Source organism: Paranoxybacillus vitaminiphilus, assembly GCF_003259935.1.
Taxonomy (GTDB): Bacteria; Bacillota; Bacilli; order Bacillales; family Anoxybacillaceae; genus Paranoxybacillus; species Paranoxybacillus vitaminiphilus.
The window spans coordinates 57,672-115,342 of the sequence record NZ_QLMH01000007.1; the positions used below are offsets into that span (position 1 = coordinate 57,672).

General features: G+C 39.9%; 53 protein-coding genes, 1 pseudogene and 2 riboswitches (2 of these 56 cut by a window edge). Of the genes and pseudogenes, 30 read left to right on the top strand and 24 right to left on the bottom strand.

What is annotated here, in order from left to right:
* On the top strand, window positions 1–446 hold the 3' end of the coding sequence (locus tag B0I26_RS09845) for a hypothetical protein (RefSeq protein WP_111645279.1). 1,306 nt of this gene lie to the left of the window's left edge; the window shows 446 of its 1,752 coding nt (coding positions 1,307–1,752); its start codon lies off the left edge, out of view; the stop codon is at window positions 444–446.
* 68 nt (window positions 447–514) lie between these two features.
* Here B0I26_RS09845 and B0I26_RS09850 read toward each other — a convergent pair.
* Window positions 515–813, bottom strand: a pseudogene (locus B0I26_RS09850) (transposase); the annotation flags it as partial.
* Between the two features lie 298 nt (window positions 814–1,111).
* Here B0I26_RS09850 and B0I26_RS09855 point away from each other — a divergent pair.
* From B0I26_RS09855 to B0I26_RS09875, 5 genes are read left to right on the top strand one after another with little or no spacing between them, the layout of a single operon-like run.
* On the top strand, window positions 1,112–3,049 hold the full coding sequence (locus B0I26_RS09855; RefSeq protein ID WP_111645280.1) for an N-6 DNA methylase: 1,938 nt from the start codon (window positions 1,112–1,114) through the stop codon (window positions 3,047–3,049).
* 12 nt (window positions 3,050–3,061) lie between these two features.
* A complete protein-coding gene (locus tag B0I26_RS09860; RefSeq protein ID WP_245934755.1) occupies window positions 3,062–3,760 on the top strand; it encodes a hypothetical protein in 699 nt (232 codons plus the stop codon).
* A gap of 27 nt (window positions 3,761–3,787) precedes the next feature.
* Window positions 3,788–5,245 carry a type I restriction-modification system subunit M gene (locus tag B0I26_RS09865; protein WP_111645281.1) on the top strand — a complete coding sequence of 486 codons (1,458 nt, stop codon included), beginning with the start codon at window positions 3,788–3,790 and terminating at the stop codon, window positions 5,243–5,245.
* A gap of 9 nt (window positions 5,246–5,254) precedes the next feature.
* On the top strand, window positions 5,255–6,421 hold the full coding sequence (locus tag B0I26_RS09870; protein WP_111645282.1) for a restriction endonuclease subunit S: 1,167 nt from the start codon (window positions 5,255–5,257) through the stop codon (window positions 6,419–6,421).
* Between the two features lie 48 nt (window positions 6,422–6,469).
* Complete coding sequence (locus B0I26_RS09875; protein WP_111645283.1) at window positions 6,470–9,811, top strand: DEAD/DEAH box helicase family protein; 3,342 nt, start codon at window positions 6,470–6,472, stop codon at window positions 9,809–9,811.
* Window positions 9,812–10,171: 360 nt separating this feature from the next.
* On the opposite strand, the gene B0I26_RS09885 is transcribed toward B0I26_RS09875, so the two are convergent.
* Window positions 10,172–10,609, bottom strand: a complete 438-nt coding sequence (locus B0I26_RS09885) for a hypothetical protein (RefSeq protein ID WP_111645285.1) — start codon at window positions 10,607–10,609, stop codon at window positions 10,172–10,174.
* Window positions 10,610–11,000: 391 nt separating this feature from the next.
* Here B0I26_RS09885 and B0I26_RS09890 point away from each other — a divergent pair, with 391 nt between their 5' ends.
* From B0I26_RS09890 to B0I26_RS09905, 4 genes are read left to right on the top strand one after another with little or no spacing between them, the layout of a single operon-like run.
* Window positions 11,001–12,731: a methyl-accepting chemotaxis protein gene (locus tag B0I26_RS09890; RefSeq protein WP_111645286.1), complete on the top strand. Its 1,731-nt coding sequence runs from the start codon at window positions 11,001–11,003 to the stop codon at window positions 12,729–12,731.
* A gap of 18 nt (window positions 12,732–12,749) precedes the next feature.
* Entirely contained in the window at window positions 12,750–13,886 is a 1,137-nt protein-coding gene (locus B0I26_RS09895; protein ID WP_111645287.1) for a SpoIIE family protein phosphatase, read from the top strand.
* A gap of 13 nt (window positions 13,887–13,899) precedes the next feature.
* Window positions 13,900–14,331 (top strand): ATP-binding protein, encoded by a 432-nt coding sequence (locus B0I26_RS09900; protein WP_181502826.1) that lies wholly within the window; start codon window positions 13,900–13,902, stop codon window positions 14,329–14,331.
* Between the two features lie 32 nt (window positions 14,332–14,363).
* Window positions 14,364–14,741 (top strand): STAS domain-containing protein, encoded by a 378-nt coding sequence (locus B0I26_RS09905; RefSeq protein WP_111645289.1) that lies wholly within the window; start codon window positions 14,364–14,366, stop codon window positions 14,739–14,741.
* A gap of 111 nt (window positions 14,742–14,852) precedes the next feature.
* Here the strand turns inward: B0I26_RS09905 and B0I26_RS09910 are convergent, their stop codons facing one another.
* The gene (locus B0I26_RS09910; protein WP_111645290.1) at window positions 14,853–15,230 is read right to left on the bottom strand and encodes a helix-turn-helix domain-containing protein; all 378 of its coding nucleotides are present in this window, start codon (window positions 15,228–15,230) and stop codon (window positions 14,853–14,855) included.
* Between the two features lie 159 nt (window positions 15,231–15,389).
* On the opposite strand from B0I26_RS09910, the gene B0I26_RS09915 reads away from it, so the two are divergent.
* The 6 genes from B0I26_RS09915 to B0I26_RS09945 all read left to right on the top strand — a co-directional run bounded on the left by B0I26_RS09915 (window position 15,390) and on the right by B0I26_RS09945 (window position 22,611).
* Window positions 15,390–15,617 (top strand): helix-turn-helix transcriptional regulator, encoded by a 228-nt coding sequence (locus B0I26_RS09915; protein ID WP_220084972.1) that lies wholly within the window; start codon window positions 15,390–15,392, stop codon window positions 15,615–15,617.
* Between the two features lie 338 nt (window positions 15,618–15,955).
* Window positions 15,956–16,918: an AimR family lysis-lysogeny pheromone receptor gene (locus B0I26_RS09925; protein ID WP_220084973.1), complete on the top strand. Its 963-nt coding sequence runs from the start codon at window positions 15,956–15,958 to the stop codon at window positions 16,916–16,918.
* 426 nt (window positions 16,919–17,344) lie between these two features.
* Window positions 17,345–18,799 (top strand): alanine/glycine:cation symporter family protein, encoded by a 1,455-nt coding sequence (locus tag B0I26_RS09930; RefSeq protein ID WP_111645293.1) that lies wholly within the window; start codon window positions 17,345–17,347, stop codon window positions 18,797–18,799.
* A gap of 153 nt (window positions 18,800–18,952) precedes the next feature.
* Window positions 18,953–20,056 carry a nitric oxide synthase oxygenase gene (locus B0I26_RS09935; RefSeq protein ID WP_111645294.1) on the top strand — a complete coding sequence of 368 codons (1,104 nt, stop codon included), beginning with the start codon at window positions 18,953–18,955 and terminating at the stop codon, window positions 20,054–20,056.
* Window positions 20,057–20,358: 302 nt separating this feature from the next.
* Window positions 20,359–22,041 (top strand): glycoside hydrolase family 13 protein, encoded by a 1,683-nt coding sequence (locus tag B0I26_RS09940; RefSeq protein ID WP_111645295.1) that lies wholly within the window; start codon window positions 20,359–20,361, stop codon window positions 22,039–22,041.
* A gap of 129 nt (window positions 22,042–22,170) precedes the next feature.
* The gene (locus tag B0I26_RS09945) at window positions 22,171–22,611 is read left to right on the top strand and encodes a DUF2935 domain-containing protein (RefSeq protein ID WP_111645296.1); all 441 of its coding nucleotides are present in this window, start codon (window positions 22,171–22,173) and stop codon (window positions 22,609–22,611) included.
* A gap of 161 nt (window positions 22,612–22,772) precedes the next feature.
* Here B0I26_RS09945 and B0I26_RS09950 read toward each other — a convergent pair whose 3' ends face one another.
* A complete protein-coding gene (locus tag B0I26_RS09950) occupies window positions 22,773–26,300 on the bottom strand; it encodes a PAS domain S-box protein (RefSeq protein WP_111645297.1) in 3,528 nt (1,175 codons plus the stop codon).
* 748 nt (window positions 26,301–27,048) lie between these two features.
* Here B0I26_RS09950 and B0I26_RS09955 point away from each other — a divergent pair.
* From B0I26_RS09955 to B0I26_RS09965, 3 genes are all read left to right on the top strand, one after another.
* A complete protein-coding gene (locus B0I26_RS09955) occupies window positions 27,049–28,389 on the top strand; it encodes a D-serine ammonia-lyase (protein WP_146612806.1) in 1,341 nt (446 codons plus the stop codon).
* Window positions 28,390–28,535: 146 nt separating this feature from the next.
* Complete coding sequence (locus tag B0I26_RS09960; RefSeq protein WP_111645298.1) at window positions 28,536–29,240, top strand: TerC family protein; 705 nt, start codon at window positions 28,536–28,538, stop codon at window positions 29,238–29,240.
* A gap of 98 nt (window positions 29,241–29,338) precedes the next feature.
* Window positions 29,339–30,271 (top strand): D-2-hydroxyacid dehydrogenase, encoded by a 933-nt coding sequence (locus tag B0I26_RS09965; protein WP_111645299.1) that lies wholly within the window; start codon window positions 29,339–29,341, stop codon window positions 30,269–30,271.
* A gap of 140 nt (window positions 30,272–30,411) precedes the next feature.
* Here B0I26_RS09965 and B0I26_RS09970 read toward each other — a convergent pair whose 3' ends face one another.
* The 4 genes from B0I26_RS09970 to B0I26_RS09985 all read right to left on the bottom strand — a co-directional run bounded on the left by B0I26_RS09970 (window position 30,412) and on the right by B0I26_RS09985 (window position 34,239).
* On the bottom strand, window positions 30,412–31,134 hold the full coding sequence (locus B0I26_RS09970; RefSeq protein WP_111645300.1) for a LutC/YkgG family protein: 723 nt from the start codon (window positions 31,132–31,134) through the stop codon (window positions 30,412–30,414).
* On the bottom strand, window positions 31,131–32,561 hold the full coding sequence (locus B0I26_RS09975; protein ID WP_111645301.1) for a LutB/LldF family L-lactate oxidation iron-sulfur protein: 1,431 nt from the start codon (window positions 32,559–32,561) through the stop codon (window positions 31,131–31,133). Before B0I26_RS09975 ends, B0I26_RS09970 begins: the two co-directional genes overlap by 4 nt.
* Before the next feature lie 22 nt (window positions 32,562–32,583).
* Window positions 32,584–33,300: a (Fe-S)-binding protein gene (locus B0I26_RS09980; protein WP_111645302.1), complete on the bottom strand. Its 717-nt coding sequence runs from the start codon at window positions 33,298–33,300 to the stop codon at window positions 32,584–32,586.
* A 228-nt stretch (window positions 33,301–33,528) separates the two neighbouring features.
* Window positions 33,529–34,239 (bottom strand): FadR/GntR family transcriptional regulator, encoded by a 711-nt coding sequence (locus tag B0I26_RS09985; RefSeq protein WP_111645303.1) that lies wholly within the window; start codon window positions 34,237–34,239, stop codon window positions 33,529–33,531.
* A gap of 344 nt (window positions 34,240–34,583) precedes the next feature.
* Between B0I26_RS09985 and B0I26_RS09990 the strand changes: the two genes are divergently transcribed.
* The 3 genes from B0I26_RS09990 (at window position 34,584) to B0I26_RS10000 (ending at window position 39,217) form a co-directional block, all read left to right on the top strand.
* Window positions 34,584–36,266: an L-lactate permease gene (locus B0I26_RS09990; protein WP_111645304.1), complete on the top strand. Its 1,683-nt coding sequence runs from the start codon at window positions 34,584–34,586 to the stop codon at window positions 36,264–36,266.
* 195 nt (window positions 36,267–36,461) lie between these two features.
* Window positions 36,462–37,874, top strand: a complete 1,413-nt coding sequence (gene glcD / locus B0I26_RS09995) for a glycolate oxidase subunit GlcD (protein WP_111645305.1) — start codon at window positions 36,462–36,464, stop codon at window positions 37,872–37,874.
* Window positions 37,871–39,217 carry a (Fe-S)-binding protein gene (locus B0I26_RS10000; protein ID WP_111645306.1) on the top strand — a complete coding sequence of 449 codons (1,347 nt, stop codon included), beginning with the start codon at window positions 37,871–37,873 and terminating at the stop codon, window positions 39,215–39,217. Before glcD ends, B0I26_RS10000 begins: the two co-directional genes overlap by 4 nt.
* 175 nt (window positions 39,218–39,392) lie before the next feature.
* On the opposite strand, the gene mreBH is transcribed toward B0I26_RS10000, so the two are convergent.
* A complete protein-coding gene (mreBH, locus tag B0I26_RS10005; RefSeq protein WP_111645360.1) occupies window positions 39,393–40,400 on the bottom strand; it encodes a rod-share determining protein MreBH in 1,008 nt (335 codons plus the stop codon).
* A 161-nt stretch (window positions 40,401–40,561) separates the two neighbouring features.
* Here mreBH and B0I26_RS10010 point away from each other — a divergent pair, with 161 nt between their 5' ends.
* A complete protein-coding gene (locus tag B0I26_RS10010) occupies window positions 40,562–41,332 on the top strand; it encodes a YkgJ family cysteine cluster protein (protein ID WP_111645307.1) in 771 nt (256 codons plus the stop codon).
* Between the two features lie 149 nt (window positions 41,333–41,481).
* On the opposite strand, the gene B0I26_RS10015 is transcribed toward B0I26_RS10010, so the two are convergent.
* On the bottom strand, window positions 41,482–41,928 hold the full coding sequence (locus tag B0I26_RS10015; RefSeq protein ID WP_111645308.1) for a C40 family peptidase: 447 nt from the start codon (window positions 41,926–41,928) through the stop codon (window positions 41,482–41,484).
* Window positions 41,929–42,387: 459 nt separating this feature from the next.
* The gene (locus B0I26_RS18980) at window positions 42,388–42,567 is read right to left on the bottom strand and encodes an NlpC/P60 family protein (protein WP_111645309.1); all 180 of its coding nucleotides are present in this window, start codon (window positions 42,565–42,567) and stop codon (window positions 42,388–42,390) included.
* A 103-nt stretch (window positions 42,568–42,670) separates the two neighbouring features.
* On the opposite strand from B0I26_RS18980, the gene B0I26_RS10025 reads away from it, so the two are divergent.
* The 3 genes from B0I26_RS10025 (at window position 42,671) to B0I26_RS10035 (ending at window position 43,981) form a co-directional block, all read left to right on the top strand.
* A complete protein-coding gene (locus B0I26_RS10025) occupies window positions 42,671–43,042 on the top strand; it encodes a DnaJ family domain-containing protein (RefSeq protein ID WP_111645310.1) in 372 nt (123 codons plus the stop codon).
* Window positions 43,043–43,113: 71 nt separating this feature from the next.
* A complete protein-coding gene (locus B0I26_RS10030) occupies window positions 43,114–43,743 on the top strand; it encodes an NAD(P)-binding protein (RefSeq protein WP_111645311.1) in 630 nt (209 codons plus the stop codon).
* Window positions 43,744–43,858: 115 nt separating this feature from the next.
* On the top strand, window positions 43,859–43,981 hold the full coding sequence (locus tag B0I26_RS10035; RefSeq protein ID WP_245934756.1) for a PhzF family phenazine biosynthesis protein: 123 nt from the start codon (window positions 43,859–43,861) through the stop codon (window positions 43,979–43,981).
* Window positions 43,982–44,043: 62 nt separating this feature from the next.
* Here B0I26_RS10035 and bshB2 read toward each other — a convergent pair whose 3' ends face one another.
* Complete coding sequence (gene bshB2 / locus B0I26_RS10040; protein ID WP_111645312.1) at window positions 44,044–44,703, bottom strand: bacillithiol biosynthesis deacetylase BshB2; 660 nt, start codon at window positions 44,701–44,703, stop codon at window positions 44,044–44,046.
* A gap of 23 nt (window positions 44,704–44,726) precedes the next feature.
* Window positions 44,727–45,071: a YojF family protein gene (locus B0I26_RS10045; protein WP_111645313.1), complete on the bottom strand. Its 345-nt coding sequence runs from the start codon at window positions 45,069–45,071 to the stop codon at window positions 44,727–44,729.
* Between the two features lie 190 nt (window positions 45,072–45,261).
* On the opposite strand from B0I26_RS10045, the gene B0I26_RS10050 reads away from it, so the two are divergent.
* Both B0I26_RS10050 and B0I26_RS10055 read left to right on the top strand, forming a co-directional pair.
* Window positions 45,262–46,035, top strand: coding sequence for an arginase family protein (locus tag B0I26_RS10050; RefSeq protein ID WP_111645314.1), 774 nt, complete (start codon window positions 45,262–45,264; stop codon window positions 46,033–46,035).
* A gap of 91 nt (window positions 46,036–46,126) precedes the next feature.
* Window positions 46,127–46,228: riboswitch (purine riboswitch) on the top strand.
* Window positions 46,229–46,343: 115 nt separating this feature from the next.
* Complete coding sequence (locus tag B0I26_RS10055) at window positions 46,344–47,639, top strand: NCS2 family permease (RefSeq protein WP_111645361.1); 1,296 nt, start codon at window positions 46,344–46,346, stop codon at window positions 47,637–47,639.
* A gap of 110 nt (window positions 47,640–47,749) precedes the next feature.
* On the opposite strand, the gene B0I26_RS10060 is transcribed toward B0I26_RS10055, so the two are convergent.
* Together B0I26_RS10060 and B0I26_RS10065 are read right to left on the bottom strand one after the other, a co-directional pair.
* On the bottom strand, window positions 47,750–48,613 hold the full coding sequence (locus tag B0I26_RS10060; RefSeq protein ID WP_111645315.1) for a metal-dependent hydrolase: 864 nt from the start codon (window positions 48,611–48,613) through the stop codon (window positions 47,750–47,752).
* A 14-nt stretch (window positions 48,614–48,627) separates the two neighbouring features.
* Window positions 48,628–48,900, bottom strand: coding sequence for an acylphosphatase (locus B0I26_RS10065; RefSeq protein ID WP_111645316.1), 273 nt, complete (start codon window positions 48,898–48,900; stop codon window positions 48,628–48,630).
* A 107-nt stretch (window positions 48,901–49,007) separates the two neighbouring features.
* Here B0I26_RS10065 and B0I26_RS10070 point away from each other — a divergent pair, with 107 nt between their 5' ends.
* The gene (locus B0I26_RS10070) at window positions 49,008–49,766 is read left to right on the top strand and encodes a DUF4397 domain-containing protein (protein ID WP_111645317.1); all 759 of its coding nucleotides are present in this window, start codon (window positions 49,008–49,010) and stop codon (window positions 49,764–49,766) included.
* A gap of 26 nt (window positions 49,767–49,792) precedes the next feature.
* On the opposite strand, the gene B0I26_RS10075 is transcribed toward B0I26_RS10070, so the two are convergent.
* The 9 genes from B0I26_RS10075 to B0I26_RS10115 form a co-directional block, all read right to left on the bottom strand.
* Window positions 49,793–50,557: a sirohydrochlorin chelatase gene (locus B0I26_RS10075; RefSeq protein ID WP_111645318.1), complete on the bottom strand. Its 765-nt coding sequence runs from the start codon at window positions 50,555–50,557 to the stop codon at window positions 49,793–49,795.
* Between the two features lie 11 nt (window positions 50,558–50,568).
* Window positions 50,569–51,345, bottom strand: a complete 777-nt coding sequence (gene cobA / locus B0I26_RS10080; RefSeq protein WP_111645319.1) for a uroporphyrinogen-III C-methyltransferase — start codon at window positions 51,343–51,345, stop codon at window positions 50,569–50,571.
* 26 nt (window positions 51,346–51,371) lie between these two features.
* Window positions 51,372–51,584: a DUF3906 family protein gene (locus tag B0I26_RS10085; protein WP_111645320.1), complete on the bottom strand. Its 213-nt coding sequence runs from the start codon at window positions 51,582–51,584 to the stop codon at window positions 51,372–51,374.
* Window positions 51,585–51,594: 10 nt separating this feature from the next.
* Window positions 51,595–53,220, bottom strand: coding sequence for a nitrite/sulfite reductase (locus B0I26_RS10090; RefSeq protein ID WP_111645321.1), 1,626 nt, complete (start codon window positions 53,218–53,220; stop codon window positions 51,595–51,597).
* A gap of 14 nt (window positions 53,221–53,234) precedes the next feature.
* The gene (cysC, locus tag B0I26_RS10095) at window positions 53,235–53,831 is read right to left on the bottom strand and encodes an adenylyl-sulfate kinase (protein WP_111645322.1); all 597 of its coding nucleotides are present in this window, start codon (window positions 53,829–53,831) and stop codon (window positions 53,235–53,237) included.
* Window positions 53,832–53,845: 14 nt separating this feature from the next.
* A complete protein-coding gene (sat, locus tag B0I26_RS10100) occupies window positions 53,846–55,003 on the bottom strand; it encodes a sulfate adenylyltransferase (RefSeq protein WP_111645323.1) in 1,158 nt (385 codons plus the stop codon).
* A gap of 62 nt (window positions 55,004–55,065) precedes the next feature.
* Window positions 55,066–56,139 (bottom strand): inorganic phosphate transporter, encoded by a 1,074-nt coding sequence (locus B0I26_RS10105; RefSeq protein WP_111645324.1) that lies wholly within the window; start codon window positions 56,137–56,139, stop codon window positions 55,066–55,068.
* A gap of 14 nt (window positions 56,140–56,153) precedes the next feature.
* Entirely contained in the window at window positions 56,154–56,858 is a 705-nt protein-coding gene (locus B0I26_RS10110) for a phosphoadenylyl-sulfate reductase (protein ID WP_111645325.1), read from the bottom strand.
* 195 nt (window positions 56,859–57,053) lie between these two features.
* A complete protein-coding gene (locus tag B0I26_RS10115; protein ID WP_409991424.1) occupies window positions 57,054–57,158 on the bottom strand; it encodes a YezD family protein in 105 nt (34 codons plus the stop codon).
* 114 nt (window positions 57,159–57,272) lie between these two features.
* Window positions 57,273–57,381, bottom strand: a riboswitch (SAM riboswitch).
* A 169-nt stretch (window positions 57,382–57,550) separates the two neighbouring features.
* Between B0I26_RS10115 and B0I26_RS10120 the strand changes: the two genes are divergently transcribed.
* Window positions 57,551–57,671 carry the beginning of a putative bifunctional diguanylate cyclase/phosphodiesterase gene (locus B0I26_RS10120; protein WP_111645327.1) on the top strand. Its footprint extends 1,745 nt past the window's final position, so 121 of the gene's 1,866 nt are visible here — the first part of the coding sequence; the start codon lies at window positions 57,551–57,553; its stop codon lies beyond the right edge, outside the window.

Consider the following 57,671-nt stretch of genomic DNA (forward strand, 5'->3'; position numbering starts at 1 on the left):
TGTTAGATAGTACAAAAAATTCTAAGCTTCTTTCAGAATGTCAAATAAAAAATACACTTTTAGGTTATAGATGTGAACAGCTAATAAATTTACTTGGAGACCCTAAAAAAGTTTCAGAAAAGATTAGAAATCATTCAAGAAGGGTTCAATGGCACTTACAAAGAATGTATAGAGTAAGAAACTCTATTGTTCACTCAGCAAATCATGACAATCAAAATCTAAACCTCTTGATTAGACATTTAAATTCTTATTTAAGGTCTACTGTCAATGGGTCTATATTTTATTTGTACAAAACAAATTCAACAAATTTTGATGAGATCTTCTATACCATGAAACAAAACTATGAGGCAACAGTAGACTTATTAAATGAAGGTAATATAAAGAGTAATATTGAAATGTATTTAAAAATCCTGATTGATGGAGCTTTGTTTTTCGATGAGAAGTAAGAAGGAACATACTGTTTACAATATGGTCCTTTCAACTTTATTTTTTGGTCTCTTAAATTACTATGCTGAACCACTCCTTCCCATGTAGATTTGGATTGCGCTTTTTTAAGTATTCGACCTGCGCCTTCAAATAAGCATTTTCCTCTTCTAAACTCGAAAAATGTTTACGATTCCATACACCACGTTGATCTTTAAACGACTCGCCATTTCGAAATTTCTTGACCCATTCTGCAATCTGTGCATCACTCTTAATTCCAAAATGTTCACGAAGTTGTCGATAAGGCCATCCCTCCTCCAATTTCAAACGAACGACTTCACGTTTAAGCTCTTCTGAATATGAGTTAAAGGTTTGTCCTTTTTTAGCCATAAAAAATCCCCTCCCAAGTAGACTCCTAAGAACATCATATCAAATGTCCTCTTTTTTTTACTGTCTACCTGTAGGGGATAATACCAGGGATGAGGTCCTATTTCTCTTTTTTCTTAGGGAACAGAGAGAAGAGGGGATAAAAGAATTAAAGTAAAAATAAAGAAGAATCAAAAATACTCTTTACAAGAATTTATTTAGATGTTATATTATACGTAGAAATTAGCAATCGAGGAAATGCATCAATCTATTGTTTGAAAGGTATTAAAAATACTTTATTTAGAAATTAGGAGGTAAAATAATGACTCGTGATAAAGCGTTGCAGTTTGTTAGCGAATTAGAAAATCAGTTTGACAAGAAAGTAATCGAAGTTGAGAAAGGATTAACAGTGGAGTTATTAAAGTTGCATGCTCTGTTTTTTGCGATGGAGAATGAAAAATATGGCGAGAAACTTACAAAACTTGCAACAAGGGAAGAGCTTAGAGATCTTCGTGGGAGTGTAAAAGAGGTCATCTACTCTTTATATAGTATGTTGGAAAACATGGAACCTTCGCTCTCAAATGTATTTCTTAACGACACATTCAAGAGTATCGATGAAGCGACTCTTTATAAATTAGTGGTCCTGATTGAACGATATGGATTGACGAAAGCGGAATATCAGAACAATCAGGCTGTAGTAGGCTTTTTCAATACATTAATTGAAGAAGTCATTGCATCTTCAAAAGGTTACGGTTACGACTTTACACCAGATGGCCTTATACAGTTAATGATCCAATCATTAAAACCGATGAAAGGTTCCGTATACGATGGAACAGCTGGAATTGCAAACATCTTGGTATCTGCTTACAAATACGCCAAAGAGCAAGGAAAAGATATTACCGTGTATGGACAAGAGATGAATAAAGAATTATATGTCATTGCCAAACTCAATTTGTTTATCAATAACATTTTACCGGAAAACGGAGATATTCAATTAGGTGATACAATCCGTGATCCAAAGTGGTTAGAAAATGGGTGCGTTATGCAATTCGACTATATTATGATGAATTTCCCATTCGGTGTAAGGGATTGGGGATATGAATTTGCCGTTAATGACCCTTATCATCGGTTTGAATTGTATGATCGGCCGCCTAAGTCACAAGGGGATTACGCCTTTATATTACATGCATTAGCGTCTCTAAAAAAAGAAGGAAAGGCTGCGTTAATTGTTCCGTTTGGAACGCTTGTAAGAGGTGCGGTGGAAGAAAGAATTCGTAAAGCCATGTTAAAAGATGATGTCATCGAAAGTATTATTTCTCTTCCAACGAATTTATTTAGCGGAACGGGGATTCAGGTGGCACTTCTTATCTTGAATAAAAATAAACCAAACCATAAAAAAGGAAGAGTGCAATTTATTAATGCTGAAGGGGATTATGAACGAACAAGAACACAAAAATACTTGAAGCCAGAACATATTCATAAAATTATTGAAACTTTAGAAGCATACGAGAATAGAGAAAGATATTCACGTATCGTTTCAATAGATGAAATTGCGGAAAATAACGGGGTTTTAAATCCAGCATTATATTTCGTTCATGTAGAACTTGACACAGAATTCGGTAAGGTCGTTTTTAATAAGAAAAAATATGAAAGTGAAGCGAAAAACCTTGTGCAGATTGGGGAAATCGCCGAAGTAATTCGGGGTGTCAATCTTCCAAGTCGTCGTCAAATAGAAAATCCAGATGGTGAGTTATTTCCTGTTATTCAAATAAGAGATATCGAAAATGGAGAAATCCAGTTTGAAAAGATTGAGAAACTTCCAATACAGACAAGGGATATACAGCGTGTTACAGCGCAACCGGGTGACATTTTAGTATCGAGCAGAGGCACGCAACAGAAAATTGCGATTGTTCCTGAATACGATGGAACGATTTTAGTATCCAATATGTTTATTATCATCCGGCTGCATTCTGATCAAGAAATCAATCCAATTTATATCAAGCGTTTCTTAGAAAGCCCAGTTGGTCAGTACTTTTTTGAAGCGCATCAAAGCGGCTCAATCGCAACCGTTTTAACTCCAAATGATATTAAATCAATCGAGCTGCCGTTGCTTCCTATTGAGAAGCAAAATGAGATGATTAAACAATTGGAGGAGGCGGATGAGTTAATCCGTAAAGCTTATGAGGAACGAAAGAAAAAATACTTTGATGCTTACGAAAAATTTGGCATCGGCGCTTTTATCCGTCAAATGACAGAGTAGGAGGCGAAAAGCTTGAAAAAGAAACATTTTATTGAATTAAGAAATAGCTTGAGAAGACGGGGATTTTGGGTAGACGTAATAAACGGAGAGTTCGTTTTGGATCAATGGTATTCTAAGTCAAACTTCTGCGAAATGCTGGATTTATTAACATCATTACAAATTAGTATAAAAATTGGGGAGCGAGGGATTCGGTTAGAACCGAATACCCTTGTTCCAAATGAAATATTCAATCGAATCGAGTGTTTTAATCGAGATGAATTGAGATTCATCCCAAGTTCTCTAACAATCCCTCAAGGATGGAGGCATAACCCGAACAATGACCTTTCCATATTAGAAATAGACTGTGGAATTGCGAGTCTAGTATTCGCGTTAAACAAAGTTGGTTTATATACTTCCATGAGTTGTGATGGTCATGGACAAATAGAACCGAAGATTTGGTTAAACGGATATTCGCACATTCAAACAATCCGAAAAATACTTATCGAAGCGAATCAAGAAGTTAGTTTTGCATATGATTGGGAGATTAATAAAGAAGGCGGTAGTAGTGTTCTTACGGCAAAAAAACGTTTATCGAATGATAATTGGGATGTGAAAAAGATTCAAGACGATGCGTTAGCGCTGTCGGAATATGTTTATAACAACTTTTCTTTTCCTTTTGATAGAATTCCTAATATTGGAGTTTTTAATAATGATGGAAGACTGTATAATTAAAACTTGGAAATAGCAAGGAGGTACATCATGCTTACAGGTGAGTTACGCAATAAAGTCGATAAAATATGGGAAACATTTTGGACAGGCGGTATTACAAATCCGCTGACGGTTATTGAGCAGTTTACATACCTTTTGTTTATTAAAGGTCTTGATGAAGTGGAAACGAAAAATGAACAAGAGGCTGCTCTGTTAGGTATTGATTTTGAACGAATCTTTCCTGAAGATAAGCAGCACTTGCGCTGGAGCAAGTTTAAAAACTTAGAAGCTACTCAAATGTACGAAATCGTTTCTAATGAAGTATTCCCATTTATTAAAAATCTTCATGACAATAAAGATTCTGCCTACGCCAAATATATGGGCGATGCGATTTTTATGATTCCTACGCCGCAAATGCTCACAAAAATTGTGGATGGTATCGATAATATTCCAATGAAAGACCGCGATACAAAAGGGGATTTATACGAATATTTATTATCAAAAATCGCAACCGCAGGCACAAACGGCCAATTCCGCACGCCGCGTCATATTATCAAGATGATGGTAGAGTTAGTAAAACCAACACCGGAAGATATTATTGTCGATCCGGCCGCCGGTTCCGCGGGGTTTTTAGTAGCGGCAGGAGAATATTTGCGCAAATATCGCAGTGACTTATTTTTAGTGCAAAGTTTAAAAGAGCATTTTAATAACGATATGTTCTACGGTTTTGATATGGACCGCACGATGCTGCGGATTGGCGCAATGAACATGATGCTCCATGGCATTGAAAATCCGAATATCGAATATCGCGATTCGTTGTCTGAGCAAAACAAAGATAAGGACAAATACACCCTTGTCCTTGCGAATCCGCCGTTTAAAGGCTCCTTGGATTACGAAGCCGTTTCAAGCGACCTGTTAAAAATTACAAAGACAAAGAAAACCGAGCTTTTATTTTTGGCGTTATTCTTACGCATCTTAAAAACGGGCGGACGCTGTGCCTGCATCGTGCCGGACGGGGTATTATTCGGAAGTTCGAAAGCACATAAAGATATTCGCAAAGAAATCGTGGAAAATCATAAATTAGAAGCGATTATTTCGATGCCAAGCGGCGTGTTTAAACCATACGCAGGCGTGTCGACGGCGATTATGATTTTTACAAAAACAGGCGTCGGCGGAACGGATCAAGTATGGTTCTATGATATGAAAGCGGATGGCTACTCATTAGACGACAAGCGCACTCCGATTGAAGAAAACGATATTCCGGACATCATTGCGCGATTCCATAACCGTGAAGCAGAAAAAGATCGGAAACGGACGGAGCAATCGTTCTTTGTGCCGGTGGAAGAAATTCGTGAAAACGACTATGACCTTTCGATTAACAAATATAAAGAAATTGAGTATGAAGAAGTGCAGTATGAAGCGCCGAGTGTGATACTTGAAAGAGTGGAAGCGTTGGAAAAGGAGATTATGAATGGTTTAGAGGAATTAAAAAAAATAATAAAGGGATAGAGTGATGCTATGTTTAGTAAATATCAGGACAAGAAAGTTTTAAGAAGTTTACAAAAAAATCCCAATTGGAAATTATTAAAATTTAGTGATGTTTTAAGAGATGAAACTAAGAATGCAAAAAAAATAAAAAAAGAAGAATACCTTGCACAAGGAAGTTATCCAATTATTGATCAGGGAAAAGACTATATTGCTGGTTTTACCAATGATAGAGAAGGTGTTTATGATAAATCTCCATTAATCATATTTGGTGATCATACGAGAATATTAAAGTATATTGATTTTCCTATATTTATAGGCGCAGATGGTGTAAAACTACTAAAAAATGTATTCTCAGAGGAAGAAGTTCTTACGAAATACATTTATTATTATCTACGCACAGTGAATATACCTGACACAGGATATAATCGTCATTTTAAATTTTTAAAAGAAGTGGTAATTCCAATCCCTAATATATACTTACAGAAACGCATTGTTTTTGTACTAGATAAAGCCCAAGAATTCATCGACAAACGAAAAGCCCAAATTGAAGCGTTAGATCAGTTAACGCAAAGTGTGTTTTTGGAGATGTTTGGAAACTTAAAAGGGGGAAAGGTACCTTTAAGTGAATTGTGTGATGTGAATCCTTCAAAAAAGGAAATCGAAAATATTGATAAAGAACTTCCAGTTACATTCTTGCCGATGGCAAATGTATCAGAAAATGGGGAGCTTGATCTTTCTGAAACTAGATTAATAAAAGAGGTTTTTGACGGCTTTACTTATTTTAGAGAAGGCGATGTTCTTTTTGCGAAGATAACTCCTTGTATGGAAAATGGAAAAGGGGCCATAGCCCGCAATTTAATAAATAATATAGGATTTGGCTCAACAGAATTTCATGTTTTAAGACCAAAAGAAAACGTCAATAGTACATGGTTATATTATTTAACGAGTTTACAATCTTTCCGAAAACAAGCTGAAGCGAATATGACTGGTAGTGCTGGTCAGAAACGTGTACCAAAGCAATTCTTTAGTAAATATAAAGTAGTTTTGCCGCCTATCGAGCTTCAAAATCAATTTGCCGAAATAGTACAAAAAATACAATCTCAAAAGGAGATAATGAAGAAAAGTTTAGAAGAACTCGAAAATAATTTTAATTCCCTCATGCAACGTGCATTTAAGGGAGAACTATTCAACGATTAATGCATGTAAAGGAAATTCATGTTGGTTTGGTCAAGGGAGGGGTGTTTGTTGTTATCCAACTTTCATTTTTTAATAGGCAAGCCTCATTATGAGAGTTTTACGAATGCGTGTTTAGAGGCGGAGAAAAGTTTGGTTGTCAGTCCGGCGACGTGCGCGATTTTGACGCGCCGCGCGCTGGAGCTTGCGGTGAAGTGGGTGTACAGCTTTGACAGCGCTTTGAAAGTTCCGTATCAAGATAATCTTTCCAGTTTGATTCATGACAACGGCTTTTTGTCCATTATTGATGAAGACTTGTTGCCATTGTTGCGTTACATTGTCAAACTGGGAAATGTCGCCGTTCATACGAACTCGATGATTACGCGGGAAGAAGCGGTTCTTTCTCTGCATAATCTTCATCAGTTTGTCTCTTGGATTGATTATTGTTATTCCGATGAATATACGGCTACTGACTTTGACGAATCATTGCTGCCAATCGGCGAGGAAAAGCGCGAGCGTCCGGAAGAATTAAAGGACTTATACGAACGGTTAAGCTCGAAAGACAAGCGTCTTGAGGAAATGATGAAAGAAAACGAACAGCTCCGCGCTCTTCTCACCGCCAAACGGGAAGCGAATACAAAAGAGTACCACTTCCAAGTCGATGAACTGAGCGAATGGGAAACAAGAAAGAAATATATTGATTTAGATTTGAAGCTTGCTGGTTGGGAATTTAAAAAGGACGTTGTTGTGGAATATCCTGTCGTTGGTATGCCGAATCAGGAAGGAGTCGGCTATGTCGATTACGTCCTTTTTGGCGATAACGGTAAGCCGCTTGCGGTTATCGAAGCGAAACGGACAACCGCTGATCCGAACAAAGGAAAGCAGCAAGCCAAACTATATGCCGACTGTATTGAAAAAATGCACGGCCAACGTCCGATTATTTTTTACACAAACGGTTTTGAAACGTATATTTGGGACGACCTTAACTATCCGGCGCGGAGAGTTTCCGGCTTTTACAATAAGGAAGAATTAAGTTTGCTTATAGACCGCCGCATGATGAAGCGGCCGCTAAAAAATGTGCAAATCAATGACAATATTACAAACCGCTATTACCAAAAAGAAGCGGTTTTAGCTGTATGTGACGCGCTCGGGAACAAACGGCGCAAAGCATTGCTTGTCATGGCGACGGGGAGCGGCAAAACCCGGACGGCGATTTCGCTTGTCGATGTTCTCACTCGCCACAATTGGGTAAAAAATATTTTGTTTTTAGCAGACCGCAAAACGCTGGTAACGCAAGCCAAAAACAGCTTTAGCCATTTGCTGCCGAACTTGACGCTTTGCAATTTGCTCGATAACAAAGACAATCCAGAGGAAAGCCGCATGGTGTTTTCGACGTACCCGACAATGATGAACGCGATTGACGAAGCGAAACGAAAAGACGGCAAACGCCTCTTTACCGTCGGGCATTTTGATTTAATTATCGTCGATGAATCCCACCGCAGTATTTATAAGAAATACCGGGCAATTTTTGACTATTTTGATGCGATATTGCTTGGGCTTACCGCCACACCAAAAGATGAAATTGACCGCAATACATATGAAGTATTCGATTTAGAAAACGGTGTGCCGACCTATGCCTATGAGCTGGATCAAGCCGTTCAGGACGGCTATTTAGTCGATTATCGGACGATTGAAACAAAATTAAAGTTTCTCGAAGAAGGCATTCATTACGATGAGTTATCTGATGAAGAAAAAGAACGATATGAAGAAACATTTGATGATGAAGTAGGCGAGGATATTGACAGTGCCGCGTTAAATGAATGGCTGTTTAATGACGATACGATTGATACGGTACTGAGAGATTTAATGGAAAAAGGGATTCGCGTCGAAGGCGGGGACAAACTCGGCAAAACGATTATTTTTGCGAAAAATCATCGTCATGCGGAACGGATTGTGGAGCGCTTTGATCAATTGTTTCCTGAATACAAGGGCGGCTTTGCACGGGTCATTGATTACAGCGTGAACTACTACCAAACATTAATCGATGATTTTTCCGACCGTAACAAATGGCCGCAAATTGCGGTATCGGTCGATATGCTCGATACTGGAGTGGATATTCCGGAAGTCGTCAACCTTGTGTTCTTTAAAAAGGTACGCTCCAAATCAAAGTTTTGGCAAATGATTGGGCGCGGAACCCGCTTATGCAAAGACTTGTTCGGAGTCGGGCAAGATAAAACGCATTTCCTTATTTTTGATTATTGCGGCAACTTCGAGTTTTTCCGTGAAAATCCAAAAGGAATCGAAGGAAAAGCGGTGGAAAGCTTAACGGAGCGTCTATTTAACGCCAAAGTCGATATCATTAAGGAGCTTCAGCATTTACAGTACCAAGAAGAAGAGTATATTGCCTATCGCAATGAATTGATTGATGAGGTGCTAGCGGAAATCAATAAGTTAAACGAAGAAAACTTCCGCGTACGCCAACATATTCAATACGTACACAAGTTTAAAAATCGGGCGAAATGGGATTCCTTAACGGCGATGGATGTCAATGAAATCAAAGAACACATTTCACCGCTGATTGTTCCGCTAAACGATGATGAATTGGCGAAACGTTTTGATTTGCTTATGTACACGATTGAGCTGGCGAAGCTGCAAACGAAAAATGCCACAAAGCCGATTCGCAGTGTGATTCGCACCGCAGAGGCGTTATCTAAGCTCGGTTCCATTCCTCAAGTGATGGAACAAAAATATATCATCGAAAAGGTGCAGACGGAAGAGTTTTGGAGCGAAGCCGATATTTTCGAATTGGAAGCCGTTCGCGAAGCGTTGCGTGACTTAGTCAAATTCCTTGAAAAAGAAACGCAAAAAATTTACTATACGAACTTTAAAGACCAAGTTTTAGAGGTCAAAGAAAATGGTCCGATGTTTAATGTCAATGATCTGAAAAATTATCGGAAAAAGGTTGAACATTATCTGCACGAACACCGCGACCAGATGGCCATTTACAAGTTGCGAAATAATAAAAAGCTAACCGTCCAAGACTTAAAAACGTTGGAGCATATTCTTTGGAATGAGCTTGGTACACAGGAAGATTATAAAAGAGAATTCGGAGACACACCGATTACAAAACTCGTCCGCCAAATCGTCGGCCTTGACCCGCAGGCAGCCAACGAAGCGTTTTCTGAATTTTTATCAAGCGAGCGGTTGAACATCCAACAAAGCCGTTTTGTCAAATTGATCGTCGATTACTTTGTGAAAAACGGGGTCATGGATAAAAAAGTATTGCAGGAAGAACCATTTAAAACCGTCGGCAGCATTGTTGAACTCTTTAAAGACAACATGGACGACGCGCGGAGGATCATTCACATTATCGATGAGATTAACAGAAATTCAGAAGATATTGTCGGGGCTTAGCTAGCGAAAGCGTTCTTGTAGCATCTAATTATTAGTCATTCAGAATATATTTTGTTTTTTCTTCGTTGCTAAGGCATCTTTGAGGTTGAAGCATCTCAAAGGTGCCTTGTTTTGTAATGCGAATAATAGAGAGATATTAGAGGTTTATGAAAAATCATTTTACTCTTATCAAACGAGTATATGTTTATGTTTGCGGTAAAAAGAAAAAGCCTTAAATGCCAAGGCTGAGTGCTGACGAGTGTTGGATATTCATCATAAGTTCTATTGTCTAATATACGACCAGTTCTGTGCTTTTGAACTCCCCCATTGTTTAACATGTTCCCCGAGAAGTCTCCTAATCTCTAAGCGAAGGTGAGAGGTTCAAAATAGTTTGCTTTTCATTTTATAGAGTTCACGCTCATTCATAGTCGTTTTATGGAATGTAAAATCAACGTCGAGCTTAAGGTTGTCCAGCTGTTCGGTAATCTGTTGGTGGTGAGAATCTACTTTTTCATTAAGTTCTTGAAGATCTTGCTTGAGAGCGGTTATTTCACCGTGGATTTTGTGAACATCCATAGAAAGAGCTTCTAATTTAGCATCTGTTTCTTCTTGCCGGTGCAGAATGGCAGTAACGAGCTGGTTCAGTTCCTGTTGTCCGGCTTTTAAGGACTGATGTTCGAGTTCGAGCCGTTTCTGCCCGTCGATTAAAGCTTTTTGTTCCCGTTCTAATTGCTTTTGTCCGATTTCAAAATTACCTAATTTTACTTCAATACTATTTAATTTATCGAGTATTTGTTGGAGCAGCAGCTGTTCACTCATCAAAATCCTCCTTTCAATTGCGGCAGTTTAAACAGGAGTGCTGACTGCACAGTTTTCCGTTTTCAAAGAGCAGTCTTATACAAGTTAGTTTTATTTTAGCACATATGTTCGTTTTGTGCAAATTCTTGCGTAAAAATGTACTTGATTTTTTATAGAAGTGCTCTAAAGAACGTTTAAATGATAATAAAAGTAAAATTAACAATAAGTGTTAACGCACTTTTCACAAAATCAATTGTTTGTCAACTACATTTTTGGCGATGAACATAAAAAATACAATTTCTTAAAAATGAATGAAAATATGACATTTTTATGTCTAATTTGTATTTCTTATACATTCATTATTTAATACAATTTATGATATAGGTATATTTTAATAGTTCTATGGGAGGGGATGTTTCTGAGAAGCTTGAAGTATAAAATGATGATTGTCTTTTCTGTTATCATACTTATTGCCGAGCTGATTTTAAGTTATATCATTTTTCAATCATCATCGAATCTTGTTATTCGTTCTATTAGCGAACAGGCGAGAACGATTGGTGAATATGCGGTAAGCATGATCGATATAGAGAAATACCGTGATATTCGTCCTGAAAGCGGAAAAACCGATTATTACTATGAATTGCGCCGACAATTAAATGAAATTCGCGAGGCAAACGGATTAAAGTATCTTTATACAATGGCTCGTGAAAAATCGGGAGAAACATATAAGTATTATTATGTGGTCGATGGAATGCCGCTTGAGTCCGAAGATGCTTCCGATCTTGGAGATGTAGAAGAAGAAGAGTTTCCGAAAATGATAGAGGCGTTTAATACAGGAAAAACGGCGGAAGGGGAGCTGTCAGATACGGAAGAATACGGTGCTTTATTAACCGTTTATGTACCGATTAAAGATCGGTCAGGTGAGCTTTTAGGAATTTTAGGTGTTGATTATGATGCGACGGCGATTTATGAACTTTTGCAAAAAAACAAGCGCAACATGCTTATTTTAACGGTCGCGATTTTACTTGTGAGTTTATTTGTCATTTATTTGTTCTCAAGAATTTTGACAAAGCCGCTTATTATATTAACGAAACAAGTGGAAAAAGTAAGCAATGGAGATTTAACAGCTGCGTTTAATACGAATCGAAAAGATGAAATAGGGAAATTGGCGGCAGCGTTTGCGCGGATGGTCAAAGATTTAAATCAAATTATTTCGGAAATTCACATGACAACGGTACAGTTAAACGAATCATCGCAGCAATTAGTAAAAAGCGCTGATATTACGCAACAAGTTGCAGAGCAAATTGCCGTTTCCATGTCTGAAACGGCAAGAGGAACAGCGAAACAAACAGAAGAAGCAACCGTTATTTTGCGCATGATGGAAGATGCAATGAGGAGACTGAATAAAGGTTCAGAAGAGGTAGAAGAAACTGTGCAGGATGCGGTGACGGCAACGAAACATGCCAAAGAAGGACAACAGGCTATGCAAGAAGCGATTGAACATTTAGGCGAAGTCACCGACACCGTCACCTATGCAACCGATGCGATTCAAAACTTGGCGAAAAGATCGGATGAGGTCGGAGGAATCATCACGGTTATTTCCAATATTGCGAATCAGACGAATTTACTTGCTTTAAATGCGGCCATCGAAGCAGCGCGGGCAGGGGAAAGCGGAAAAGGTTTTGCCATAGTAGCTGATGAGATTCGCAAATTGGCCGAACAATCGAAAACAGCGGCACAAGATATTATCCGGCTGATTGAAGATATCCAGCTCGAAACATCTGTGACCGTTAAAACAATGGAAAGCAATCTTGAAGCGGTAAAAGGGCAAGTAAATATTATTCAAAAAGGCGGAGAAGCGCTTAAAGCCATTGTTGAAAAAGTCCAACAGACAGAAGAAGATACAAAAAATATGAAAGCTTTGTTCCAGTCGTTAAATGATGATGTGGCACAAGTGTTGCATGCCATTGAACAAATTTCGTCAGTCATTCAAGAAACATCTGCGATTGCTGAAGCAGTATCGTCTTCTACAGATGAACAGTCCGATGCAGTAAATAATATTATGAAAAATGCAACTGAATTGGCGCAACTTTCTGAACAGTTACGCTTACAAGTTTCTAATTTTAAAATCAAAGAAGAGTAGCAGAGAGGGTTTTTCGCGATGGAGAATGAAAGCAATGTGTATCAACGGTTGGCTGAACAGCCGGAAATATTGTATCGCATCATCAAAAAATTGCCGACGATTGCCATTGTATTAGATGAAAATCAACATGTACTCGTATGGAACAAACAAGCTGAAAAGGAATTTGGCTGGATGGAAGAAGAAGTTTTACAGAGGCCGGTCCCGATTGTTTCAGGAGAAAGTGAAAAGCAATATGCACGGTTATTAGACAAAGTAAAAAAGACAAGAGAAGTCATTGAAGATCAAGAAATGATCTGTCAGCGAAAGGACGGCTCTTTTGTTTATGTAAGCGTATCGCTCGCTGAAGCAAACGACAAGCAAGGTTCGGTAATATATGTTTGCAGCATGACGAATATAACCAAACGGAAGCAGGACGAAATAGAGAGTCAGCGGCAACTAAAACTTGCGAAAAAGATTCAACAGAGCGTACTTGCTCAGCCTGTTTGCAATAAACAAATTGCTATTGATTCGCTTTACATTCCGTCTCAAGAACTGTCAGGGGATATGTATACATTTTATCAAATGGATGAGCACCGATACGGGCTTATTGTCATTGATGTGATGGGTCATGGATTATCTTCAGCGCTTGTAAGCATGTCTCTCCGCTCTTTGTTGCGCGGGTTGATTGTGCGGGCTAGAGATCCAATCGTTGTGTTCGATGAGTTAAAAAAACATATGAAAAACTTGTTTTCAGAAAGCGATGGGGACCTGCCTCACCATTTTTCTGCTATATATTTAGTGATCGATACGAAGCATAGAACCATTGAATATATTAATGCCGGGCATCCGCCGGCGATGCTGCTTGAAGATGAAGCGCAAGCCGCTGTTTATTTAGAAGAAGGAGGATTTGTTGTCGGTTCGGCTGTTGATGTTCCTTTTACAAAAGGGAAAATCTCTTATTCGAAGCGGGCGCGAATTATTATGTATACCGATGGATTGCTGGATTCATTATCCCCATCGGTTACTGCGAATTTAGAAAAACTGGAACGACTCATGAAAAAGTATCATCATTGTGAAAATGAATTTTTCATTCAGCAACTGAAACATGAAATTCAAACCGCTGCAACCATTTCTGATGATATCTGTCTTGTAGCAGTTACACTTCTGAATGAATAACGGGAGTCATTCAATGATGTATGAATTAACGATAACGTTTCCAGCAAAAATAGAGTCGATTGAGTTTTGCGATCAAATATGTGAGCAGACATTTTCGTTCTTTGCTCTTGAAATGAAGAATGAACTAAAACTGGCTGTGCACGAGGCAGTTATTAATTCGGTACAGGCTACATGTTCAAAATATACCGATATCGAAAACATGCCTATTAAACTGATGATTCGTATTTATGAAAATGATCGGATAGAAGTGTTTGTTTATGATCATGCCGGAGGAATTCCGGATGATGTGTTAGCGCAGTTGCTTGAAAAGAAGTTTGAAGAAGTTTTATGGGAAGAATCAGGAAGAGGATTATTACTCATCCAAACGCTTATGGATAAAGTTTCGTTTGAGCGAATCGATGAGCAAATATTTTTATTAAAGTTCACAAAAAAGTTTTCCAATTAACGTTCATCGATGTTTTTAAGGGGAGTTAAAAAATGGAAAAATTAATCAAAAATAAGCATCATAACCCGACTATTGAGATAAGCTATGAGAAGAAAGAAAACTATACGAAAATCTATTTAAAAGGAAAGCTTGTATACGGAAATCAGCAGATGGCCAAAGATAAGCTTCGTGCTATATTTGAAGAAAACAAAAAAAGCAAACATTATGTGTTTGACATGAATGAGATGGAATTTATTGATAGTACAGGTTTAGCGCTGCTCATTTATTTTTTTAAAATGGTACAGCAACACGATGGCACGATGACGTTAGTCGTCAATAATCCGGTTATTCAAAGGATCATTAAAATTGCTAAGCTCGATTTAGTTATGGCCATTGTAAAAGATGAAAAAGAGATAAATGAGCAATGTTGAAAGGAGCATTAGGCAAGCAATAAGAGGACTTTTTTCTTTGGAAAATTTTCTTTGGAAAATCTGCTTTCCAAGAAAGAAAGTCCTCTAGAATTTTTTCCGAGGCTGAACATTTCAGCTTTCCTTGTTCTGCGGCTTTTGCTTATCTTCTCCTTTAATAATTTCCCATATTTTTCGAAGCTGTTCGCGCTGTTCTTCAGGAGCTTCTTTCAGTTCTTTAAGAAATAAATCAAGTGAAGGATCGGCAGTTTTTTCAGGGGTGCTTTCCTTATCTCTTGTCCCATGTGGATTAGCGGTGCGCCCAAGGAGATAGTCGGCAGATACACCGTAATAATCAGCGAATTCTTTAATCATCTCAGGATCAGGGCTGCTTGCACCTGACTCATAGCGATGGATTTGATATTTGGTAAGACCGAAAATTTTCCCGGCCCGCTCTTGGGTAAGGTTATGCTCTTCTCTTAATTTTTTCAAACGATGACCAAGTGTACTCATGATTCGCGTAACTCCCTCGTATTTCTAGAAAAATCATATCATAATTGCTAAAAATGCAAAATAAAATTGCGAAAAATGAAAAAAAGTGTTTGACATTGCGAAAAATGAAATTTATAATCGAGGTAAAAGTTGTAAAAATTGCAACAAAGAGGTGAAATAGTGGTGAAAGTAAATCTCGCTCAAGTAAGAAAACTTAGAAAAGACAAAGGATTATCACAAGAAGATGTCGCAAAAATGCTGGGGTTTAATACGGTCTATCCTTATCACCGGAAAGAAAGCGGTCAACAATCGTTTACGGCAGAGGAACTTATGAAATTAGCCCAAATGTATAAAGTATCTTATGAAAATTTTTTTATTTTTGATATTGCAGAAAATGAAACAGATTAAGAAAGGGATGGCTTAGAGAGGTAAGCAGATAACCTTATTTATATCATTTTAGACAAGTACATAAAGAGAATTTCAGGAAAAGTTAGAAGAATGGAAAGAGGTTTGTTTCGAAGCAATAAAGGGATGTTCATCAACGCGGATGTTAATGGCGCGTATCAGCTCGTGAAGAAAGTATCTCCGGACGCTTTTGCGAATGGAGTAGAGGGGGTTGCACCCTGTTAAGCTGAATGTATCTTAGCAAAGGATAATATTAATAAAAACATTATTCATAACCTAAATCGATATCTGTATTTGTTGACACGCAGCAACGGAAAATATGGGGCTTGAACGAAGGTGATATGGTGAAGTATGTAATATCACAGATTGAACAAGAGCTGGAACGAAAAGAAATTTCCAAGTTTTATTTAGCCCGGATGTTGAATCTTACGGTAGCATGTATTAATGAATGCTTTCGCGGCACAAGAAAATTTCATTTTCGCGATTTTTTGCGCATCGTTCATCTTTTATTTGATGATAAAAGGCAGCAGCATCGATTGATTGCGGAGTATTGTTTAAGCTCTGAAAATAAAGAGGATGTTAGGGAAGCGATGGAATGGGCTTCAAATAATGGATTTTATGAACTGTTATTTCGCTTAATCGATATATATCCAAGTAATTTTAGTGACTTATATTCTCTCTTGTTAAAACGTAATCAAGGTCAATTATCTCCTATTCAATTTTACAATGAGTTAGAAATGATTAAGTTTAAAATGGGAAAAGAGATTGAGATACCGGAAACTCAAGTTTTAATAAAAATTTTATCAATGTATAGCTTTCTTGATTTACACTCTTATTCATTGATTTTGCCCATTGCCGATCATGCTTTAAATCTATCGAAACAAATAATGAATTACTATATAAGAGAATCGTATATGATGCGAATAAAAGAAATCATGGCAATTCACTATATGAAACAGCTGCAGCTGGAAAACGCCGTTCGAATCGCAAGAGAAATAATAAACATATCAAACTTCGATAATTTTCCGTTATCAGTGAATTTTATGTTATGTTTGTTAGCTGAAATGTATGTTTACAGTGATTATCATAAAAGCATTTATTATATTGAGAAAGCGATCGAACATTTCAATCGCTTAGAACTGTCAGAGAACTTTATGAATCGTAAACATATGCTTTTGGCGGTACATGATTTTATAAAAATAACGAATGGAGTATATCAAAATCTATATTTGCTGGGGGAAACGGAGCAGGCCTATTATCTATCTGTGCAGCCGGATAAAGAATCTAAGGAAAGAGCGTTATAATATATTTTAGAAGAAATAGCAAAAGAAAAAGGTAAACTTTCTCCGTTTCAAATTTATTTTAAGGCGCTTGCCTCAAACGATATACGATTGATGAAATTTGCAGAAGAAGAGTTTTTGAAAAGCGGGGATTTATTTCATGCTCAATTGCCAAGAAAATATTTAACATGGTTCTGAAAAAGTTTTTCGCAACACATGGAAACATATGTTAAAAGCTGACATATATTAAAATGATTCAATGTAAGCGCTTCTTTTGTTAAATTTAGTTGGCATCACTCATCATTTACAACTGCTTCTATGCTTTAAATAAAGATAAGTTATTTTTAAATATTATATTAATACAATTAACAAAAAAATACATTGTTTTATAACAGTATTTGCTTTATAATTCGAAATAACTAAAAAATTTCAACAAAGGAGAGGGCTTATTTGGAGCAGTTTGTAAACAGCTTGAATGAGATTCTGTGGAGCCCGGTGATGATTTATCTTTGTCTCGGTGTCGGGCTGCTTTTTTCGCTTATGACACGCTTTTTGCAAGTCAGGCATTTAAAAGATATGATTACGCTCATGTTTCAAGGAAAAAGCTCCGATGCCGGGGTATCTTCTTTCCAAGCGCTATCCCTTGCGCTTTCCGGCCGTGTAGGAACAGGCAACATCGCTGGAACGGCAACAGCTATTGCTTTTGGCGGACCGGGCGCTGTTTTTTGGATGTGGGCGATTGCCTTTATCGGGGCGGCAAGCGCCTTTGTTGAATCGACGCTCGCACAAATTTATAAAGTGAAGCAGGAAGGTCAATACCGCGGGGGACCTGCTTATTATATTGAAAAAGGAACAGGATGGAAATGGTATGCTGTCTTGTTTGCGTTATCCGCCATTCTGGCGGTTGGTTTATTAATGCCTGGCATTCAATCGAATTCGATTGCAGCAGGCTTAGAAAATGCATTTGGCATGAGCCCGACTGTTACAGGAATTATTTTAGTTATTTTATTGGCTAGCATTATTTTCGGCGGGGTAAAGCGGATTGCGATTGTGGCGCAATATGTTGTTCCTTTTATGGCGCTTGGATATATTCTTTTATCCATTATCATTATTGTGATGAACATTACGGAATTGCCACATGTTTTTGCGCTTATTTTCAAAAGTGCTTTTGGCTTGGATTCTGCATTTGGCGGTATTGTTGGCATGGCGATTTCGTGGGGAGTAAAGCGGGGAATTTACTCGAACGAAGCAGGCCAAGGTACTGGTGCTCATGCCGCCGCAGCTGCTGAAGTGTCTCACCCAGCTAAACAAGGATTAGTGCAGGCATTCTCGATTTATGTGGATACATTGCTCGTTTGTTCGGCAACAGCATTCATGATTTTGTTTACGGGAATGTATAACACTCAGGCGCCGGACGGCTCTTATATTGTGAACAACTTAGGCGATGTCGAGCCCGGACCTTCCTATACACAAGCGGCCATTGAGACCGTTTTACCTGGTTTTGGAGCCGGTTTTGTGGCTGTTGCATTATTTTTCTTTGCGTTCACAACGATTATGGCCTATTACTATATTGCAGAAACGAATATTGCTTATTTAACACGCGGAAGATACAGCAAATGGGCAACGTTTGCTTTAAAAATCGTGATGCTCGGCGCCACATTCTACGGGGCTGTAAAAACAGCCAGCCTTGCATGGGCATTAGGTGATGTCGGTTTAGGGATCATGGTTTGGTTAAATGTGATTGCGATTGTCATTCTTGCTAAACCGGCGCTAAAAGCGTTAAAAGATTACGAGGAACAGAAAAAACAGGGGCTTGATCCGGTATTTGACCCTGTGAAACTCGGTATTAAAAATGCCGACTACTGGGTAAACGAGTTTAAGAAAGATAAAGAACAGGTTTCTTAATGTTTCATAGATTGTTAAGCAGGAGCCGATTAAAGGTTCCTGCTTTTTTATTTAATTTTTTTCCTTAACAAAATTGTCAAACTATAGATAACGTTTTAAGATTAATTTCCATTAAGATGATTGTTAGAACAATCTTGACAGAATTGAGGGGATATGTTGAACAGCAGGGAACAATTGTGGAAGGAAGCGGAAATATTTATCAGGAATTGCTATAACGAGTTAGGCAAAAGTGCTGCAGAGATTGAACGGAGATTGCGAGAAATAAAAAAAGAAATTGCAGCGACCGGTTTTTACAAGCATTCTTACGAAGAATTAGAGCACGGGGCAAGAATGGCCTGGCGCAACAGCAACCGCTGCATCGGCCGGTTATTTTGGCAGACATTGCACGTCTTTGATGCCAGACATTTAGAGACGGAGGAAGAAATTTTCGAAAGTTTACTGCAGCATATTGAGTTTGCCACGAATAAAGGGAAAATACGTCCGGCCATTACGGTGTTTAAACCGGTGGAGAATGGTGTAGAGAACGTGCGGATTTGGAATCATCAGCTCATTCGCTATGCGGGGTATGAAGCGGAGCACGGGGTGATCGGCGACTCTTCTTCGATTTCTTTTACGAAAGCGTGCGAACAGATGGGATGGAAAGGAGAAAGAACGCATTTTGATATTTTGCCTTTAGTGATTCAAGTAAAGGGGAAGGAGCCGAAATGGTTTGAAATTCCGAAAGAGCTGATTTTAGAAGTGCCAATTGAACATCCTCAGTTTTCGTGGTTTCAAGATTTACAGTTAAAATGGTATGCTGTTCCGATTATTTCTGATATGTGTTTAGAAATTGGCGGCATTCGTTATACAGCAGCCCCTTTTAACGGCTGGTATATGGAAACAGAAATTGGGGCGCGAAACTTTGCCGATGATTATCGGTACAATATGCTTCCGAAAATCGCCTCCTGCATGGGATTAGACATGAGTACAAACGCAACGCTTTGGAAAGATAAAGCGTTAATAGAATTAAATATTGCTGTGCTTCACTCTTATAAAAAAGCAGGTGTCAGCATTGTCGATCATCATACGGCAGCACAGCAATTTAAGCTGTTTGAACAAAAAGAGCAGCAGGCTTGCCGTCATGTAACAGGGGACTGGACATGGCTCATACCTCCTGTTTCTCCGGCGACTACTCACATTTTCCATAAAAATTATGACAACATAACGGTTACACCGAATTATTTTTATCAGGAGCGGCCTTATGAAAAAATGAAGTAAATGATTAGAAAAGCGATGCCTAACAGGTGTCGCTTTTTTAAAGGAAACGGCGGCAAACATGCTTTGGAAAATAGAATCGGTCTTATCAAATGATTGAACGAGCTAACGTGAAACCGTTAAAATGAATCTCTCCCACCTACACTTTGCTTAGAGGGGAGACTTCTCGGGGAACATGTTAAATTTTTGTTCATTTACGGAAACGGTTGCTATTTTAACATATATTAATGATATTATAAGGAAGAAAACGGTCAGGCTTATCGCTTTGCTAAGTATATGATATATGGTATAGGAGTGTGACAAACATGAAAAAGCAATGGTGGAAAGAATCGGTCGTTTATCAAATTTATCCGCGCAGCTTTAAAGACTCAAACGGAGACGGAATTGGCGATATTCAAGGAATTATTTCCAAGCTGGATTACTTAAAAGATTTAGGAATAGATGTCATTTGGCTTTCTCCTGTTTATAAATCCCCGAACGATGATAATGGTTATGATATAAGTGATTATCGCGATATTATGGATGAATTTGGAACGATGGCAGATTGGGAAGAACTGCTTGCGGAAATACATAAACGCGGCATGAAGCTCATGATGGACCTTGTTGTGAATCATACGTCTGATGAGCATCCGTGGTTTATTGAATCAAGAAAATCAAAAGATAACCCATATCGCGACTACTACATTTGGCGCCCGGGAAAAGAGGGGAAAGAGCCGAATAACTGGGAGTCATGTTTTAGCGGTTCGGCTTGGGAGTACGATGAGACAACGGGAGAATACTATTTGCATTTATTTAGCAAAAAGCAGCCTGACTTAAACTGGGAAAATCCAAAGGTCCGCCAAGAAGTGTACGATATGATGAAGTTTTGGCTTGATAAAGGAATCGATGGATTCCGGATGGATGTGATTAACTTTATTTCTAAGGTGCCTGGTCTTCCGGACGCTCCTAATCCGGAAGGGAAAAAATATGTGTCAGGAAGCCGATTTTTTATGAATGGTCCGCGCATTCATGAATTTTTGCAGGAAATGAATCGAGAAGTGCTGTCAAAGTATGATGTCATGACGGTAGGAGAGATGCCGGGAGTGACCGTAGAGGAGGCAAAGCTTTATACAGGGGAAGATCGCAACGAAGTAAACATGGTGTTCCAGTTTGAGCACGTTGATCTTGATTCGGGACCGAATGGAAAGTGGGATTTACGTCCGCTGAAGCTGAGAGATTTAAAGGAAAGTTTTACAAAATGGCAAAAAGGTTTAGAAGGCGTTGGCTGGAATAGTCTATATTTAAACAACCATGACCAGCCGCGGATGGTTTCCCGGTTTGGAAATGATCAAGAGTATCGCGTAGAGTCAGCGAAAATGCTGGCAACATTTTTGCATATGCTGCAAGGAACCCCTTACATTTATCAGGGCGAAGAAATTGGGATGACGAACGTTCGCTTTGATTCGATTGATGATTACAAAGATATCGAAACATTAAATATGTATCGCGAAAAAGTCATGGAAAACGATGAAGATCCGCAAAAAGTAATGGAAGCGATTTATGCGAAAGGCCGTGATAATGCGCGTACGCCGTTTCAATGGGATGACAGTGAAAATGCCGGTTTTACGACAGGAACACCGTGGATGAAAGTCAATCCAAATTATAAAGAAATTAACGCCAAGAAGGCCGTTGAAGACCCTAATTCGATTTATCACTACTATCGCAAACTGATTCAATTGCGCAAACAATATCCGATTGTTGTGTATGGCAGTTATGACATCATCTTGCCGGAGCATGAACAAATTTATGCGTACACAAGAACCCATAAAAATGAAAAATTGCTTGTGATTTTAAACTTCTCCGCTGATCAGCCGATATTTGAGCTGCCGAAAGAGATTACATTTACAACGAAAGAGCTGTTAATCAGCAATTATGATGTGAATGGAGAAGAAGCAATCGAAATATTTACGCTAAAGCCGTATGAAGCGAGAGTATATTTGTTAAAATAGCCTCGGAAAATCCCCTGACGATTCGCGAAAAAATGGCGGATCAGCAGGGGGTTTTTACTTTTTGTAGACAGCATCATATTTCGTTTTTCAGGTCCATATATTGAAATAAAAAACTAGGAGAAGATAACAATGCAATTTTATTATGGTGAGCAAATGCCGTTAAGAATGTTGGATGAAGCGGAGTTTTGGAAACATCAAGAAGAAGAACATACGGTGGTGATTCGCGAGCTTGTCGCCGGTTTGGAAGAACCGTTCGTCGAAGCGTTGAAAAAATGGGAAGAGGTTCTTTCTGCGACACATCAACAAGTCGTTCGTTATATTGAATCGCTCATTCGGTCCTCTTATTATATTCCCGCTCAGCTGTATCAACAAGTTTTGCAACTTATATCCTACTGCTTGCAACAAAGTTTAGATTTTATCAAGCTATGCCAACAAATAAAAACAGAAAGCGAGGCAGTAAGTAAAAATCCAACTGCCAAGGTCGTATTAAATCATATCATCCGTGAGTCGGAATATTTTGTCGGGATTGCCCAAACATTGTTGTATCGTACACAGCATACATCATGTTGAGGAAATGGATACACTCTTTGAGCGCTGAAGCAGGAGGATTCTCGATATAATAAAAGGAGGCTGATCCAAAAAAGTGTCAGACCCCACAATACAAGTAATGAACGATATATTGTGAAATACGCGTGAGGTCAGACACTTATGACCAGCCCATTTTGCTTCGGTTATTTTATGTTTGTTGTGATATATTTGTTTTCTAATTCTTTTTTTGTCAGAGGGCGGCTGAAGTAATATCCTTGGGCAAATTCGCAGCCGAGCATTTGTAAATAAGAAGCCTGTTCTTCTGTTTCGACTCCTTCACAAATCACTTCGATTCCTAGCCTTTTTGACAATAAAATGATGCTATCAAGAATCGCAATGTCCCGTTCTTTTTTCGGAATTTCTTTTACAAATGAGCGGTCAACTTTAATTTTGTCAATAGGGAAATCTTTGAAATATACTAACGAAGAATAACCTGAACCGAAATCGTCCAAAGCGATGCGAACGCCGATTTCCCTTAATTTCTCCAGCACTTTACTTACTTCTTCGATGCTTTTAGCCAATGCTGTTTCTGTTAACTCTAGTTCAAGGTCATGTAAATCACAATGATTTTTTTCAAAAATAGAGATGAGCTTGTTAATAAACGTTTTATTTTCAAGGTTTAATGGCGAGATATTCACAGCCATTCGAATATGGAGTCCTTTTTCTTTCCAATCTTTAAGCTGTCTAGCCGCTTCTTGCAAAACCCATTCGGTTATTTCATCAATCATATTTAACCGTTCGCAAATAGGAATAAACTCTATCGGCGATACAGCTCCTAAAGTTGGATGAGTATAGCGCAGCAACGCTTCGACGCCAATTAGTTGTCCTGTTGCCAGTTCGATTTGCGGCTGATAGACTAAATGGAATGCGTTTTGCTCCAGCGCTTGTTTTAAATGGTTTTCCAGCAAGATTAACCGTTGCATATGTTCTGTTAACGTTTTTTCATAAAAATAAAACTTGTTTCTCCCTTCGGTTTTTGCTTGATATAGTGCCTGGTCGCCATGAGAAAGAAGCTCTTCGACCGTTTGACCATCTTCCGGATAAAAGGCAATTCCAATCGAAGAAGTCAAGATAAATTCATGATTTTTAATATTCCATGGAATTTGCATGCTTTGAATAATTTGCTGCGCCACTCTCGCTGCTTCTTCTTTTGATTGGACACGGGATAAAAGAACAGCGAATTCATCGCCGCCCCAACGGCCGATGATGTCGGATTTTGATAAGCATGTTTTTAATCGTGCGGCAAAGTTTCGCAAAAGTTCGTCGCCGACATCATGTCCGAACGCATCATTCACCCATTTAAAGCGGTCACAGTCTAAATACATTAAGGCAAAGCGGGTATTATTTTGTTTCGCTTGTTCAATTTGCTTGACTAACTGTTCTTGGAAAAATCTTCGGTTCGCTACTCCTGTCAGCGCATCATAAAATGCCATTTGTTCTAGTTTTTCTTCATATGCTTTCCGCTCGGAAATATCCCGTCCTACAAAAATATAATGGAGGAATTGGCCGTTTTCATCAAATATCGATGAAGTATGCGATTCGATCCAAACATAATTTCCTTGTTTCGTCCTGACTCGATATTCCAATGAATCATGTTCTTTCTTTTTATAACGCAGTCTTTTTTGAACGAAGGGAACATCGTCAGGATGGAGAATGGCAAATAACGATTTCCCTTCCAGTTCTTCCGGTTCATATCCTAAAATCGTTTTATGGGATGGAGATGCATATTTAATGACTCCAGCTTCGTCTATAATACGAATTAAATCTGATGAATGTTCGGTGATTAAACGGAATTTTTGTTCGCTCTCCTGCAGTGCCTGTTCCGCTTTTACCTTTTCACCGATATCCTTTGACGTCACTAATACATGCTTTAGGTTTCCCTTTTCGTCCAAAAGAGGAACGGCATGTGATTCAGTAATAATGTAGTCATCGTTACGATGCCGGTAACGAAAGCGTACAGTTACCGCTTTCTTTGTTTTTGTTAATTCGTTAAACAAATTCGTGATTCGGTCAAAATCATTTGGATGAATGAGTTCAAAAGCTGATTTCCCTTGCAGAACGTGGCTCGGATATCCCAATATTTTTTCAAAAGAAGGAGAGACGTATTCGAAAACACCTTCAACGTTTAATAAACTGACTAAATCGCTCATATTCTCGGTAACGAGCTTATATTTTTCCCTGTTTTCCTGCAAGGTTTTCGCAAATTGTTTTTGCTCGCTAATATCTCTCGTAATCGCAACGAATCCTTCAATGCCGCCTTTGTCATTTTTTAGCGGCGATATTGAGAAGCTCACATCGATGAGCCTCCCATCTTTTCGCTGCAGTTTCGTTTCTACATTCGTAATATGCTCGCCATTTAAAAGTTTTCTTTCAAGAATATTACTCATTTCTCTCCATGAAGAAGGGATAATCGGAAGTTTTTTTCCGATTAGTTCCTCTTTCGTCCAGCCAAACATCGCTTCAAATGCCGGGTTTACATATTGGATCACACTGTTTAAGTCAGTAATGTTAATCGCGTCGGCCGTGCTTTGAAAAAATGACTGAAGTTTTTCATGTGTCCGGCGCAAGTCCTCAGCTATCGTATATGTTTCGGTTATATCTTGAATAACTAAATAAATTTCTTCTATTTTATCATCGATATAAATCGGGATATGTTTAATTTTAAGAACTTTTGTTTGGCCGTCTTTATGGATCGCTTTAACGATTCCTTCGTTTCCTATGCCTTTAAGAGCGTCTTGAAAGTTTTTCCATGCGATTTCTCGGTCTTCTTCTTTTATATACGATAAAAAATTTTTTTCGCTTAAATCAGAAATGTTATATCCAAGAATTGTTTCAAACTTGCCATTACAGTCTATAAAATTTCCTGCTGCATCAAAGGAAATAATACAGTCAGGATTATTAAAGAAAAGAGATTGATACTTCGCTTCTTGAATCTTCAGCTGTCTTGTGCGTTCGCTTTCTTCAATAAATGAGCGAATAAGAATCAGTCCTAGAAAGAAGACGGTGCTCCCCGCAACGAAGGCGAGAATTTCTTTTTGGCTGATTCCAATGCCGCCATGATAAAAAGCAGGACGCTGCACAAAGTTTGTTGCCATCATCGCTGTATAATGGATCCCTGATGTGGCCAATCCGATGATGACAGCGGCTATTAATTTTATTGTATTGGTGAACTTATGTTTTGTTTGCACGTATTGAAATACATACATCGAAAGAATCGCTAAAAGAATACTAATTCCAATCGATGCAGCGAGCCAAGAAGTTTTATAAGTAACAATGAAATGGCTTTCCATCGCTTTCATGCCCGTATAATGCATAACAACAACGCTAATCCCTAGTAATAAGCCGCTTACAATGTAACGATATGGCAAGTTTTTCTGCAAACACATATAAGAATAGGCGAGAATGCTGCCGATAACAGCAGAGATGAACGAAAAAAGCGTTAGAAACCAATCATATGAATGAATGCTGCTGTTTAGTTTCATAGAAAGCATGCCGGTAAAATGCATGGACCAAACTCCAAGTCCCATGCAAAAGGCGCTGATGATTAACGTGTTCCATTTTCGCTGTTGCTCATGTAACCTAGCTGCTAATTGCAGCGAGGTATATGAACCTAACATAGAAATCACAATGGATAAAATAACAACAGCTGGTTCAAAATGGAGTTGAAACACTTCTATGATAACACCACCTAATAAGTAAGGATATATGGATCAATAAATAACAAATCTATTATATGTCTCTGGAACGAAAAGAAACAATGATTTTGTCATCAAATGTCCGATAATTGTCACGAAATGTCGAAAAATAAGTAATATTTTATTATATTTAAAACTCGTCATACAAGCTTGATTATGAAAATAATGAAGAGATTGATAAGGAAAAGTGATTTTGTATGCAATAAAAAACAAAATTATATTATAATAATGTAAGATAGGAGTAGTTCTGGGGGATGAACTCCTTAATATCGTTGTGCCGGCTTTTATCATCATTGCAAGCACGCTCGGATTAGTTTATATTGTCCAAAGAGAAAAACGGTATTGCCTAACACAGGTCACCCGCCATTAGTCGATAACCTTGAAGGGCTGTTCAATTTCTTTGTTCATAGAGGATGCTGCCAAGCTAACAAGTTTACTTGCGGAAGAGAAAAATTCAAACAGCATTATAATTGGGAGACCGATTCGTAGATGATAGGTCTTCTTTTTATTTTTTTAAATTAACGTAGACGGTATTTTGGAAGCTTAATTCACATTTGAAATCACACAATAAAAAATAAAAAAGTTGCTAAAAGTCGTGCTAAAATGATGGCTAGAGGTAGTCTTGTTTTGTTGTATGATATATAAAAAGATTTCATAATTTTTTAAATTGTTGCAGAAAAAATAATGTGAGAAGCAAAAATCGACTTGGTTGGGAGTGTTTATAATGAGTCAGCTTATTCATGGAAAGCCATTAACAGAGTGGCTGCATATGTATCCGCTTTTAGAAAAAATGATGTCGACGGAGGAAGTGTTTTGGCTGAATCCAAACTATACGAGATGGACCAACATGGCGAAGGAATTACCTTTTGATGAAGGGGATGTGCGTGAAGCGGAACAGAGATGGAAACGTTTTGCCCCGTTTATCGCAACGGTTTTTCCGGAAACAAAACATTCAGAAGGAATCATTGAGTCGCCGCTTATAGAAATTGAAAACATGAAGAAAGAATTGGCTTCCATGTTTCAACTACCTATCCAAGGAAAACTCTTGTTAAAATGTGACAGCCATCTGCCCATCGCCGGTTCAATTAAAGCAAGAGGCGGAATTTATGAAGTTCTGAAACATGCCGAAGAGCTTGCGCTGGAGCATGGATTACTGTCACTGGAAGACGATTACTCCATTCTTGCCAGCGATAAGTTTCGCGCATTTTTTTCGCAATATTCGATTACAGTCGGGTCTACCGGAAATCTTGGATTAAGTATTGGCATGATTAGCGCTAAACTCGGTTTTCGTGTCAACGTACATATGTCGGCAGATGCAAAACAATGGAAAAAGGAGCTGCTAAGAAGCAACGGAGTGAATGTGATTGAGCATCATTCCGATTACAGCTATGCGGTAGAAATGGGACGGAAAGAAGCAGAAAAAGACCCGAATAACTATTTTATTGACGATGAAAACTCTCCGCATTTATTTATGGGGTACGCGGTTGCTGCTTTTCGTTTAAAGAAGCAATTGGAAGAAAAAAAGATTGTTGTTGATAAAGATCATCCGTTATTTGTCTATCTCCCATGTGGCGTCGGAGGTGCGCCCGGCGGCATTACGTTTGGACTTAAATTATTATTTCAAGATGATGTCCACTGCTTTTTTGCTGAACCGACTCATTCTCCTTGCATGTTATTAGGAATGATGACACAGCTGCATGACAAAGTTTCCGTTCATGATTTCGGGATTGATAACAAAACGGAAGCAGACGGTCTTGCGGTTGGGCGGCCATCTAAATTTGTGGGAAAAACAATGGAAAAACTAGTGAGCGGCATTTATACAATGAATGATGATAGATTATTTATGTTATTAAAACGGATGAAAGATGTAGAAGGAATCGCTTTAGAGCCGTCGGCACTTGCAGGTGTTTATGGACCTGTGCAGCTGCTCGCTGAAGGGAAGACGTATATGGAGCAGCATGAACTTCCGGTGAAAAATGCCACCCATATATGCTGGGCCACGGGTGGGAGCCTTGTGCCTAAAGAGGAAATGGAGGCATATTATCAAAAAGCAGTAAACTTTTAAAAAATATTGAAAAATAAAGAGGAATTTGTAGGTATTACATATATTTCTACGATTCATTTAAACGATGTATCGTTGCTGATAAGGCTAAGTTAAGATAAGATAAGAAATATATTGACGCAAATGTTTATAGGAGAAGGGGAATAAAAATGGAATTAGGCTTTGCTTTTTCTTCTGGGGCACTCATTGCGCTGTTAAAAATTATTGCGATTGATATTATTTTATCCGGAGATAATGCGGTTGTCATTGCGATGGCGACAAGACGGCTGCCAAAGCACCAGCAAAATAAAGCGATATTTTGGGGCACGGCAGGTGCGGTCATCTTACGGATTTTATTTGCGGCTATTATCGTGTTTTTATTGAAAATTCCGTTTGTCAATCTCATTGGCGGCTTGTTGCTGTTATGGATTGCCTATAAAGTTCTTGTTGAAAACGAGGAAGAGGCGAATATTCAGTCGCACGACCGGCTTTTTAAAGCGATTTGGACGATCATTTTAGCCGATGCAGTCATGAGCCTAGACAATGTGGTAGCTGTTGCCGGTGCATCGGACGGGCATATTGGGATGATTGCTTTTGGGGTGGCGGTAAGTATTCCAATTATGATTTTTGGTTCCAAGGCCATTGTGAGAATGATGGAGAAGTATGCATGGATTGCCTATGTCGGTTCTGCCATTCTTGCTTGGACAGCCGGGGAAATGATGATGAAAGACAAGCATCTCATGAACTTTTTGCATATCTCTCACGGCCCGGTGATGTACGCCGTCATTGCTGGCTTGACGATTCTCGTATTAGCTGCCGGATATATAAAAAATAAAAAAATGGAAACAGAGAACAAAAAACAAATCATAGTTTAGACTTTATAGCAATGCTCCATCGTAAGAAAGGATGGGGCTTTTTCTATTGGAGAGGAAGTAAAGTTAACAGTAAGATATATTTATTAGGGGGGAAAAGAGTGGAAGTACAAAACATATTAGTCACAGGGCGGATCTATCAAGAAATGGCGCACATTTTATTAAAAGAAAAAATAGATAAAGACTTTCGTTTTTTACCGGAAAGTGAGGTTTCTCGTGAAGATTTGCTATGGGCGGATGTCTATGTCGGCTTTCGGCCAACCGAAAATTTTCAATTTGGCAATATAAAGTGGGTGCATTCATTAGGAGCAGGTGTGGACAGCTTTTTGTTTAATAGAGAGTGGAAAGAAGATGTTCTGCTTACCCGGACGGTTTGTTCGTTTGGCCAAAAGATTAGTGAGTATTGTTTAAGCTATATATTGCGTGATTTACAATGTCACGATGTGTACGCATGGTATCAGTCAAAAAGACAATGGAAGCAGGTGACTCCAAAGTCCATCCAGGCGCAAAACATTGTGATATACGGAACAGGGACAATTGGACAAGAGGTGGCAAAAAACTTGGTTTCGCTTGGCGTAAAGCCAATTGGTGTTTCACGAAGTGGAACAGCAAAGCCGTATTTTTCGCAAGTGGTTTCTGTATCTCGGGCAGCTGATGTGCTGGTGAAAGCGGATTGGGTCATTAATACTCTCCCGTTGACAAAAGAAACATATATGCTTTTTAATGATGAGTTTTTTTGCTGTCTGCAAAATGCAGGATTTATTAACGTTGGAAGAGGAGCGACAGTCGATGATGAAGCGTTGTTGAGATCCTTAGAAAAACGGCACGTTCGCCTTGCTGTATTAGATGTATTTGCGAAAGAACCTTTAGCCATCGACTCGCCATTATGGCAGCATCCTAACGTCATCATCACTCCGCATATATCGGCATTAACGTCGCCTGAGGAAGCGGTACAATGTTTTTTAACGACTCTTAAAAATATCGAAGAAAATAAACCAATCGTTAATAAAGTCGATGTGTTAAAAGGATATTAAAGCAGCTAGAAAAAACGAGAGGCTGCCTCAAAAGTCAAGGGTCAGACCCCACACCAGACTCATAATATTGCATAAATGAACGATATATTGTGAAACGCACGTGAGGTCAGACTATTATGAGACAGCCGCTGTTTTATTGCTTAACGGTCTTTTACAATAATGTACGTTGCTTTGATCGGTCCGTGTACACCAACAACTAAGTTCATTTCAATATCTGCCGAGTTGCTTGGTCCTGTAATAAAGTTGATGCAGGACGGGATTGGCTCCCCTTTTTCAATTCGTTCATGGATAAACACAGCTGCCTGTGTCATGCGCGGAACAAAGGTGCTTTTCGGAACAATCGCCACATAGGTTTGCGGCAAAAAACTGACCGTGCGTCCTTTGCCGCTGCTGCTGAAGAGGACAACGGTGCCGGATTCAGCAAGTGTTATATCGCTAAACGTAATGCCGACATTCGCTTTTTCGGCAAATTCGATGTTTTTTTGCCCGATGGCAGCATTCCATACATGGACATCTATCTTTTCACTTGGCCATTCCTCCTGCAAAAGCGGGGATAATCCATATTCGACAAAACGCGGATCATCCCAAGTAACGACAGGACCGCCGCCGTAGCCCGCAACGACTTGCTTTAATGCTGCCGCGAGCTGGTCTGCTGTCGTTTCGACTACATCTGTATGAATGCGGGAACATTGTGATTTGAATGCTTCTATTAAATCATCCTGGCTGAATCCTTTAAATACAGACCATTGCGGCTGATGCTTCCAATGAGGACGTGTCACACCTGTTGTGCGCTGATTACGTCCCAGTTTTTTGGCGATTGTTTGCAAAAATTTGTCGCGATGATGAATGGTACCCGTCGTCATGATTGATGATCTCCTTTCTGGCGATTGTGAAACCAATCACGAAATCTCTCTTTTCCCGGCGCTGGGAATTCACGAATCTCCGTCCACGCTTTTAACGGGCCGGGACCATTTGAAATGCGATTATTCACTGTAAATGGATTCATCGCACTTGGTGCCAATTTTGAGCCTAATTTGTAAAGGGCTGACGAAGCAGCGCCTAAACCGAATGCTTTCATCGCCAACTTTTCGGAAATCGGTGCTTTTCCTTCCCGCTCTACAATCACTTGGCGATGTTTATGCAGCAATTCATGAAGCGGAATTTTTACAGGGCATGCTTCCGTACAGGCTGCGCATAATGTGGATGCATATGGCAGTTCCTTATAATCATCATATCCTCCCAGCAATGGAGAAAGAACCGCGCCGATTGGTCCGGAATAAATCGAACCGTACGAATGCCCGCCAATATGGCGATATACCGGGCAAACGTTGACGCACGCAGCACAGCGAATACATTGCAATACAGACTGGAATTCCGTACCGAGAATGTTTGACCGTCCATTGTCGACAATAACTAGATGAAACTCCTCGGGGCCGTCCACATCTCCTTGATCGCGCGGACCCGTAAGCACAGTAATATAGCTTGTTAATTTTTGTCCAACAGCACTGCGAGTTAATAAACTAACAAGAACTTCCATTTCTTCAAATGTCGGAACGATGCGCTCCATTCCCATGACGGTAATTTGTGTTTTTGGTAGAGCTGTGACTAAATCAGCGTTTCCTTCATTTGTTACAAGAGTAATAGAGCCGGATTCAGCGATGGCAAAATTGCATCCGGTAATGCCGACATCTGCTGTTAAATAGGCTTGCCGCAATGTATGGCGTGCGTGCAAGGCTAATTCTTCCGGATTTTCCGTCTTTTTGTAATTTAGTTTTGCTTTAAAAACGTCGCGAATTTGCTCCTTATTTTTATGAAGTGCCGGAGCAACAATATGTGATGGCGGATCATGATCATCAATTTGTAAAATGTATTCGCCAAGGTCGGTTTCGATTACTTCGCATCCAGCTGCTTCTAAAACAGGATTTAAATTAATCTCTTCCGTCACCATCGATTTCGATTTGACAATTTTTTTGGCGTTCTTTTTGACGACGACATCACGAATGTATTCGTTTGCTTCCTCCGCTGTTTGTGCAAAGAAAACATGCCCGCCGCGTTTGGCGACATTTTCGCTTAATTGCCATAAATAATAATCAAGATTCTCTAATGTATGTTTGCGAATTTCTTCGCCTAATGCCCGCCATTCTTCCCAATTTCCAAGCTCTTCAGCTGCTTCTAAACGTCTTGTTCTCAGGCGTTCTTGAGCGCCGGCTACTGCGCCGCGCATAAATGAATTATGAATCCCTTTGTCTACACGCTCTTTAAACTCACCTGTGCCGATTTTCATTGGCATTGACAGTCACCCCTTTCTTCCATTAACGGCTGTTTAATACTTCAGCGATATGCATGACTTTAATTGGTTTTCCTTGGCGTTCAATCCGTCCGCCGATGTTCATTAAACAGCCGCAGTCTGCACCGATTAAATAATCCGCATTGACTTCTTCAATATGATGAATCTTTTCGTCGACCATTTGTTCGGAAATCGGTCCCATTTTGACGGAGAATGTACCGCCGAAACCACAGCAGTTGTGCGAGTTTGGCAGCGGAACAAACTCTAAGCCGTCAACATTTTTTAATAGTTTCATAGGCGCATCTTTTACTCCGAGCAAACGAGTCATATGACATGATGTATGATAAGTGGCCCGCCCTTTTAATTTCGCTCCGACATTTTCGATTTTTAACACATCGACGATAAATTGTGTCAATTCATATGTTTTGTCTGCTAATGCTTTTGCCCGCGGTTCCCATTCCGGATCCCCTTTAAAAATATGCGGATACTCTTTAAACATTGTTGCACAAGAACCGGAAGGGGTGACGATATATTCCGCGTGTTCAAACGTACGAATCATATGTTTCATTGCTTCTTTTGCTTCTTTTACGTAGCCGCTGTTGTAAGCTGGCTGACCGCAGCACGTTTGTGCTTCTGGAAATTCAATTTCACACCCTAACCGTTCAAGCAATTCTACTGTTGCTTTTCCAACGTTCGTATGAAATAAATCGACTAAACATGTAACAAATAACGTGACTTTCATTGAGAATTCCCCTCTCTACGGAAGAAAACGTTTTCTTTTTCACTTTACCGATAAATAACTAATCAGTCAACAGGTCATCAGATGACTCGTGTAATATTATACTAAATTTTTTGGAACTTTAATAAAATTTTGTATAAAAAAGCAGCTGACCTAAAAGCTAAAGTTTCAGCCAAACATTTGTAAAATGTATGTGAGGTCAGATGCTTATAGGTCAGCTTCCTTTGCGTTTTATTGAATATATTTTGCTAATACTTTTTCAACGTTTCCTAAGTGTTCACGCATTCGCTCTTGCGCCAGAACGGCGTTTTGCTCTTTAATCGCTTCGAAAATTCGAATATGATCTTCAAGCAGCTGCTCGCTTGTCGCTTGTTTGGAAAATAGCCAGATTCTCCGTGTTTCCCGCATCGTTTCAACCATCATTCCTGATACATTGTTCATTAAACTAACTAAAATTGGATTTTGCGATGCGGCAGCAACAGCCATATGAAATAGAAGATCCGCTTTTTCTCCAAGTTCTTCGTCTCCAAGTCCTTCCCGCATTTGGTCGAGGGCGTGTTCCATCGATTGTAAATCTTTTTCCGTTCTTTTCCGGGCGGCAATCCCAGCGGCTCCTACTTCCAGCAATTTGCGAACTTCCAATAAATAAGCGATGTGTTCTTTATTCATAAGTACAGCAAGCGAAATTGGAAGGGAAAGCATTGTCGGATCAAATTCGCGGACGTATGTGCCTTCACCTTGTTTCATTTCGATTAGTCCCATTGCTCTAAGAGCGCTTAATGCTTCACGAATGGCTGCACGTCCGACGTTAAAATTTTCTGAAAGCTGTTGTACAGAGTCTAATTTATCACCAGGTTTTAGTACGCCAGTTTTAATCATTTCAAAAATGGCTTCTGCCACTTCTTCATATATTTTTTTAGGCTTAATTTGTTTATATTCCAATGTGTTCACCTCTATAGGAAAAACTCAAACAATTTAATCATACTTAATTATACATAGAACGGAACGCCATGAAAATGTTTCATAACGGCTGTGTGTTTCTGTGAATAATACAAAATGTTCAAAAAATTTCATTTTTAGTATTGTTTTTTTCTCAAATCAATCATATAATTTGAGGCATCAAGGTCATTTTATCATTAGGTCATCAGATGACCTTATCATATTCACGGGGTGAATCATTTTGCGCATGAATGAAAACGGTTTCTTAAGGGAGGGGGATTCAGTTACGTTTTCATTAGAGGATTTCTGTATTTTTCAATTTTAGAGTGATGGGAGGGGCTCACACAATGACGTGGACACAAAATTTTACACCTGTTGGGGATAATCTTGCCTTATCTGCTTTAGTAGCACTTATTCCGATTTTATATTTCTTCTGGGCGCTGGCAATCAAGCGAATGCAAGGATATATGGCCGGACTTACGACATTGCTTGTTGCGCTGGCCGTCGTTGTAGCCGTTTATAAAATGCCGGTTGGAATGGCAGTCATGTCGGTAAGTCAAGGTGCTGTTTACGGGATATTGCCAATCGGCTGGATTATTATTACATCTGTATTTTTATATAAGTTAACGGTGAAAACCGGACAATTTGATATTATCCGCAACTCGGTCTTATCGATTACCGAAGACCGGCGTTTACAGGCATTATTGGTAGCGTTCTCATTTGGCGCTTTCTTGGAGGGGGCAGCTGGATTTGGAGCTCCTGTAGCCATTTCAGCAGCTTTACTTGTTGGATTAGGTTTTAATCCTTTATATGCAGCAGGAATTTGTTTAATTGCGAATACGGCTCCGGTGGCATTCGGTGCGATCGGTATTCCGATTACTGCGATGGAAGGACCGACAGGAGTTCCGGCGATGGAAATCTCAAAAATGGTCGGCCGCCAATTACCGTTTTTATCTATATTCATTCCGTTTTATCTAGTTGTTATTATGGCTGGATTTAAAAAGGCGATGGAAGTATTGCCGGCTATTTTAGTATCAGGTATTTCCTTTGCATTAACGCAATATTTGAGCTCAAACTTTTTAGGTCCTGAGTTGCCTGATATTTTATCAGCACTCGTTTCATTGGCTGCATTGGCAATTTTCTTGAAGTTTTGGAAACCTAAATCTATTTTCCGTTTTCAGTCTGAAGCCTATTCCGAAGTAGCGGCGGCTGCTTCAGCAAAGCAAGCTGCGCATACAAAAGGCGAAGTGTTTAAAGCATGGTCACCATTCTTAGTATTAACGGCATTTATTTCGATTTGGGGGATTCCGGCAATTAAAGCAGCTTTGACGGGGCATTATGAGGGAACAAACGGTTTATTAAAATTAATCAATGTACTTGGCCATCAATTGACGTTTATGCCTGAAGTACCTGGATTAAACAATAAAATTATGAATGCAAGCGGACAACCTATCGCAGCTGTCTATAAACTGGAATTATTAGGTGCTGCGGGTACAGCGATTTTGCTGGCAGCCGTCGTGACAAAATTTATTGTAAAAATTTCTTGGAAAGATTGGATGGCAACATTTGCTGAAACCTTAAAAGAATTAAAGTTTCCAATCATCACGATTGGAGCGGTAGTCGGATTCGCCTATGTAACAAATGCTTCAGGGATGAGTACGACACTTGGAATGGCATTGGCAAAAACAGGCGTGTTATTCCCGTTCTTCTCACCATTCCTTGGTTGGTTAGGAGTATTTATCACAGGGTCAGATACATCTTCTAACCTGTTATTTGGTAATCTTCAAAAAGTTACGGCAACATCAGTCGGAATGGATCCGGTACTGGCACTTGCTGCGAACTCGTCTGGCGGAGTAACTGGGAAAATGATCTCGCCGCAATCGATTGCCGTTGCCTGCGCTGCTGTAGGTTTAGCAGGAAAAGAATCAGATTTGTTCCGCTTTACAATTAAACATAGTATTTTCCTAATCTTTTTGATTGGTATTCTCACATTCCTGCAATCTAACGTTTTATCATGGATGATTCCATAAATAGTTGAGAAAGGGACCGTCATGATAAGGCTGTCTCATTAAGGGTCTGACCTCACGCGCGTTTCACAATATAGTATTGTGTTGTGGGGTCTGACCCTGGACTTTTTGGACAGCCTCTTAGTGATTTAGTCCCTTTTCCTCTTTACAAAAATAGAACTATACTATGATAACAAGTGACAGAAAGGATGAGAACGGTTGATTTCGAATGAAGCAAAGCAAAAACTTATCAGCATTGTTGGGATAGAAAACTATGATGACTCGAAAGCGGGAAGACTTGTTTACTCATACGATGCAACACCGCAGTTTCAGTCGCTTCCTGATGCGGTCATTGCACCGAGAAATACAAAAGAAGTTTCAGAGATTGTAAAAATTTGCAATGAATACCGTATTCCAATTGTGCCAAGGGGTTCAGGCACAAATCTTTGTGCGGGCACATGTCCGACGGAAGGCGGCATCGTGCTTATTTTCAAACATATGAACAAAATTTTAGAAATTGATGAGGAAAATTTAACAGTGACCGTTCAGCCGGGTGTTGTTACGCTCGATTTAATTAAGGCGGTAGAAGCAAAGGGACTTTTTTATCCGCCTGATCCGAGCTCGATGAAAATTTCCACGATTGGCGGAAACATTAATGAAAACTCTGGCGGTTTGCGCGGATTAAAATATGGTGTGACCCGCGATTATGTCATGGCGTTGGAAGTTGTTTTAGCAAACGGAGATGTGATTCGTACAGGCGGAAAATTAGCAAAGGACGTTGCCGGCTATGACTTAACCCGTTTATTTGTCGGTTCTGAAGGTACGCTTGGAATTATTACAGAAGCAACGTTAAAACTGATTCCGATGCCGGAGACGAAAAAAACAATGCTTGCTCTTTATCAAGATTTAGAAGCAGCCGCGCGCTCTGTTTCTAAAATTATTGCCAACAAAATTATTCCGACGACGCTTGAATTTCTTGACCAGCCGACGCTTGAAGTGGTTGAAGCCTATGCACAAATCGGCCTGCCGACAGACGTAAAAGCTGTTCTTCTTATTGAGCAGGACGGGCCGAGTGAAGTAGTGGAACGCGATATGAAGAAAATGGCGGAGATTTGTAAGGAGGAACAAGCAGTCTCAGTGCAAGTGGCTCAATCCGAAGCTGAAGCAGACGCATTGCGCACAGCGAGACGTTCGGCACTTTCGGCATTAGCACGTTTGAAACCAACAACGATTTTAGAGGATGCGACAGTACCGCGTTCAGAGATTGCGAAAATGGTGAAAGTGATTAACGAGATTGCCGAAAAGTATAATGTGAAAATTTGCACTTTCGGTCATGCCGGTGATGGAAATCTTCACCCGACTTGTCCGACTGATGCCCGCGACCGTGAGGAAATTGAACGCGTCGAAAAAGCGTTTGAGGAAATTTTTGCGAAGGCAATTGAACTTGGCGGTACGATTACGGGTGAACATGGAGTTGGAGTGATGAAAGCTCCTTATTTGGAATGGAAGCTTGGCCGTGAAGGAATTGCAGCGATGAAAGCAATTAAAAATGCGCTTGATCCGAATAATATTATGAATCCTGGAAAAGTATTTGCAAAAAGTACGAGAAAACGAGTGGTGATAACAAGATGACAACAACAAAAGAGCGGAATGTAATACAGCAGCAATTTAAAGAACGAATGAATGAAGATGAGCTAATGAACTGCATGCGCTGCGGCTTTTGCCTCCCGACGTGTCCGACATATATCGAATCTGGTTTTCAAGAGGCGCATTCGCCGCGGGGGCGCATTGCTTTAATGAAGGCAGTGGTTGATGGTCTCATTGAACCGGACGAAGATGTAGAGCGGACGCTGAATATGTGTTTAGGATGCCGCGCCTGTGAGCCTGTCTGTCCGTCTGGAGTTAACTACGGACATTTACTTGAAGAGGCGCGCGACATTATTCAGAAAAACAAAAAACATTCATTGCCTGTTCGCCTTCTTCGCAAGGCAGTATTTGAAGAGCTGTTTCCACATCCCCATCGAATGCGCACAATAACAGGACTTATCAGCTTTTATCAACGTTCCGGCTTGCAGCGAGTTGTCCGTAATACCGGGTTGTTAAATTTATTGCCTGCTCAATTGAAAGAAATGGAAAAGATATTGCCAAAAGTCCCGACTTTGAAGGAAATGAAGCATCGTCCAAATCATTTGCCGGCACAGGGAAAAACAAAGCGTCGTGTTGCTTTTTTTTCCGGCTGTTTAATGGATACGATGTTTATGGAAACGAATGATGCTACGATGAAATTACTGCAGCTGGCAGGATGCGAAATCGTGATTCCTCCTCAGCAAACATGCTGTGGGGCACTGCATGGTCATAGCGGGGAAAAAAATCAGGCAAAAGAGTTAGCCAAACGCAACATTGAAGCATTTGAAGGATTAAATGTCGATTATATTATTACGAATGCTGGAGGTTGCGGCGCTTTCTTAATTGAGTATGATCATTTATTAAAAGATGATCCGGATTGGGCTGCGCGCGCTAAAGCATTTACGGAAAAAATAAAAGATATTTCTGCGATTTTAGTGGAGCTAGACTTCCATAAAAAAGGGTTGAAGCTCCCGTCCCAAGTCGTGACATATCAGGATTCGTGCCATTTACGCAATGTGATGAAGACAGCATCAGCTCCGAGAATTTTGCTGCAATCGATTGAAGGCATCGAATTTCGTGAAATGAAGGAGGCGGACCGCTGCTGCGGTTCAGCGGGAATTTATAACATTGTCGAGCCGGAGATGTCAATGCAAATTCTCGACTATAAAATGGAGCAGGTAAAGGAAACAAAAGCAACGACCATTGTTACTGCAAACCCGGGCTGTTTGCTGCAAATGAAGCTTGGCATTGAAAGGGAAGGGTTATCTGATCGCGTTCGTGCTGTTCATATCGTTGAACTCCTTCTTGAAGCAGCTGACGCCAGTGGCTTCACAGCCGATCAACAATAGTCAACGATTGAGCATATTAGAAAATTTTTTATTTTGTCCAATAAAAACAAGGGCTGACCCAAAAAAAGCAAAGTGTCAGACTCACAACCATGCATATATGGTACATAACGTTAGATAAGGACGCCTAAAGTCAGACATTTTGGGGTCAGCCCTGTTTTTTACGAGTTTCTTCGTTTTACAGGGCTATTTTCATGAGCTTATGAATAACGCTTAATGAACGCCCTGTACCGATCGCAACCGATTCCAGCGGGTTTGGTGCGAGATGGACCGGAACGAACACTTCTTTGCTTAGCCACTCTTGCATCCCGTTTAGAAGAGCGCCTCCGCCAGTGAGAATAATGCCGCGCTCAATGATGTCACCGCTTAATTCTGCTGGACAATCTTCTAAAGCTGCGCGCACTGAGCCAAGAATTTGCTGAAGTGATTCCGCTATCGCTTCTTGTATTTCTGTTGAGGTTAATGTGATCGCTTTTAGAAAACCCGTGACTAAATCGCGGCCATGAACATCCATTGTTCTTTCTTCATGCTTGATCGGTGCATAACCGATTTCGATTTTGACTTGTTCGGCCGTGAGCTCACCGATGAGTAAGTTATATTTTTTACGCACATATTGGATAATATCTTCATCAAGCTGGTCGCCGCCAATGCGAATCGAATGACATGCTACCACGCCGCCGAGTGAAATAATCGCTGTTTCCGTTTTGCCTCCGCCAATATTAACAATCACGTTTGCCACCGGCTCATCGACAGGCAAATCAGCGCCGATCGCAGCAGCCACTGGTTCTTCGATCAAATAGACGTTCTTAGCGCCACAGCTTTTTACTGCTTCATGAATCGAGCGGCGTTCTACGGAAGTAGAATGATACGGCGTACTTATAACTACATTAGGTTTTTTAAGGGAAAAACCTGATTTTTTACTTGCCAATTTTATTATTTGCTTCAACATATCCGTTGTTTTGTCAAAATCAGCAATGACTCCATGTTTTAATGGACGAATTGTCTCGACTTTTCCCGGCGTTTTTCCAATCATCATTTTTGCCTCGGAGCCCACGGCTAATACATCATTTGTCTCCGTATGAATCGCCACAACAGATGGCTCATTCACAATGATTCCTTTGTTTTTACTGTATACTAAAACGTTCATCGTTCCTAAATCAATTCCAATTTCCGGATTCGTGAACATCATTTTTTCACCAACCTTATTTTAGTTTAAACCTCCTCATATCTCTTCTTCATTTAATTAGTGATTTATGGGGGTGGATCTTATGGAATTTACTAGATCAGGCGGCTCATTGTTATGATAAAATAGGTGAAAGGTGACTGTACCATTAGGGGTGAAGCAGATTGAAAGCACATTTAACATATGATGACATCGTGAAAATATGCAAACAAATTAACGAGAGGTATCTTCCTGATGATGAGCCGTTTGTGGAAAAAGTGGACGAGCTATTAGAGCAATACGATGAAAAAACACCTTTGCAATTTATACTTAAAGCTTTTCGAGAGCTTTTAAAACTCGTTGATTCAGAAATTGATAAAATCGAACAAAATGTGAACATTCGTCCGACATGTGCAAAAGGCTGTGCTTGCTGCTGTTACTTTCCGATTATTACCACAAAGCTGGAAGCGAAATTGATTAAAGCATATATTGATGGTTTACCAGCAAAAGAACGTGAACATATTATTAACCATTTGCGTGCGTACTTTCAGCAAAATCAAACGATATTATCAAAGGTATGTGCGCTTGATTTTACGAATGATCCCCATTTTAAAGAGAAGTATATTGCTGAACAAGTGCCATGCCCGTTTCTTGATTTACGGACTAACACGTGTAAAGTGTATGAAGTGCGTCCGATTCCTTGCCGTACGTATTTAAATTATGGCAATCCGCGTGCCTGCGCTGATTCTTACATTCCAGACGAACCGTTCAGCTATGAATTTTTCTATGAGTATTACATGCAGGCGCTCAATGAGCTGATTCAAGAGCTTCTTTACAACGGTGAAGAATTGGACTTCGATTATCCCGATGACGTGTTTACACTCGATTATTTGCCTGTTCTTTTGCAGCAAGAAATGCAGAAAAATGGAGCACATTGCAATAAATTCATTGATTAAAAACGGAAACAATGATTTGTAAAATGAAAGGCTGACCATAATTGTCCGCCCCACATACATTTCATAATCTTTTATCGACGGCAGTGTCTTTTACGTTGTGTTGCAGGGTCTGACCCTGGGGTTTTTGGGACAGCCTCAGGGTCATTGAATTACAAGCGTTTTGCGCCAATAAATTTCTTTTTCCAATATGAATTGCTCATTTTATCAATTTTTACGCCCTTTGATGATGTGGCATGGATAAATTGATTGTTTCCAATATAAATGGCAACGTGAGAAGCACCTTTTTTATAGGTACTAAAGAAGAGCAAATCGCCAATACGCAAGTTCGATTTATATACCTTTTTACCTTTTTGATACATTTGTGCAGCTGTGCGTGGAAGAGTTTTGCCGATTTTTTTATGCGTATAGTAAACGAAACCGGAGCAATCAAATCCTTTTGGTGTTGTGCCACCCCACTTGTAAGGAGTACCGATAAGCCTTTTTGCTTCTGTAATTAATCGGGAAACAGAAGCAGCTTCAGTTTTAGTAGGGATCACTATGCTAAAATTGACGATTAGCGCTAATGATAGCAACGTCATGAGCATTGTTTTTTTCATTGGTATAACCTCCGCATAGTTTCCTGTTTGCCGACAGGTTAAGTATAACAAAAAGATTGTCGAAATTTTGTTACAGTTGAATTAAATAGTGTTACAAAAGGTTTACAAAATTTAAAGATTATAATCTGGTAATCAAACGAGATCATGTTTCCGGTTTGGGAGAAAAGGGTAAGGGATGATCTGATTAATGAGAGATAAGATGGTTGTTGTAAAATAACAAAGTAAAGACTGTTTTTCTTTTCGTTCATTGAAAGAAAAATTTTTTTCGGGATTTTGTATAAAAATTGATGATTACGGACAGGATGGTAACGTAGAAATTTCCAAGTATTCCCCCAATCCCCTATGAATATATATCAAACCCTCCGAAACTTAGGAGGGTATTTTTTTGCAAATAAAAAGCTTTCTACATTTTGAGTATGACCAACAGAATGGATAGAGAGTGTGTTTTTTTAATTCTTTTTAAATTTGGTTCGCATTAATAAATTTTAGTTTCCAATAAACGCTGTTGAAATGAGCGGTTTTAACTCCTTTACCTTTAGATGTAGCGTGAATCATTAAATGATTGCCAATATAAATGGACATGTGTGATGTACCTTTTTTGTATGTGTTAAAAAATCTTGCAAATAATACTGCAAACATATAAAAGCGCAGCGAATAATGATGGAGCGATGCAAAAAAGGTTGCACTCCCGTCTCTATTTGTTTATTGTAAAAAAAACAAGACATAGAGAGGGCGGATGAAGATGGATATCATTTGGCGGATTGCCGAAGATAAAATTCGCGAGTCGATTAAAAATGGAGAATTTGCAAATTTACCTGGGTTTGGCAAGCCGATGGAATTAGAGGATTTGTCGCATATTCCGGAAGATCTTCGCATTGGCTATTTAATGTTGAAAAACGCCGGCTATGTATCTGAAGAAGCAGACTTGAAGAAAGAGCTGATGAGTATTGAGGATTTAATACGCTGCTGTGAGGATGAAGATGAGAGAGAAAAGCTAAAGAAAAAGTGGAACGAGAAATTGCTTCGTCTTAATATGTTAATGAAGAAAAGAAACTCAAGCAATTCTGTTGCTTTAAGGGAGTATCAAGAGAGAATTAACGACAAATTTAGGTGAAAAGCAAATTTGCATCTGTTAGAAAAAAGCATTATTTATAACTTCGATGCAGAAGTAAAAAGGAGAAGAACATGAAAAAAAATTATTATCCCATTATGCTTGACTTAACGGGAAAGCATGTCGTTGTCATTGGCGGTGGAAAAGTGGCAGAACGAAAAGTAAAGGGACTAAAGGAAACGAATGCCAAAATCACTGTCGTTGCGCCAATGGTAACCCCTTCTCTTGAACAGATGGCCAAACAAAAAGAGATTCAATGGATAAAAAAACAATTTTCGCTTAACGATGTGAAGGACGCTTTTTTAATTGTTGCGGCAACCGACAAACGTGAAATAAACAAAATGGTATTGAAAGCAGCTAAACCGCATCAGCTTGTCAATGTTGCGGATGACCCGGAAAAATCCAATTTTCATGTCCCATCTGTTTTCCGGCGCGGGAAATTGCACATCGCTGTCTCCACAAGCGGAGCAAGTCCCATTTTAACGAAAAAAATATGTAGCGAAATAGCTAACATGTACGATGAACAATATGAGCAATATATCGACTTTCTTTATGAATGCCGGCAGCACATTTTACAAAATGTCAGCGATCATGAGAAAAAACAACAGCTGCTTCAGGCGATAACGGATGAATCGTTTCGGAAGAGAGGAAATTGGGAAGAAGAATTTTCGAAGTTATTAAAGCGAGTTTTAGGAGAGTTATAAAATTTTCAGTGTATTTGACTAATTTGAATGCTTGTGGGAAAATACAAAAAAGATTTTCAAACTATTAAAAAAATTGTAGGAAGTTTAAAAGATTATTCATAGAAAGGATGAGAGGATGCCAATATCGATTTATGTAGTGGATGCTTTTACAAACGAAGCTTTTAAAGGGAACCCGGCGGCTGTTTGTGTTCTTCCCTCTTCAAGAGATGAAGTTTGGATGCAATTAGTGGCTGAATAATATTTTAAATAGAAAATAAAATAGCAGATCTTTATCCCACGAGATCTGCTTTTAGATTTTTATTAGTTAGAGCCTTTCCACTTATATGTCCAAAACGCTTCGGTCTTTAACCATGTCAATGCGTCTCCGCCCCGCTTTGCTGCCCCCTGCATTAATCCTTCCGTTTGTGAACGATGGGCTTTAATAGCCGCAATTTTTTTATCAATCACCGAGCTGACATCGCGGATAATATCTGGATGGCCGATTTCCTGTTCGCAGTTTTTTGAAAAGGCAACACAATGCACCGTCGGGCGTTTTTCCAGCGGCAGGCGTTCAACAGCACGGATGACGGCGGCACCGCAGGCGTTATGGTCCGGATGAACGCTGTAGCCGGGATAAAACGTAATAATGAGCGAAGGATTTGTTTCCGCAATAATAGCGCTAATACGATCAGCAAGCATTTCTTCATCTTCAAATTCGATTGTTTTGTCGCGAAAGCCTAAAAGGCGCAAATCGTTAATGCCGATGATTTTGCATGCTTCTTCCAGCTCTTTTTTGCGAATGAGCGGTAATGTTTCCCGGTTGGCAAACGGCGGCTTGCCCATGTTTCTTCCCATTTCCCCAAGAGTGAGGCAGGCGTATGTGATCGGCGTTCCGTTTTCTGCGTGCAAGATGAGTGTGCCGGAAACGCCAAACGCTTCATCGTCGGGGTGAGGAAAAACGACTAATATATGTCTTTCCATATGCAACGTCCTTTCTTTATAAATTAAAACGGCTCACGGCTCAATTGCAAGGCAACAGCGAGTTTTCCCTCATAATCAACACCTGCTAAAAGCAGCTGTCCTTTTTCATTTAATATCCAATCGGTTAATCCTTCTGCATACACCCAGCCTAAGTCAAGCTTCAACCCGACACGATAAGGGCCTTCTCCGACAATTTTTCCGCGGCTGAACCGAATGCGTCCGTTACGGATATAAGCTCCCGCGGAGAAAAACCCTTCATTATGGTGGGAAGCATAAGCACCGTTAGTTGTTTCAAGATGAAGATAGACATCTTGATTCGCAAAGCGATTTAAAGCATCCTGAACTTCTTCAACGTTAATCGGCTGCAAGGCGAAACTCCTCCCGAGAATCTGTTTTTTATTTATTGTACATCAAATGATTGTCTTGAAGAAAACATTTCGTTTTGGCAGCTTTTTGTGCGAAGTGAATTTTTTTATAATGAAAGATAGAAGAAAGCGAAAAAGTACATCCACTTTGTTTAAAAACTTGCACCTAAATCCATGTAAAGAGGTGGTTATCATGGCTTTTTACGGCGAAGGTGTGACGTTTTTAAACTTTGATGGAACATACTTTTCGCAAAAGCAACTCTTTCATTTTCCGCATGAATGGCTTGATTTGACGGATATTTCCCAGACGAACTTGTATTGTCATCCGGAATCTTTAGCTGAAACCAAACAACGCTTAAATAAACGTGAACATAAAGGCATTACATTAATTGGAAGCGGTAACTACCATTATGTGTCTTATTTGCTTCTCCAAGAAATAGATGAGCCGTTTACATTGGTATTATTTGACCATCATACCGACTTAGGAAATGAAGAAGAGTCTCTCATTTCTTGTGGTTCTTGGGTATCTTACGCTTTAGAACATATTCCTTTTTTAGAGCGGGTCGTTATGATTGGTCCATCATCTGTACACTTTCATCCTCGTTATTCTTCAAAGCTCACAGTCTTTTCAAACGAACATTCTCCGAAACTGATTTTATCCAATATTCAAACGGACGCTGTGTATATGAGCATTGATAAAGATGTCCTTTGCCGTGAAGATGCATTGACCAACTGGGATCAGGGGACGATGAAACTAGAAACTCTCTTGCAGTATGTAAAACAGATATTATATTCCAAGAAAGTAATTGGGCTTGACATATGCGGCGAATATCCGCAAGCTTCAGTGAATTTGTTTGACCCGGTTTGTAGAGAAGCTCTTCTAAAAAATCAATATGCGAACAGACGCATCATTGAATCTTGCTTGCAGTCCGGCAAACATTTTGTTCATCGCCCACGGTTTGCTTAGTCTGCAAAGTTGGAATTTTTTCATTAATCGGATTTTCTTTGAAAACATTGACGTTCGTCCATCCGGTTATTACAATCTATGAATATGAAAATTATATAAAATTGTGTAACCTTGTATAAGTTCAAGAATATGGCTTGAACGTTTCTACCGAGCTACCGTAAATAGCTTGACTACAAGGGAACAAAGGTATAGGTGTATACGCGCGTATTATATCTATGCATTTTTTCCTTTGTTTAACAAGCTTCAGCAGGTCGGTGGAACTTTGCTGAAGCTTTTTATTTTGATTATTTCAATGGAGGACATAAATGATGAAGTCATTTTTTCAATTTAACGAGCGAAACACATCGTTTAAGCAAGAGACGTTAGCAGGGATTACGACCTTTTTATCCATGGCCTATATTTTAGTTGTTAATCCGCTTGTTCTTAGCGAATCCGGGATGGACAAAGGAGCAGTATTTACGGCAACAGCTGTTTCTGCCATCATCGGTTCACTGTTGATTGGTCTTCTGGCAAACTATCCAATCGGCATTGCCCCGAGCATGGGATTAAATTCATTTTTTACATACTCGGTTGTCATCGGTATGGGGATTCCGTGGCAAACAGCGTTGACGGGCGTGCTTGTCTCGGGAGTGCTTTTCATTGTTCTCAGCTTATTAAAAATTCGCGAAAAAATTATTAACATTATACCGCAAGATTTAAAATATGCGATTGCCGGCGGAATCGGGTTTTTTGTGGCGTTTATCGGTCTAAAAAATGCAGGAATTATTCATGCGAATGAAGCGACATTTGTCTCCATCGGCAATTTAAAGTCAGCTCCGACGCTGCTGGCGATTTTTGGCTTTATTGTGACGGTCATTTTTCTCATTCGCGGTGTTCGCGGCGGCATTTTTTACGGGATGGTTGTCTCCACTGTTGTCGGTATTTTGTTTGGCATCATTGATAGACCAACTGGCATCGTCGGCAGCATTCCGAGTTTACAGCCGACATTCGGCGCTGCTTTCATTCATTTATCTGATGTGTTTTCACCTGATTTATTAGCAGTCATTTTCACATTTTTGTTTGTTGCTTTTTTCGATACAGCTGGAACATTAATTGCCGTAGCAAGCCAGGCGGGAATTATGAAAGGAAACGAGATTCCTAATGCCGGCCGGGCCTTATTGGCAGATTCTTCAGCTTCCGTCATTGGTGCCGTTCTTGGAACATCAACGACAGCATCATTCATTGAATCGTCAGCAGGTATTGCAGCAGGGGGGCGAACAGGCTTTACGTCTGTTGTTATTGCCGGCTGTTTTGCCTTGGCGCTCTTTTTTGCCCCGGTGCTGTCCATCGTTACTCCGGAAGTAACAGCGCCAGCGTTAATTATTGTTGGAGCGATGATGGCAACAGAAATTAGCAAAATTAATTGGCGCAAGTTAGATGTCGTTATTCCGGCATTTGTAACGATTATTATGATGCCGTTGACATTCAGTGTGGCAACAGGCATTGCACTTGGATTTATCCTTTATCCGATTACGATGCTGGCATTAAATAAAGCAAAAGAAGTTCATCCGATTATGTATGCGTTATTTATCACATTTATTGTTTATTTCGCTTATGTCGCATAAAGTGAGTAAGGGCTGGCCTATAACTGTCTGACCTCACGTGTATTGTTCACTTATTCAAGGTGCTGGTCTCTATATTGTGCTGTGAGGGCTGATCATGCTTGGTCAGCCTCTTATTTTTCAATATATTCGAATAAGAAGGATTGCCCGTTTCGGTAAAAGCGCGGGTCGTAGATGCCGAGTTTTTTATTGTCGTCGATGATGACGACAAACGGTGCCCATTCGTACAATGTTTTGGCTTCAGGACGTTTTTTAAACAATGTGTCTAAATCAGCATTTTCGCTTGAATGTAATGTGTATTTTCGCTCTGCTTTTCCAAATAATGAGTCGCTAATAATATGAACAGTCTCTCCATTCTTGCCGATTACATTAAAATGCCAAGGGAGAAAATTAGCTGATAGTGTCAGCTGATCATATTGTTTACTGTATTGCTGATAAAGCATATAACCTTGCCCGGATTGAATGAAAAAATGAACAGCAATAAATCCCCATACTAATCGATACAGTTGGTGTCTTGGATAACGCCAACGTTTCCGCATGAAGAAAGCAGTGAAAATGATAAACCAAATGACAAAATCAATAATCGGAATCGTTCCAAACGTAATTCGTTTTTGTGAAAAAGGTTCAAAGTAACCTGTTCCCCAAGCGTTAAACAAATCGCTTGTACTATGAATAAAGACAGCCAAAAGGGCAAGGAAAAAAAGCCGCCAGCTTTTCACTTTAAATAAAATCATCGACAGCGCCATAAATAAAAACGCCCACAGCGGCATCATAAAAAGAGAATGAGTAATACCCCGATGCCACATTTGATACATTCCTTCACTGTCCCACAATTGCGAAATGACATCGATATCAGGAATTTGGCTTGCACCGATGGCTGTAAAAAGCGTGGCCTGTCTCATCTTCTTTGACATCTCCCGCTTGTCAACGGCTCCGTATAAAGTGAAACCAAACAGGGTATGTGTAATCGTGTCCAATGCATATTCCTCCATTAATAGATAATTCGGTATGTTTTTTCGTTAGAGATTGGCTCGATATCTGTCGTTTCCAGTTTTGTCACTTTGGCAAAAGGGGGGCCTTCGCTTATTTTTTCGATAAATGATTGGACCGCTTCTTCTTCCCCTTGTACTTCTAATTCCACTGTTCCGTCGTTATTATTTTTTACCCAGCCGGTTAGCTGCTGCTTCAGAGCTTCATAGTGTGTATAGTAACGAAAGCCGACCCCTTGAACGCGGCCGTAAACGATGGCGTGCAGCCGTTTCATAGCGGTTCCCTCCTTTGTATTTCCTTAGAAAAATCATACAACAGCCCAAGCTTTTTTGCATACGTTGAATATGTGAAACATTATTTGCATTATACGGAGGGAAAACAATGCATCATCATGAAGACATAGAGAAATATGCCCGAAAAGCCGCGATGTATGATTTATTAGCCTGTTATTACAAGTATACAGAGCCAAATAAACATATGATGTATTATCAAAAGCATTATGAATATATGAAAAAACTAGCTGCTGCCGAACAAGTTCGCGAGCAGGAAGAAACGGCAAATGTGGCAATGGTTCGCGTATTCCACGTTTCGCCAAATGCGCCGGCAGTCGATGTGTATGTAAATGGGAAAAAAGTATTACAGGGGCTAAAATATAAGCAAATAAGCAAATATTTAAAAGTTCCAACAGGACAACACCGCATCGATATTCATCCATCAGGGCAGACAACTTCCCCAATGTTGAGTGAAATGGTTTATATTTTGCCAAGTTTGCGCTATACGATTGCTGCGATTGGAAATGCAAACAATTTGCAGCTGCTTCCGTTTTTTGATAATCCATATGTATCGTATGGCGAAACAAAAGTACGCTTTGTGCATTTATCACCTAATGCGCCAGCTGTCGATATTGCGGTGAAAGACGGCAATGTATTATTTAAAAATGTACGTTATAAAGAAGTTTCTGACTACATGAAAGTTTCTGCTAATCAAAAATTAGGCTTAGAGATGCGCGTTTCTGAAACAGACAATGTCGTGTTAACAGTGCCAAACGTACGTTTAGATTCGAATAAGTCATACACGATTGCGGCAGTAGAATCTGTTAAGGACACTTTTTCATTAGAAGTGATATTAATTGAGGAATAATAGAAAAAAGCTGACCCGAAAAAATGTCAGACATGTTGGGTCAGCTTTTCTTTGTATGGGCTGGATACTAATTCATTCACGCGCTCGTACAATACTTCTTGAAGAAGAGGATGGTAACCTAAATAGTTGCATAAAATAAATTGCTTGTCAGATGCAGAAAGATTTTTCAGCTTTTTTTTCAATTTTTCCATTAAAACACCGGTAAACAGCAAGTAAGGAACGACAAAAATTTTCTTGTACTCAGAGTGGAGGGCATGATGCAGACCTTCTTCCAATGCCGGATGAGCGGCTGCAAGAAAACAGATCTCCACACGCGAAAGGCGTATTTTTTCTTGAAGAAGGCGGGCGATTTTTTGCAAATCCCTTTTTATATCTGGATCGCTGCTGCCGCGTCCAACAAGAAGCACCATTGTATCGTCATCGAGCGGAACGGATGGTTCAGCGATTCGTTCGATTAAAATTTGCACCATTTTTTCATGTACTCCGAATGGCCCGCCTATGACAATGTTTATATGAGGATAGCGCTGTTTTGCTTTGGCAATTTCTTCAGGAATATCGTGCTTTACATGTCCCGCTGCCAAAAGCAGAACAGGGATAACGGCGATGCTTGTTGCTCCTTTGTTCACACATGTGTCGATTCCTTTTGCAATATCTGGTTCCGCAAGCTCAATAAAACAAATTTCTTGGATGGGAACATCGATTTTTTTCTTACAGCGTTCCACAAATGCGACAGCTTCCTGGCATGCTTTTGCGATGCGGCTTCCATGACAAATATATAAAATTGCTTGCATCATCCACCTCGTTAAAACGCTTCATTGACCAGTGGTTGTTGTAACATTGCCCGTTCGAACCAGTTGATTTTATCGCGCAATGTGACCACTTCGCCGATGATAATCATGCTCGGATTTTCAATACGGTGTTGTTTGACAGCTTCTAAAATCGTTCCAAGTGTAGCTGTTACCGTTTTTTGTTCCAATAATGTTCCCCACTGTACGATCGCCACAGGGGTATGAGGTGATTTTCCGTGTTTCAGCAGTTGTTCGCGAATGTATGGAAGATTGCTGATTCCCATATAAATGGCCAACGTATCGATTCCTTTGGCAAGGTTTTCCCATTTAATATCTTCGTTGCTTCCTTTTTGCTTATGGCCGGTAATGAAGGCCACGCTTGAGCTGAAATCGCGATGGGTAACAGGGATGCCGGCGTAAGCGGCAGCAGCGATGCCTGATGTAATGCCTGGAACAATTTCAAATTCAATGTTATGCTTGGCAAGCGCTTCTGCTTCTTCGCCTCCTCTGCCGAATACGAACGGATCACCGCCTTTTAATCGTACGACTGTTTTTCCTTTTTTGGCGAGTTTAATTAAAAAAGAATTAATCGTTTCTTGCTTCATTGTATGGTAGTTTGGCAGTTTACCGCAGTAAATTAAATCGGCCTCTGGTTTCGCATACGAGAGCAATTGCTCGTTAATCAACCGATCATACAAAATCACATCTGCTTCTTGAATGCAGCGCAATCCTTTCATCGTGATTAATTCAGGATCACCGGGGCCTGCACCAACTAAGTATACCTTTCCCATCTTTATTCAGCCCTTTCTTCATTCAATTAGCGGGTGGGTTCATAATAGACAACGAACCCACCGCCGCGGCGAATCGGTTTTTTTTCATGAAGTGAAATATCGATAAACTCAGGAATTTTTAAAAAATGTTTTTCCAGTTCAACTTCGACGAGACGAAATGCTTGTTCATCGTCTTTTGCGGCGATAATGACGTGAATGATCCCATCTTTTGTTGTTACTTCAAAGCGGTATAGACTCATGACTTCACCTTTAAGCAACAGTGTTTAATTGGTTCAAAATATTGTCCAGTTTTGTTTGCAATTGTTCAAGGCCGATGCGGTTCACATATTCGAGAAATGTTTCGCCCGGTTGTTTTGTCTCTTTAAAATAGGTGAGAAGATTTAGAAGAACTTCATGAAGCTGCTCTGCATCGATTTTTCCTTTTAATTTTTCGTTGAATTTGCCCCCGTTGCGCAACGTGCCGCCGACGTAAATTTCAAACGCTTCGACCATTCCTTTGTCTTTCGTTTTCATTTTGATTCCTTGTAAGCCGATGTCACCGATTTGCCGCTGACCGCATGAATTCGGACAGCCGACCATATGGATGCGGACTGGAACATCAATTTCGAGATGGTCATCAAGGTATTCGGCAATGCGGCGCATCCGTTCTTTTGTTTCGACAAGCGCCAAGTTGCAAAATTGTGTGCCTGTGCAAGAAACGGAATAGCCAATAAACGTTTTTGGACGAATGGTAATCCGCTCGAATACTTTTTCTTGCAGGACAGCATCCACATGCTCATCACGTACATTTGGAATAATTAAATTTTGCGAATTGCATAGACGCACTTCACCGTTACCGTATTGTTTGGCTACTCTCGCAATTTCAAATACTTCATCGGCATTTAGACGGCCAACCGGTACGTTAAAGCCAATATAGTTCAGCCCGGGCTGTTTTTGTGGATGAACGCCGTATAAGTAGCCCGCATTCCAGCCTTTTTGCACATCTTCTCCTTTAGATGGGAGCGGACCTGTCAGTTCGAGCAATTTTTCTTTAAATTTTTCAACGCCCCAGTCAGCAACAAGAAACTTTAAGCGGGCGCGGTGGCGTTTTTCGCGATAACCGTAATCGCGGAAAATAGTCGTTATCGCAATCGCGACGTCTTTAACTTGCTCCGGTTTGACGAATATATCTAATGTTTGCGCAAGATAAGGAGCCGATGATAAACCGCCGCCTACTTTTACATGAAATCCAACCGTTTCTACGCCATCAATTACTTTTTTTGCCGGTGTAAAAGAGAGGCAATGAATTTCGGCGTTTGTTACGTTGTAAACATTGGCGCTGATCGACATTTTATATTTTCTCGGTAAGTTTGAAAAATCTTCGTTATGCTGGAAAAATTCATATACTTCACGAACAATGTCTGTTGTATCAACCAGTTCATGCGGATCGATTCCTGAAAGCGGATTGCCGACAATGTTGCGCGTAATGTCGCCGCAGGCACCGGCAGTGGACAATCCTACCCGCTTTAAGCGGTCAAAAATATCCGGAATTTGCTCGATTTCAAGCCAGTGGAATTGAACAGCTTGACGGGTCGTAATATCAAACAGGCCGCGGCCGTAATCGCGGGCAATGCCGGCTAATGTTTCGAGCTGTTCATTATTTAAAATGCCGGACGGCACGCAGACGCGCATCATGAAGTAGCCCGCTTCTTTTGGTTTTTGCAAATAAAGCCCTGCCCATTTAAACAAATCCCATTCCTCTTGAGGAATCGAAGCAAAACCGTGTTTTGCATAGTGAGGAATATCTTCAAAAATTTTCAATCCATCTTTTTGTAGCTTTTTCAATTCAGTTTTGTTTAAGTTCGGATTGTTCGCCCATATTTTTTCGTACGCCATTTACATCTTCCTCCTTAATGAATAAAATGTCGAGAATACAAGTACGAAATAACTTGATTGACACATTCTTCAACCGAGTGAAGATGTGTTTCAATCGTCAACTCTGGCGACACCGGTTCTTCATATGGTGAATCGATGCCGGTAAAATCGCGAATTTCCCCGTTTCTCGCCTTTTTGTAAAGCCCTTTTGGGTCGCGTTTTTCACATTCGTTAAGCGGACATTTGACGTAAATTTCAATAAACTCATCATCTTCCACAAGCTGGCGGACAAGCTGGCGATCTTGGGCAAAAGGGGAAATGAACGCCGTTAAGACAAACTGTCCGCTATCAACAAATAATTTGGCAACTTCTCCGATGCGGCGAATGTTTTCGGTACGGTCTTCAGGGGAAAAGCCTAAGTCTTTGTTTAAGCCGTGCCGAATGTTATCTCCATCTAGGACATAATTTTGGATCCCCAATTCAAACAGCCTTTTGGAAACCGCATTAGCAATGGTTGATTTACCTGATCCGGAAAGGCCGGTAAACCATAAAATACAGCTATGATGACCGTTTCGTTTGCGGCGCTGTTCTTTTGTAATGGCGGTGTGGTGCCACGTAAGGTTTTTACTCAATCCATCTTCCTCCCTTAATTGCTTGAACTTGAGAATGCTTCCTGTTTCATGCCTTTAATTAAGACTTGCACGACTTCAGGACGGCTGAACGTGCTCGGCGGAACTTCGCCGTTTCGCAACATTTCCCGCACTTTTGTGCCAGATAGTACGACATGATATTTTTGATCATGCGGGCACGTTTTTGTTGATGCCATTCCTTCACATTTCGTACAGTAAAAGCTATGTTCAAAGAAAAGTGGGGTAATTCCAAGTTCTTCTTGTGTAAAATTCAAGAAAATTTTTTGCGCATCGTACGTGCCGTAATAGTTGCCGACACCGGCATGATCACGGCCAACAATAAAATGGGTGCAGCCAAAATTTTTGCGTACAATCGCATGGAAAATCGCTTCACGCGGACCGGCATAGCGCATCGCCGCTTGAAACACCCCGAGAAAGACGCGGTCTTTCGGATAATAGTTTTCTAACAATACTTGATAGCTTTCCATCCGGATGTCTGCCGGAATGTCGTCTTCTTTTGTTTCGCCGACTAAAGGGTTTAAAAATAGACCATCGACAATTTCAAGCGCACATTTTTGAATATATTCATGAGCGCGGTGGACGGGATTTCTTGTTTGGAAGCCGACAACGGTATCCCATCCTCGTTCGGCAAAAAGTTTTCTCGTTTCAGCCGGATCGAAGTAAAATGGCGCGAAACGTCCTTTATCAGTGCGCTTTACTAGAGTAATCGGTCCGCCGACATATAGATTTGGCTTCGTAAATAATTTTTTGACACCAGGATGATTTATGTCATCTGTTCGGTAGACGAGGAGAGCTTCCTTCGTTTTATCAGGTTCGTATATTTCTTGAATTTCAAGAACTCCGTAAACCTCCCCGGCATGAACAAGTTTAACGGTTTCACCGATCGTTAACTGTGACGCTTTTTCTTTCGTCACTGCTAGTGTAATAGGAATGCTCCAAACGGTACGATCTCTTAGTCGCATTGTTTCAACAACTGATTCGTAGTCTTCTTTTCCTAAGAAGCCGGTTAGCGGGCTGTATCCTCCAATTCCAATGAGTTCAAGGTCGCTTAGCTCTGCTTTGCTTAATTCAATTTCTTTTTCAATTGGCGAGATTGGATAATCAGGATTCCAACGGTTTATTAAACTTCCGCCATGAGGGATGCTTAAGCTCATCAATAAAACCTCCTTAGTATAATATATATAAATAATTCGTATTGGTTAACTATCCTTTATGGCTAAATACCGCCGCCGTTTTCATGTAAAGAGCGTTTCTCTTCCGTAATCGTTTTTTTGAGGCTTAATGTACCGATTGTGGCCAAGCAGACGCTAATAATGGCAATAACCGTATAAATATCGCTATCTAGCAGCCATTTCACTAGACTGTAAGAAATGACAAGAGAAAAGACAGGTGAGACAAGCCAAACTTTTAACAGTTGAATGACAATTCGTTTTTGCCAAACGTAAAAACCGCTTTTCGCTGTGCCAATGCCGATAATGGCCGAAGTGGTAATTTGCGTTAACGGCACAGGAAGACCAAAAATGGATGAGATAATGACAAGAAGCGCTCCCGTGCCCGAAATGGCACACCCTTCAAACGGAGAAAATCTTGTAATCTTTTTTCCGTTTGTTTCAAGCACCCGGTATCCCAGCAATAATGCTCCGAAGGCGACAAACAGCCCGCCAATGATCGTTCCTTTTGTCACGGAAATAAGTCCGGCACCGACAAGAGGGCCGATGGCGTTAGCCACGTTATTCATACCGGCGGAGAAGGCTTCAAAAAATCCAGTGACAACAAGAGCAATCATAAATGTTTTTCGCCATGCTCCTTGTTCGATGGAAGGATATTTTTTTTTAATAAGTAAAAACCATTTGCCAATAAAATAAGTACATGTAAAAGCGATGATTGGAATGATAATCCAAATGGATACGATAAAAAGTAGCTTTTGAATATATAAAGTTTGATAAGCAATGCCGACACCGACAACAGCCCCTACGGTTATTTCGCTTGTTGAAAGCGGAATTCCCATAATATTTGCAGCAAATAGAGAAATGGCGGCTGACGCTAAAATAATGATGACAATTTTCACTGTTAAAATGGATGAAGGGATAATCCCTGAACCGATCGTTTTTATGACTTCGCCGCCGGCAAGGCTGCCTAAGAAGATGCCAATCGCACAGAGCAATAAGGCGATATATTTCTTTTTAATCGCACCGGAACCGTAAGCGACGCCCATTGCCGCCGCTGCACCGCTTCCGCCAATGTTCATCGCAAAAAAGAGCGAGACGATAAAAGCGATTGTCACTAGCATGCACGCCACTCCTTTTATGATTCGTGAAGGCCGCATTCCGTTTTCGCATGACCTACCCATCGCCCAGAACGTAAATTATTCAAGTCATAAGCAGGAGCCGTGCATGGTTTGCAACCGATACTTGGATATCCCATATCGTGAAGCTTGTTGTAAGGCAGGTTATGTTGATGAACATACCGCCAAATATCTTGCCATGTCCAATAAATGAGCGGACAAATTTTAATCGATTGAAATTTATGATCTTGATTAATATATTCCGTATTTGCCCGCGTTGGTGACTGCTCCCGGCGCAGACCGGAAATCCATGCCGACACGCCGGTCAGCACTTCACGAAGCGGAATAATTTTGCGCAGTTCACAGCATTTATTTGGGGTTGTTTTCCATAATTCATCCCCGAAAAGCGCTGCTTGTTCTTGAAGCGAAAGAGCCGGAGATTTCATAACGATACGCAGCGAAGGATATCTTTCTTTTACTTTTTCAATTGTTTCATATGTTTCCGGAAAATGCAGGTGAGTATCAAGAAAGATAATTTCGGCATCCGGCTTCACTTTAGAAATTAAGTCGATTAAAACAATTCCTTCCACCCCGAAACTGCATGCATAAACGATATCATTTTTATAATGGTCGTATGCCCATTTCAATACATCAAGAGCACCTTTTGTTTCGTTATTATTTGAAAAAATCGGTTTTTCCTGCTCCCAGTTGTGATAAGTAAGCAAATGTTTTCCCCCTCCTTGGTTTTGAACAAAGAACAAGGCGGGGACTCACCCATAAGTGTCTGACCTCACGTACATTTCACAATATATAGTCATATAGTCCATTTATCTAATATGGTGTGCTATATATTGTGTTGTGGGGTCTGACACTTTAACTTTTAGGTCAGCCTCCGCCTCTAGTTTGTCTAGTCAGCGTGCTTATTTTAATCTTACTTTCTCATTTTTCTCTAACTGAATCACTTTTCCATCTTGCACGACAAGTGTAATTGATCCAAATTTCAGAGAATTGAGCATTTCTTTAATTGTTGCAAAAACTCTTTCAAGCTGCTGTTCGCCGTTGCCCACAACAGTCCCCCCTTTTACAAATTCAAATCGAAAACTTTCCATTTCGGAAAGACTGAAGAGGTAACGTATTTTACCTTATCTCCCAAAATGGTTCACATTTTGCTGGATTTAGCACCTTACTCCTTACAAGCAGGTTGCCGGGGTTCATAGGGCCAAGTCCCTCCGCCGCTCTTGATAAGTATAATTGTCTAAAATTTTACCATAATTCTAACAGATGTCAATCCTAGTTTTTCGATAGGAATAAGTTAAATTGCATTTTTACATACATTTAAACTTTTATCACAACATTTGGTGCTATACTTAAACTTAGAAAGTTTTGTCGATTATTGGAGAATTTGTGGTGATGACGATTGAAAATAAAACCATTAAAGCAACTTATTTTTGCTGTACTATTATTACAGGTCATTTTTGCTTGCTTTGAGTTTTTTATGTTTGGTGAATGGAAAGCTGGAGAGCTGGCGAGATTGCTTG

Bases quoted from the DNA above. Each gene is read 5' to 3' on its own strand.
- B0I26_RS09855 (WP_111645280.1), top strand. From the start codon at position 1,112: ATGACTCGTGATAAAGCGTTGCAGTTTGTTAGCGAATTAGAAAATCAG.
- B0I26_RS09865 (WP_111645281.1), top strand. From the start codon at position 3,788: ATGCTTACAGGTGAGTTACGCAATAAAGTCGATAAAATATGGGAAACA.
- B0I26_RS09870 (WP_111645282.1), top strand. From the start codon at position 5,255: ATGTTTAGTAAATATCAGGACAAGAAAGTTTTAAGAAGTTTACAAAAA.
- B0I26_RS09885 (WP_111645285.1), bottom strand. From the start codon at position 10,609: ATGAGTGAACAGCTGCTGCTCCAACAAATACTCGATAAATTAAATAGT.
- B0I26_RS09890 (WP_111645286.1), top strand. From the start codon at position 11,001: ATGTTTCTGAGAAGCTTGAAGTATAAAATGATGATTGTCTTTTCTGTT.
- B0I26_RS09895 (WP_111645287.1), top strand. From the start codon at position 12,750: ATGGAGAATGAAAGCAATGTGTATCAACGGTTGGCTGAACAGCCGGAA.
- B0I26_RS09900 (WP_181502826.1), top strand. From the start codon at position 13,900: ATGATGTATGAATTAACGATAACGTTTCCAGCAAAAATAGAGTCGATT.
- B0I26_RS09905 (WP_111645289.1), top strand. From the start codon at position 14,364: ATGGAAAAATTAATCAAAAATAAGCATCATAACCCGACTATTGAGATA.
- B0I26_RS09910 (WP_111645290.1), bottom strand. From the start codon at position 15,230: ATGAGTACACTTGGTCATCGTTTGAAAAAATTAAGAGAAGAGCATAAC.
- B0I26_RS09925 (WP_220084973.1), top strand. From the start codon at position 15,956: ATGGTGAAGTATGTAATATCACAGATTGAACAAGAGCTGGAACGAAAA.
- B0I26_RS09935 (WP_111645294.1), top strand. From the start codon at position 18,953: ATGTTGAACAGCAGGGAACAATTGTGGAAGGAAGCGGAAATATTTATC.
- B0I26_RS09940 (WP_111645295.1), top strand. From the start codon at position 20,359: ATGAAAAAGCAATGGTGGAAAGAATCGGTCGTTTATCAAATTTATCCG.
- B0I26_RS09945 (WP_111645296.1), top strand. From the start codon at position 22,171: ATGCAATTTTATTATGGTGAGCAAATGCCGTTAAGAATGTTGGATGAA.
- B0I26_RS09955 (WP_146612806.1), top strand. From the start codon at position 27,049: ATGAGTCAGCTTATTCATGGAAAGCCATTAACAGAGTGGCTGCATATG.
- B0I26_RS09960 (WP_111645298.1), top strand. From the start codon at position 28,536: ATGGAATTAGGCTTTGCTTTTTCTTCTGGGGCACTCATTGCGCTGTTA.
- B0I26_RS09970 (WP_111645300.1), bottom strand. From the start codon at position 31,134: ATGACGACGGGTACCATTCATCATCGCGACAAATTTTTGCAAACAATC.
- B0I26_RS09975 (WP_111645301.1), bottom strand. From the start codon at position 32,561: ATGCCAATGAAAATCGGCACAGGTGAGTTTAAAGAGCGTGTAGACAAA.
- B0I26_RS09980 (WP_111645302.1), bottom strand. From the start codon at position 33,300: ATGAAAGTCACGTTATTTGTTACATGTTTAGTCGATTTATTTCATACG.
- B0I26_RS09990 (WP_111645304.1), top strand. From the start codon at position 34,584: ATGACGTGGACACAAAATTTTACACCTGTTGGGGATAATCTTGCCTTA.
- B0I26_RS10000 (WP_111645306.1), top strand. From the start codon at position 37,871: ATGACAACAACAAAAGAGCGGAATGTAATACAGCAGCAATTTAAAGAA.
- mreBH (WP_111645360.1), bottom strand. From the start codon at position 40,400: ATGTTCACGAATCCGGAAATTGGAATTGATTTAGGAACGATGAACGTT.
- B0I26_RS10015 (WP_111645308.1), bottom strand. From the start codon at position 41,928: ATGAAAAAAACAATGCTCATGACGTTGCTATCATTAGCGCTAATCGTC.
- B0I26_RS18980 (WP_111645309.1), bottom strand. From the start codon at position 42,567: ATGTTTGCAGTATTATTTGCAAGATTTTTTAACACATACAAAAAAGGT.
- B0I26_RS10025 (WP_111645310.1), top strand. From the start codon at position 42,671: ATGGATATCATTTGGCGGATTGCCGAAGATAAAATTCGCGAGTCGATT.
- B0I26_RS10030 (WP_111645311.1), top strand. From the start codon at position 43,114: ATGAAAAAAAATTATTATCCCATTATGCTTGACTTAACGGGAAAGCAT.
- B0I26_RS10035 (WP_245934756.1), top strand. From the start codon at position 43,859: ATGCCAATATCGATTTATGTAGTGGATGCTTTTACAAACGAAGCTTTT.
- bshB2 (WP_111645312.1), bottom strand. From the start codon at position 44,703: ATGGAAAGACATATATTAGTCGTTTTTCCTCACCCCGACGATGAAGCG.
- B0I26_RS10050 (WP_111645314.1), top strand. From the start codon at position 45,262: ATGGCTTTTTACGGCGAAGGTGTGACGTTTTTAAACTTTGATGGAACA.
- B0I26_RS10055 (WP_111645361.1), top strand. From the start codon at position 46,344: ATGAAGTCATTTTTTCAATTTAACGAGCGAAACACATCGTTTAAGCAA.
- B0I26_RS10065 (WP_111645316.1), bottom strand. From the start codon at position 48,900: ATGAAACGGCTGCACGCCATCGTTTACGGCCGCGTTCAAGGGGTCGGC.
- B0I26_RS10070 (WP_111645317.1), top strand. From the start codon at position 49,008: ATGCATCATCATGAAGACATAGAGAAATATGCCCGAAAAGCCGCGATG.
- B0I26_RS10075 (WP_111645318.1), bottom strand. From the start codon at position 50,557: ATGCAAGCAATTTTATATATTTGTCATGGAAGCCGCATCGCAAAAGCA.
- cobA (WP_111645319.1), bottom strand. From the start codon at position 51,345: ATGGGAAAGGTATACTTAGTTGGTGCAGGCCCCGGTGATCCTGAATTA.
- B0I26_RS10085 (WP_111645320.1), bottom strand. From the start codon at position 51,584: ATGAGTCTATACCGCTTTGAAGTAACAACAAAAGATGGGATCATTCAC.
- B0I26_RS10090 (WP_111645321.1), bottom strand. From the start codon at position 53,220: ATGGCGTACGAAAAAATATGGGCGAACAATCCGAACTTAAACAAAACT.
- sat (WP_111645323.1), bottom strand. From the start codon at position 55,003: ATGAGCTTAAGCATCCCTCATGGCGGAAGTTTAATAAACCGTTGGAAT.
- B0I26_RS10105 (WP_111645324.1), bottom strand. From the start codon at position 56,139: ATGCTAGTGACAATCGCTTTTATCGTCTCGCTCTTTTTTGCGATGAAC.